The 46,782-nt window shown below is 58.0% G+C and carries 46 protein-coding genes; 16 read left to right on the top strand and 30 right to left on the bottom strand.

Annotation, left to right across the window (positions count from 1 at the left end; all coding sequences use genetic code 11):
• Positions 1 to 179: 179 nt before the first annotated feature.
• From C2U68_RS16135 to C2U68_RS16125, 3 genes are all read right to left on the bottom strand, one after another.
• Complete coding sequence (locus tag C2U68_RS16135; RefSeq protein ID WP_140913500.1) at positions 180 to 653, bottom strand: hypothetical protein; 474 nt, start codon at positions 651 to 653, stop codon at positions 180 to 182.
• A 111-nt stretch (positions 654 to 764) separates the two neighbouring features.
• Positions 765 to 1,286 (bottom strand): YcxB family protein, encoded by a 522-nt coding sequence (locus C2U68_RS16130; RefSeq protein WP_140913499.1) that lies wholly within the window; start codon positions 1,284 to 1,286, stop codon positions 765 to 767.
• 20 nt (positions 1,287 to 1,306) lie between these two features.
• Positions 1,307 to 2,605 (bottom strand): NAD(P)/FAD-dependent oxidoreductase, encoded by a 1,299-nt coding sequence (locus C2U68_RS16125; protein ID WP_140913498.1) that lies wholly within the window; start codon positions 2,603 to 2,605, stop codon positions 1,307 to 1,309.
• A 244-nt stretch (positions 2,606 to 2,849) separates the two neighbouring features.
• Between C2U68_RS16125 and C2U68_RS16120 the strand changes: the two genes are divergently transcribed.
• Positions 2,850 to 3,362 (top strand): septal ring lytic transglycosylase RlpA family protein, encoded by a 513-nt coding sequence (locus tag C2U68_RS16120; protein WP_140913497.1) that lies wholly within the window; start codon positions 2,850 to 2,852, stop codon positions 3,360 to 3,362.
• A 49-nt stretch (positions 3,363 to 3,411) separates the two neighbouring features.
• Here C2U68_RS16120 and C2U68_RS16115 read toward each other — a convergent pair whose 3' ends face one another.
• From C2U68_RS16115 to C2U68_RS16095, 5 genes are all read right to left on the bottom strand, one after another.
• Positions 3,412 to 4,068, bottom strand: a complete 657-nt coding sequence (locus tag C2U68_RS16115) for a PEP-CTERM sorting domain-containing protein (protein ID WP_140913496.1) — start codon at positions 4,066 to 4,068, stop codon at positions 3,412 to 3,414.
• A 209-nt stretch (positions 4,069 to 4,277) separates the two neighbouring features.
• A complete protein-coding gene (locus tag C2U68_RS16110) occupies positions 4,278 to 4,859 on the bottom strand; it encodes a DUF4166 domain-containing protein (protein WP_260839374.1) in 582 nt (193 codons plus the stop codon).
• 3 nt (positions 4,860 to 4,862) lie between these two features.
• The gene (locus C2U68_RS16105; protein WP_140913495.1) at positions 4,863 to 5,336 is read right to left on the bottom strand and encodes a DUF2269 family protein; all 474 of its coding nucleotides are present in this window, start codon (positions 5,334 to 5,336) and stop codon (positions 4,863 to 4,865) included.
• Positions 5,333 to 6,619, bottom strand: coding sequence for an NAD(P)H-binding protein (locus C2U68_RS16100; protein ID WP_140913494.1), 1,287 nt, complete (start codon positions 6,617 to 6,619; stop codon positions 5,333 to 5,335). The genes C2U68_RS16105 and C2U68_RS16100 overlap by 4 nt, the downstream gene beginning before the upstream one ends.
• 250 nt (positions 6,620 to 6,869) lie before the next feature.
• Complete coding sequence (locus tag C2U68_RS16095) at positions 6,870 to 7,883, bottom strand: helix-turn-helix transcriptional regulator (RefSeq protein WP_140913493.1); 1,014 nt, start codon at positions 7,881 to 7,883, stop codon at positions 6,870 to 6,872.
• A gap of 131 nt (positions 7,884 to 8,014) precedes the next feature.
• On the opposite strand from C2U68_RS16095, the gene C2U68_RS16090 reads away from it, so the two are divergent.
• Complete coding sequence (locus tag C2U68_RS16090) at positions 8,015 to 8,602, top strand: Uma2 family endonuclease (protein WP_140913492.1); 588 nt, start codon at positions 8,015 to 8,017, stop codon at positions 8,600 to 8,602.
• A gap of 11 nt (positions 8,603 to 8,613) precedes the next feature.
• On the opposite strand, the gene C2U68_RS16085 is transcribed toward C2U68_RS16090, so the two are convergent.
• Genes C2U68_RS16085 through rluD form a run of 3 tightly spaced genes read right to left on the bottom strand, consistent with a single transcriptional unit; the run spans position 8,614 to position 11,103 of the window.
• Positions 8,614 to 9,447, bottom strand: coding sequence for a ZIP family metal transporter (locus tag C2U68_RS16085; protein WP_140913491.1), 834 nt, complete (start codon positions 9,445 to 9,447; stop codon positions 8,614 to 8,616).
• Complete coding sequence (gene pgeF / locus C2U68_RS16080; RefSeq protein ID WP_140913490.1) at positions 9,444 to 10,172, bottom strand: peptidoglycan editing factor PgeF; 729 nt, start codon at positions 10,170 to 10,172, stop codon at positions 9,444 to 9,446. Before pgeF ends, C2U68_RS16085 begins: the two co-directional genes overlap by 4 nt.
• Entirely contained in the window at positions 10,153 to 11,103 is a 951-nt protein-coding gene (rluD, locus tag C2U68_RS16075) for a 23S rRNA pseudouridine(1911/1915/1917) synthase RluD (protein ID WP_140913489.1), read from the bottom strand. The genes pgeF and rluD overlap by 20 nt, the downstream gene beginning before the upstream one ends.
• A gap of 83 nt (positions 11,104 to 11,186) precedes the next feature.
• Between rluD and C2U68_RS16070 the strand changes: the two genes are divergently transcribed.
• Genes C2U68_RS16070 through C2U68_RS16060 form a run of 3 tightly spaced genes read left to right on the top strand, consistent with a single transcriptional unit; the run spans position 11,187 to position 13,865 of the window.
• Positions 11,187 to 12,032 (top strand): outer membrane protein assembly factor BamD, encoded by an 846-nt coding sequence (locus C2U68_RS16070; protein ID WP_140913488.1) that lies wholly within the window; start codon positions 11,187 to 11,189, stop codon positions 12,030 to 12,032.
• Between the two features lie 4 nt (positions 12,033 to 12,036).
• The gene (locus C2U68_RS16065; RefSeq protein ID WP_260839373.1) at positions 12,037 to 13,257 is read left to right on the top strand and encodes a hypothetical protein; all 1,221 of its coding nucleotides are present in this window, start codon (positions 12,037 to 12,039) and stop codon (positions 13,255 to 13,257) included.
• Positions 13,258 to 13,310: 53 nt separating this feature from the next.
• On the top strand, positions 13,311 to 13,865 hold the full coding sequence (locus C2U68_RS16060) for a DUF2058 domain-containing protein (protein ID WP_140913487.1): 555 nt from the start codon (positions 13,311 to 13,313) through the stop codon (positions 13,863 to 13,865).
• 59 nt (positions 13,866 to 13,924) lie between these two features.
• Here the strand turns inward: C2U68_RS16060 and rsmI are convergent, their stop codons facing one another.
• Positions 13,925 to 14,776: a 16S rRNA (cytidine(1402)-2'-O)-methyltransferase gene (gene rsmI, locus C2U68_RS16055; RefSeq protein ID WP_140913486.1), complete on the bottom strand. Its 852-nt coding sequence runs from the start codon at positions 14,774 to 14,776 to the stop codon at positions 13,925 to 13,927.
• A gap of 20 nt (positions 14,777 to 14,796) precedes the next feature.
• On the opposite strand from rsmI, the gene C2U68_RS16050 reads away from it, so the two are divergent.
• From C2U68_RS16050 to yjgA, 5 genes are read left to right on the top strand one after another with little or no spacing between them, the layout of a single operon-like run.
• On the top strand, positions 14,797 to 16,641 hold the full coding sequence (locus tag C2U68_RS16050) for a penicillin-binding protein activator (RefSeq protein ID WP_140913485.1): 1,845 nt from the start codon (positions 14,797 to 14,799) through the stop codon (positions 16,639 to 16,641).
• Positions 16,641 to 17,009, top strand: coding sequence for a YraN family protein (locus tag C2U68_RS16045; protein WP_140913484.1), 369 nt, complete (start codon positions 16,641 to 16,643; stop codon positions 17,007 to 17,009). The genes C2U68_RS16050 and C2U68_RS16045 overlap by 1 nt, the downstream gene beginning before the upstream one ends.
• Positions 17,010 to 17,012: 3 nt before the next feature.
• Positions 17,013 to 17,600, top strand: coding sequence for a phosphoheptose isomerase (locus C2U68_RS16040; protein WP_054763367.1), 588 nt, complete (start codon positions 17,013 to 17,015; stop codon positions 17,598 to 17,600).
• 28 nt (positions 17,601 to 17,628) lie between these two features.
• On the top strand, positions 17,629 to 17,811 hold the full coding sequence (locus C2U68_RS16035; protein WP_140913483.1) for a hypothetical protein: 183 nt from the start codon (positions 17,629 to 17,631) through the stop codon (positions 17,809 to 17,811).
• A 1-nt stretch (position 17,812) separates the two neighbouring features.
• Complete coding sequence (gene yjgA / locus C2U68_RS16030; RefSeq protein WP_140913482.1) at positions 17,813 to 18,475, top strand: ribosome biogenesis factor YjgA; 663 nt, start codon at positions 17,813 to 17,815, stop codon at positions 18,473 to 18,475.
• A 12-nt stretch (positions 18,476 to 18,487) separates the two neighbouring features.
• On the opposite strand, the gene mtgA is transcribed toward yjgA, so the two are convergent.
• The 13 genes from mtgA to C2U68_RS15965 form a co-directional block, all read right to left on the bottom strand.
• A complete protein-coding gene (gene mtgA, locus C2U68_RS16025; protein WP_140913481.1) occupies positions 18,488 to 19,231 on the bottom strand; it encodes a monofunctional biosynthetic peptidoglycan transglycosylase in 744 nt (247 codons plus the stop codon).
• A gap of 663 nt (positions 19,232 to 19,894) precedes the next feature.
• On the bottom strand, positions 19,895 to 22,327 hold the full coding sequence (locus tag C2U68_RS16020) for a TonB-dependent siderophore receptor (protein WP_140913480.1): 2,433 nt from the start codon (positions 22,325 to 22,327) through the stop codon (positions 19,895 to 19,897).
• Positions 22,328 to 22,444: 117 nt separating this feature from the next.
• Positions 22,445 to 23,404, bottom strand: coding sequence for a FecR family protein (locus C2U68_RS16015; protein WP_140913479.1), 960 nt, complete (start codon positions 23,402 to 23,404; stop codon positions 22,445 to 22,447).
• Between the two features lie 133 nt (positions 23,405 to 23,537).
• Entirely contained in the window at positions 23,538 to 24,041 is a 504-nt protein-coding gene (locus tag C2U68_RS16010; protein WP_140913478.1) for an RNA polymerase sigma factor, read from the bottom strand.
• A 248-nt stretch (positions 24,042 to 24,289) separates the two neighbouring features.
• Positions 24,290 to 24,796 (bottom strand): type VI secretion system lipoprotein TssJ, encoded by a 507-nt coding sequence (gene tssJ / locus C2U68_RS16005; RefSeq protein ID WP_140913477.1) that lies wholly within the window; start codon positions 24,794 to 24,796, stop codon positions 24,290 to 24,292.
• 86 nt (positions 24,797 to 24,882) lie between these two features.
• Entirely contained in the window at positions 24,883 to 27,759 is a 2,877-nt protein-coding gene (locus C2U68_RS16000; RefSeq protein WP_140913476.1) for an EAL domain-containing protein, read from the bottom strand.
• A gap of 10 nt (positions 27,760 to 27,769) precedes the next feature.
• Complete coding sequence (locus C2U68_RS15995) at positions 27,770 to 28,246, bottom strand: type IV pilin protein (protein ID WP_140913475.1); 477 nt, start codon at positions 28,244 to 28,246, stop codon at positions 27,770 to 27,772.
• Positions 28,247 to 28,507: 261 nt separating this feature from the next.
• Complete coding sequence (locus C2U68_RS15990) at positions 28,508 to 30,892, bottom strand: penicillin acylase family protein (protein ID WP_140913474.1); 2,385 nt, start codon at positions 30,890 to 30,892, stop codon at positions 28,508 to 28,510.
• Positions 30,893 to 31,021: 129 nt separating this feature from the next.
• Entirely contained in the window at positions 31,022 to 32,611 is a 1,590-nt protein-coding gene (gene guaA / locus C2U68_RS15985) for a glutamine-hydrolyzing GMP synthase (protein WP_140913473.1), read from the bottom strand.
• Positions 32,612 to 32,685: 74 nt separating this feature from the next.
• Positions 32,686 to 33,648, bottom strand: coding sequence for a bifunctional 2-polyprenyl-6-hydroxyphenol methylase/3-demethylubiquinol 3-O-methyltransferase UbiG (locus C2U68_RS15980; protein WP_260839372.1), 963 nt, complete (start codon positions 33,646 to 33,648; stop codon positions 32,686 to 32,688).
• 76 nt (positions 33,649 to 33,724) lie between these two features.
• On the bottom strand, positions 33,725 to 35,191 hold the full coding sequence (guaB, locus tag C2U68_RS15975; protein ID WP_140913472.1) for an IMP dehydrogenase: 1,467 nt from the start codon (positions 35,189 to 35,191) through the stop codon (positions 33,725 to 33,727).
• A gap of 85 nt (positions 35,192 to 35,276) precedes the next feature.
• On the bottom strand, positions 35,277 to 35,753 hold the full coding sequence (locus C2U68_RS15970; RefSeq protein WP_140913471.1) for a hypothetical protein: 477 nt from the start codon (positions 35,751 to 35,753) through the stop codon (positions 35,277 to 35,279).
• Positions 35,753 to 36,352, bottom strand: coding sequence for a CPBP family intramembrane glutamic endopeptidase (locus C2U68_RS15965; RefSeq protein WP_140913470.1), 600 nt, complete (start codon positions 36,350 to 36,352; stop codon positions 35,753 to 35,755). Before C2U68_RS15965 ends, C2U68_RS15970 begins: the two co-directional genes overlap by 1 nt.
• A gap of 86 nt (positions 36,353 to 36,438) precedes the next feature.
• On the opposite strand from C2U68_RS15965, the gene C2U68_RS15960 reads away from it, so the two are divergent.
• From C2U68_RS15960 to dinB, 4 genes are all read left to right on the top strand, one after another.
• Positions 36,439 to 36,711, top strand: a complete 273-nt coding sequence (locus C2U68_RS15960; RefSeq protein ID WP_140913469.1) for a YcgL domain-containing protein — start codon at positions 36,439 to 36,441, stop codon at positions 36,709 to 36,711.
• 84 nt (positions 36,712 to 36,795) lie between these two features.
• Positions 36,796 to 37,818 carry a DUF2333 family protein gene (locus C2U68_RS15955; protein ID WP_140913468.1) on the top strand — a complete coding sequence of 341 codons (1,023 nt, stop codon included), beginning with the start codon at positions 36,796 to 36,798 and terminating at the stop codon, positions 37,816 to 37,818.
• A 9-nt stretch (positions 37,819 to 37,827) separates the two neighbouring features.
• A complete protein-coding gene (locus C2U68_RS15950; RefSeq protein WP_140913467.1) occupies positions 37,828 to 38,130 on the top strand; it encodes a DUF4389 domain-containing protein in 303 nt (100 codons plus the stop codon).
• A gap of 6 nt (positions 38,131 to 38,136) precedes the next feature.
• The gene (gene dinB, locus C2U68_RS15945; protein ID WP_140913466.1) at positions 38,137 to 39,246 is read left to right on the top strand and encodes a DNA polymerase IV; all 1,110 of its coding nucleotides are present in this window, start codon (positions 38,137 to 38,139) and stop codon (positions 39,244 to 39,246) included.
• 28 nt (positions 39,247 to 39,274) lie between these two features.
• Here dinB and C2U68_RS15940 read toward each other — a convergent pair whose 3' ends face one another.
• The 5 genes from C2U68_RS15940 to C2U68_RS15920 form a co-directional block, all read right to left on the bottom strand.
• On the bottom strand, positions 39,275 to 39,721 hold the full coding sequence (locus C2U68_RS15940; RefSeq protein WP_140913465.1) for a hypothetical protein: 447 nt from the start codon (positions 39,719 to 39,721) through the stop codon (positions 39,275 to 39,277).
• Between the two features lie 148 nt (positions 39,722 to 39,869).
• Positions 39,870 to 41,024, bottom strand: a complete 1,155-nt coding sequence (gene mltB, locus C2U68_RS15935) for a lytic murein transglycosylase B (protein WP_260839371.1) — start codon at positions 41,022 to 41,024, stop codon at positions 39,870 to 39,872.
• 18 nt (positions 41,025 to 41,042) lie between these two features.
• Complete coding sequence (locus C2U68_RS15930) at positions 41,043 to 42,176, bottom strand: PilT/PilU family type 4a pilus ATPase (RefSeq protein WP_140913464.1); 1,134 nt, start codon at positions 42,174 to 42,176, stop codon at positions 41,043 to 41,045.
• A 16-nt stretch (positions 42,177 to 42,192) separates the two neighbouring features.
• Entirely contained in the window at positions 42,193 to 43,230 is a 1,038-nt protein-coding gene (locus C2U68_RS15925; RefSeq protein ID WP_054759731.1) for a type IV pilus twitching motility protein PilT, read from the bottom strand.
• Positions 43,231 to 43,405: 175 nt separating this feature from the next.
• Positions 43,406 to 44,428, bottom strand: coding sequence for an SPFH domain-containing protein (locus tag C2U68_RS15920; protein ID WP_140913463.1), 1,023 nt, complete (start codon positions 44,426 to 44,428; stop codon positions 43,406 to 43,408).
• A gap of 207 nt (positions 44,429 to 44,635) precedes the next feature.
• Between C2U68_RS15920 and C2U68_RS21270 the strand changes: the two genes are divergently transcribed.
• Together C2U68_RS21270 and C2U68_RS15915 are read left to right on the top strand one after the other, a co-directional pair.
• Positions 44,636 to 45,259: a TPM domain-containing protein gene (locus C2U68_RS21270; RefSeq protein ID WP_186289640.1), complete on the top strand. Its 624-nt coding sequence runs from the start codon at positions 44,636 to 44,638 to the stop codon at positions 45,257 to 45,259.
• Positions 45,256 to 46,767 carry a TIM44-like domain-containing protein gene (locus C2U68_RS15915; RefSeq protein WP_186289639.1) on the top strand — a complete coding sequence of 504 codons (1,512 nt, stop codon included), beginning with the start codon at positions 45,256 to 45,258 and terminating at the stop codon, positions 46,765 to 46,767. Before C2U68_RS21270 ends, C2U68_RS15915 begins: the two co-directional genes overlap by 4 nt.
• Positions 46,768 to 46,782: the final 15 nt, after the last annotated feature.

The raw sequence follows: 46,782 nt of genomic DNA, 5'->3' as shown, positions 1-46,782 counted from the left end.
ATCGAGATATAAGGGTGGGTACGCTAGTGCCCACGCGTTAAAGCCTTGAAAGTGGCGGACAAAGCTTTTCTGTCCGCGGATAAGAGGAATAGTCCCAATGCCGCGTGGGCACAAAAACCGCGCCCACCCTACTGGACTTCATTGGTAGATGACGAACGCAAATTGCAGCACACAAATGATCACAAGTTGAATTCGACAGTTAGCTTTCCCGATGACGACGACCTACGAGACCAAACTGCAAAGGCATCTACTACTAACGCCAATACAGAGTCCTGCTCACCAGCTAGCTCGGGCGGAATGCGAATGCGTGACACGAAAACTGTTGTGTCATAAATCTGGTCGTCATTCTTTACGTATCTCTGAGCTTGATGTCCGCCTCCACCACACTCCAAATGTACCTTAGCCTCTTCGTAGATAAGGACATACATCTCGGGGATCTCAAATGACCCACCACCCAGAGCTTTGAAAATCACGCTCTTGTCTTCATTGACTACCCAATTACCGTACTTAAGCAAGATAGTTTCATCAAATTCCTTGCCGTTCCAATCTTTGATTCCAAATTGGCGAATTAACGATAGATCACTCTCGGTGATCTTCTCGTATCGCAATTTCGAGTTGTGGGAGAGGCTTGCATCAAAGGTAAGTATCTTCACTATCCGGCCCTCAAATTGATGTCACCCAACAAGTAATTAAAGAGTTTCTGTATATCGCCCAAGTATGCGGAATATACGACATGCCACCAATAAAATAACCGCCAGTAAAACTCACCCGGCCCTCTCAATCATCCCCTCAACCTGCTTGGCGAACGCTTTCAAATCGCCTTTCTTGACCGTGGCGCGCGGAATGACGATGGCTGCGTCGATATCGACGTAGATGTAGACGTAATCCTTGTGCTTTTCGACCCGCAGCATGTCTTTCCACGGGGTTTTGCTTTTGCCGCCGGGGGCGCGTTCCTGCAGGAATTCCGGTTCGATCGTCAAATGGTGCATGCCGAACAGGGCTTTTTTCTCCGCTTCGGTGTATTTGTTGAAAAACTGCCGGCGCATGTCGATCTTCATGATAAACGGCGAGGCAATTGCCCAGGCCAGCGCCAACACCGTGATGTAGGCGGTGGTTTTCATGTCCACGTAATACACGTAGTAAAACAGCGCAATCGCCATCATCACGCCCGGCGCGAAGATGCGGTTCTGGCGGATTTTTTTCTGCATTTCCGGGTCGCTTTTCAGGCGCAGTTCGTTGAAATGGACCAGATCTTCTTCGCGGAATTCGTATTCGATATCTAACATGGATAAGCTCGGTTAAGGGATTAATGCATTTTCATTTTGGCGTGGGTGCTGCGCCGGAACAGGTTCGACAAGGTCAGCATCGCGGTGCGGAAATAGCCGTGGATCGCTACCTGGTGCATTTTGTACAAGGACAGATACACCATGTAGGCGATGAAACCGCCGACGCTGACGGTGCCCATCAAACTGCCCATCAGGCTGCCGACGGTGCTGAATTTGCCCAGCGACACCAGCGAGCCGTAGTCGCGGTAGACGAATTTGACGCCCGGTTTGCCTTTCAGGCGATTGACGATGCTCTTGGCGACGGCCGATGCCATTTGATGGGCGGATTGGGCGCGCGGCGGCACGTTGCCGCCATGGCCGACCCATTCGCAGGCGGCGCAATCGCCGATCGCAAAGATATCCGGATCGCTGGTTTGCAGGGTTTGGTCGACCACCAATTGATTGATGTGGTTGGTTTCCAGGCCGTCCAGGTTTTTCATCCAGTCCGGCGCCTTGATGCCGGCCGCCCAGACTTTTAAATCCGCTTCGAACACTTCGCCGTCGTAGGTGTGCACCTCGGTTTCGGTCACTTCGGTAACTTTACGGCCCAGTTTCAGCTGAATACCGAGTTTGATCAGTTGCTCTTGGGTAGCCTGCGACAAGCGCGGCGGCAACGCCGGTAACAACTGGGTGGCGGCTTCGATGATGGTGATGTTGACGTCTATCGACCCCTCTAAGCCGTAAGTGGCCAGTAATTTGGTCACGTGGTGCAGCTCGGCGGACAATTCCACCCCCGTCGCCCCGGCGCCAATAATCACGATAGACAACGGCTTGTCGCGCTGACGACTCTGGTTGGCGTAGGACTGCACGTAGTAGGTTTCCACCAACTGTTTCTGGAAACGGAAAGCTTCCTTGGTGGTATCGATGAATCGACAATATTTATCGACGCCCTTAATGCCGAATGTATTGCTGACGCTGCCGACCGCCATTACCAGCGTGTCGTACTTGAACCGGCGTTGCGGAATGATCTCTTCGCCTTGCTTATTGGTAATCGAGCTGACGATGATTTCCTTGTTTGCCCGATTTAACGCTTCCATTTTGCCGAACAGGAAACGGAAATGATTGCTGTGCGCCTGAGCCATGTACTCGATTTCTTCGGCTTCGGCCAACGTACCTGAGGCCACCTCGTGCAATAAAGGCTTCCAGATATGAGTCGATGCGGCGTCAAGTAAGGTAATTTCGGCCTTGCCGACTTTACCGAGCTTTTGCCCCAGTTCCGTGGCCAATTCCAAACCGGCCGCGCCACCGCCGACGATCAATATCTTGTGTTTTTCCGCCATGCTGTTCCCCCACGAGTGATGCCCGGCCTTAACCAGTTACAGAATGCGCTGTCCCTGCATTATTTTGAATTCCCTAGCTCGCGGCATTATAACCAATCGCATCCCGGCTGGCCGATTTTGACGGACTGCGCCGCGCGCCGACGCAGGAGTAGCGTTCCAGCCCATGCGGACGGCACGAGTTTTTAATAAACCGTTAAGTTTGGCAAACGACCATGCCGCCGAGTCCTTTGGAAAAGGACCGACTATGTTCAACCACTTAAATTACGACATGGCTTCGAAATATCTGCCGCTGAGGCTACTGGCTTCGATAGTATTACTGGCCGGATGCGCCTCCGAACCGCCGCTGCCGCCTTCGGATTCGCAGGCACAATTACCGTCTTACCGCGATCAGGCGCTGTATAACCAGCCTTACACGGTAAAAGGCAAAACTTATTTTCCGTTGCTGAGCCGGCACGGTTACCGGGAAGTCGGGCTGGCGTCCTGGTACGGCGCCGAATCGGGCGACCGCACCGCCAACGGCAACCGTTTCAAACCCAACGGCCTGACCGCCGCCCACAAGACGCTGCCGATACCGTCCAAAGTTAGGGTCACCAATCTGGCAAACGGCCGCCATATCGATGTCACGGTCAACGACCGCGGCCCGTTCGTCGCCGATCGCTTGATCGACTTATCGCACGGCGCCGCCAAACGCATCGGCGTTAACGGCTTGGCGCAAGTGTCGGTGGAAATTCTGGATGCCTCGCCCGGCTCGCGCTGAGCGGGGCGAAGTCGAAACATAACCGCGCGGTAGCGGTTAATCAAGGCGGTTAGCGGAACACTCGTCGCCGGGCTGCGATAAAACCGGCAAGCGCCGAACCGAATAGCCAGACCGCTCCCGGCAGCGGCACGACCTGCACCGCGGCATTCACGCTATCCGGCGCGAAGTCGGAAATCTGGCCGAAACCGGCCGGTTGCGAACCGTCCCGCGGCCACAGGTTCCAGGTATATCCGGACTTACTGAAACCGGCGGACGGCAGCCAACTGCCCAAGATATCCAGACTCAATTTAGCGCCGTCGATTACGGCCGTACCTGCTGCGAACGGCGTCGAAACGACCGGTTGCGGCACTAACAGATTCACCGCGCCGCTGCCGTTGGTATTGATCACGACTACCGAGTCGAACAATACATTCGGCAGACCGCTCGCCGCAAAGCGGCCGGTGCCGGCGCAGCGGTCGAAACCCAATACGTAAAGGCCGCCGGGGGAAGTGCCGATTGCAGCGGCAAAGGTGCTTTCGAAATGAAACACATCGGTTTGCGGGTTGTAAGTGACCGATGCGCTAACCACATCCAAATCGCCGGCCTTACTGCCGGCATATCCGGCCAGATAGTCGCCGGTGGCATCGTTCACTACACTGGCTTGTGCCAGTGCCGAAGCGCTGAACATCACTGCGGCCACTAGTCGTTTTACAGTTGTCAATCTCATATTTCCGTCCTCTTTGGTGAATATCAATCGAATGCGGCGACCGACGCTAACCCGCGAATCGCCCATAGGTCTGACTGGTTTATCGGTTTCGGCATGAAGTTGCCGGGAGGGAGCGCGCCGTTCTGAATTCGCAAGGCAATGGAAACCAAACCCGGCGTCGCTCTAACGTTAATTCCCGGCAAGAGCCGGAAGTTCAAACCGGCGACAAATCAACGGTAGACAAACGTACCCCGATACCAATAAGTAAGGCCCCACCACGGATGGCGGATTTCGAAGTCCAAATAAAATCGGTCGGCTGCGGTGGCATGCTCCCTGATCGTTGCCGAGCCCAATAATAACCAGTCAGGGATCGGCACGACCCAATTGCCGCATTGCCAGAAGTGGCCCAGGCTGCGGTAGACCAAATCGCCGTTTTCGACCGTGACCCGCAAGCACAGGCCGAAACCGAAGCCGATGTATTCGGCCAATTCGTTTTTGGCGACATAAACCATCCGCGAATTGAAGCAATCGCTGCGGCCGTCCGGGTAATCCAGCCTGCGCCGCCAGCTTAGCCCAGCGGCATCCGCGGTTTTATCCACTTCGGCATGCGCCGCCGACGCCGACCACAACAATAAGCCGCTGAACAGATGGATTAGCCAGATTAACGGAAACAGGTAAGCCGGATAGCCGATCTGCATCGTGCCGGCCAATCCGCTTCGTTCGCCATCGCCGATCCGGTAATGGCGTTGAATCGCTTCCGGCAATTGTTGCCAATCGTTACCTAACACCTGTTGCATCAATGGTTTAAACATGGCTCAACTCCACAGCGAATTGTGAAACACCATCAGTGTGGTGATGCCGATCATGCCGAAAAACGCCGGCACTCCCAGCCATAACCAGATTTTGGCGTAATAGTGGTAGATCGACGGCAACGGCCGGCCTTGAGCCAGCGAATCGGCGGCGATATCGCGCATCCGGATTTGCAACACCACGACCGGCAGCCAGCACAAGCCGGTGAGCAGATACAGCAACACCGTCCACCACAACCAACCTTCGCCGAACGAGGTCGATAACTGCTCGGCCAGCAACACGCCGGTCAGCGGCTGAATGATGACGGTCGGTGTGGTGAACCACCAGTCCGCCAGCACCACGTGCTTGCTGGTAACGGCAATCGCCGCATGATCGCCGGTTTTGTCGGCCATCACTTTGTAGAACACCGTGCCGGAACCCAGGCCGAACAACACGATTGCGCTCAAGATGTGAATCAATTTCAAGGTCAAATAAGTCATGGCCGCTCTCCTTCCAAGATCCGGTAAACCAGCAAACACATTAAAAACGTTAGATTTTTCAATAACGGCCCGAACGGATGGAACACGAACTCCGGTAGCCGCCAGGCCACCACCAGGCTATATCCCAGCACGATATAAAACTGGCACAGCAACAGTGCGGGTAAGCGTATCCGCGCCAGGGTCATCAAACCCATTGCGATGTCCAGCGCCGCCAAACCGTATAGCATCAGCGGCGCGGCGATGCCGCTGATGCCGGTCGCCGCCAGCAAGGCGTAGCTGGCCTGATGCGGATAGAAAAATAGCGAGGTGATGCCGCTCCACAGCCAGACCAAGGCAATGCTCCAGCCCAGCAATGGCCGCAAAAAGTACAAATTGGCATGCCAGCGTTCAGCTTGAGACGCATCTTCGGCGAATATCCGCTTTGCACTCCGCGGCGGCCGGCCCAATAGCTCGATCAACGGCGCCGGATCGGCTGTGCTACCGCGTTGCAACATCGCCAGGTTGTCCCGGCTCAGTATCGGTTCCGCCAATGCGCGGCCAAAGCCGGCGCCAATCGCCGCGTAGCGTTGCGGCAGGTGCCATGCGCCGGCTCGGGATTTACCCAGACGCAGCCTGAGGGCTTGCAGCCAATCGGCGTAACTGATGGGTTCCGGGCCGACCAACGCGATCGTTCGCCGCCCGCCGCAGTAGGGTTGCAGGCAGCGGCATACCGCGGCGGCGACATCGTCGACGTATATCGGTTGCAGCATCTGCATGCCGCCATCCGGTAACAGATGCACCGGCAGGGCCGCCAAGGCCTGGAATAAGGCATGGCTGCGGCCGCCGGGGCCGTAAACCAGCGACGGTTGCAACACAAACCAATCCAAGGGCAGTTCGCGCAATGCATCGTCGGCGGCTTTCTTGCTCAAGTGGTACGCCGAGGCGGCCTGATCGTCGACACCTAAGGCCGAGAGTTGCACGATCTTGCTAACGCCGGCCATGGCGCCGGCCCGAAATAGTGCAATGGGACTTTGGTTATGTAATTGCTGAAAACTTTGCCGCGGACCGGGGGCGATGATGCCGACGCAATTGACGATCGCATCGATGCCTTGCAACTGCGGTAACCAGTTTTCGATTTGGTCAGCCTCGGCAATATCCAGCGCCAGCGGCGTCAGCAGCGGACTTTCAAGCCGCAAACGCTGCGGCCGCCGGCAGCACGCCGTGACGCGGTGCCCCTGCTCCAATAACGCCAGCGCAATCGCACGGCCGATAAACCCGGTCGCGCCGGTTAACAGGATGTTCATAACCGCCTCCCGCGCACCGGTTCTGAAATTGGCGGACAGACCAGCCGCAGGCGAGGTAAACACCAATTGCTCAGTGAAAAATTCATGGCTTTGCTCCAAAAGTTGAGGGCGGGCTCAGCTTAAGCCGAGCCAAAGGCCGTAACTTCCGGAGTGATAGGACTGGAATAAAAAATTCCGCGTTAAAATTAAACCTATCAATTACAACAGGTTATCGTCTTACAAAATGATAAAAACGGAGTTCTTGCTGGATTCAGGAAGGCGGTGTCGAGTGAACTTTCCGGTACTGCCCCGGCGCCATGCCGACAATTTCCCGAAATGCGGCATAAAAATTGGATTGTGTGCTAAACCCCACCGTCAGCCCGATCGACAATACCGACGCCTCCGGTTCGGTGACGAGCAGCTGTTTGGCGTCTTCGATGCGCTGTTCGCGGATATAGCGGGAAAAGCCCTGGCGAAATTCGGTATTGATCAGTTCCGACAATTGGTGCTGGCTCAACGTCAATTGCTCGGCCAGCAAGGCCAGATTCAAGGTATCCAGCCGATAGAGTTTGTCTTGCCGCATCAAGCGCTCCAGCTCGGCCAGCTTCTTCGGTTTATCCACGTTTTTCAAGGTCGATTCGGCGTACGCCGCCTGCACGGCCTCCGCCACGTCGGCGGTAATCGCCGGGAAACGCAACAAGGTCAGCGTCACGGCAAAAAACGCCAGGCCGACCAATATGCTGTAGGCCTGGATGAAATCGGCCGTCGCTAACAGCGGCCAGATGAATCCCAACACCAATACGGCAACCGCAATCGCGAACAAGGTTGCGAGCGCGACCAGTTCCAGCCGAAACCGCCGGCGTTCCGCACGCAAGCGGTACACGGCATGTGCCAGCCAGATCAAATACGCGCTGCCCAGCAAAAATGCGCCGGGCACTGCGAGCGGTTGCGGCAATAAGGGGCAGAACGGCAACGGCGAGGCGTGCAACAGATCTCGCCAACGGTATTGCACGTCGGCCTGCAGCAGATGCCGGCTGAAGAAGTAAAAACTGGGAGCGACCAGATAAAGCGCTACCCAATAAGCCGCCGCATGCAGAACATCGAAAGCCTGAGTCAGCCAAGCCAGGTGCGCAGTTTGGATCGCGACCAAACCGGCAATCAGCACGAATCCGGCACATCGCGCAGGCCAAAATAGAGACTCACGGCTTTGCAACAAATTGCCGGCAACCAGCAGCAGGGCTGCGCCGAACGAGAATCCGATACTTAACAGGGCTGCAATCTGCATCAAAACCGCCGAAATCGCAAAATCCAGAGTTTAGCGGCTATCGGCCGATCCGCCATTTGCAGATCGGTCCGGACTACCGCCGGCCGGTGTTAGCCGCTACAATCGCTCGATCCAATTCAGCGGAAACGGCTATGGCTTTAGCGGAAAAATTACACCTGAGCGTTGCGGACTACCTGCAAGGCGAGTTGCTCAGCGACATCAAGCACGAATATATCAACGGCGAAGTTTATGCGATGGTTGGCGTTAAACGCGCTCACGATACCGTTGCGACGAATCTGATTGCCTTTTTGCATCACCATTTACGCGGTACACCTTGCCGTGTGCATTCCGGAGAAATGAAAGTCCGCGTCCAAACCGCCAGCGACGACTGTTTCTTCTACCCGGATCTGCACGTGACCTGTTCGGCGGCGGATACGGCAGAACATTACAACAGCCGGCCGAAACTGATCATCGAAGTCTTGTCCGACGCGACCGAACGCTACGACCGGGCCGAGAAATTCCACCATTACCGAAAGCTGGAAAGCCTGGAAGAATACGTCCTGGTCGCCCAAGACACGCAACGCGTCGAATGTTACCGCCGTAGCGAACAATGGGATTTGCAGCTTTACCAAGCTGGCGAGCAGGTCAGGTTCGAATCGGTCGGGTTCGAATTGCCGGTCAAGGAGATTTATGAAGGCGTCGAATTTGGCGAACCGGCAACGTCAGCCGCCTCGACTTAAACCAAGAATGACTAAGCGACGCCCTCGAACCGGTGGGCAATCCCCTGCATCACCAGAATCAATACGACGCCGGCCAGGATAAAACCGATCTGCTGCAGCGAGGTTTTGATGTCGGTCTTTTGATGTAAAGACGGAATCAGATCGGCCACGGCGATATAGATAAAGCTCGACGCGGCCAGCGTCAAAAAATAAGGCAGGACGTCGTGCAAATCGCCGAGGCTGAAATAGGCCAGCACACCGCCGATCACCGTGGCCAGACTGGCCAGGATGTTGTAAAACAAGGCCTCGCCGCGGCGGTAGCCGCTGTGCAGCAGAATCGCGAAATCGCCGACTTCCTGCGGAATTTCGTGGGCGGCCACGGCCAGGCTGGTGACGATGCCGAGCTGGACGTCGGTCAGAAACGCTGCACCGATCAACACGCCGTCGACGAAATTATGAATGCCGTCGCCGAGGATGATGAACATGCCGGCCGGCCGGTGGCCGGCTTGAGCGCCGTGGCTGTGGCCATGGTGGTGGTGGTCGTGAGAATCTTCGCCGTGCGCCTCGCAGGCGTTGGAATGGCAGTGGCGCCAGACCAGCAGTTTTTCCAACACGAAAAAACCGAGAATGCCGGCCAGGATGGTCGCCGACAGCGTCGATAATTGTTGCGGCTGTACTTCCTCGAAGGCATGCGGGATCAAGCCGCAAAATGCCCCGGTCAACAACGCGCCGATGGCGAAGCTGATGCCGTGCGGTAACACGTTTTTTTGCTGAGCTTCCGGCAACAGCAAAAACACGGCTGCCGCCAGTACGCTCAAAACCCCGCCCAATGCGGTAAACAAAACGATAAACAGCAATACGCTCAAGAAACTCTCCAGATCAAACTGGCCATGCGGCCCGTGGCGGCACCGTCGCGGCGGTAGGAGTAAAATCGGGCCGGATCGGCCACGGTGCAATAATCGCCGCCGAACACCCGCTCCACGCCCAGCCCGGCCAGTTGCCGGCGCGCCAGTTGGTAAATATCGGCCAGCCATTTGCCGGGGCCATGGGCGGTGAACGCTGACGCGTGGCGGGCGTCGTCGGCCAAAAACGCCTCGCGCACCTCGGCACCGACTTCGAAATGCTGCGGACCGATCGCCGGCCCCAGCCAGACCGAGACCTCGCGGCAAGCCATGCCGTGCAGGGTCTGGCCGATCACGCCGGCCCGCAAGCCGCGCCAACCGGCATGCGCCGCGGCGATTTTTTCGCCGCCGTCGCCGCAAAACAATACCGGCAGGCAATCGGCGGTCAACACCGCGCAGACCACTCCGCTTCGGTCGGTATAGCTGGCGTCGGCGGTCGCTAGGCCCTGCACTTGGTCGGCCTTGACCGCATCGATGCCGTGCACCTGTTGCAACCAGACCGGTTCGGCCGGCAAATCCAGCAGCTCGCGGATGATCTGCCGGTTACGTTGCACATGTTGCGGATCGTCGTTGACGTGGCCGGCCGGATTCAGGCTGGCGTAGCTGCCGATGCTGACGCCGCCGCTACGCAAAGTGACTGCCGCCCGCACATTGGCCGGCAACGACCAATCAGGCTTGATCCAGTTCATTTTCGCCCAGTAACTTGATCAGATTGGCCATGTCCTCCGGCAGCTCTTGCTCCCATTCGCAATAGTCGCCGGTTTCCGGGTGCTCCAGCCCCAGCTTGGCCGCATGCAGGGCCTGGCGCTTGAAATTGCGTAGCGCTTCGGCCAAGGCCGGGCCGCAATCGGCCGGCATTTGAAAGCGGCCGCCATAGACCGGATCGCCGACCAAGGGGTAATTGATATGGGCCATATGCACCCGGATCTGGTGGGTGCGGCCGGTTTCCAGTTTGCAGCGGATCAAGGTGTGGCGTTTGAAGCGCTGCTCCAGCCGGTAATGGGTAATCGCTTCCTTACCGTCGCGCCGCACTGCGTTGCGTTTGCGGTCCACCGGATGGCGGCCGATTGGCGCGTTGACGGTGCCGCCAGCGGTCATCCAGCCTTTGACCAAAGCCAGGTATTCGCGGTGAATGGTGCGTTCCTGCAGTTGTTCGACCAGGCTGTTATGCGCTTGCAAGGTCTTGGCCACCATCAGCAAGCCGCTGGTGTCCTTGTCGATCCGATGCACGATGCCGGCGCGGGGCAGAGTTTCCAGTTGCGGCGCATGGTTCAGCAAGGCGTTGACCAGCGTGCCGTCCCAATTGCCCACCGCCGGGTGCACGACCAGGCCGGCCGGCTTGTTGACGATCAGCAGCGAGGCGTCTTCGTATTTGATGTCTAACGGAATTTCCTGGGCGGCATATTCGATAACCCGCTCGGCTTCCGCGTCGAGTTCGATTTCTTCGCCGCCGTCCAGCTTTTCGCGGCCCTTCATGACCTCGCCGTCCACCAGCACCCGGCCGGCCTTGATCCAGGTTTGCAATTTACTGCGCGAATAATCGGGGAACACCTCGGCCAAACACTGGTCCAGCCGCATACCCGCCAGTTCCTCGGGAACCCTTGCCGTCAATATCGTCATAGTCGTTTTTAAGTTATACTCGCGGCCCAAATGCTGCCAAATGCCGCAAAAAACCAACAATATTACAACGTGTTGATAAACGTATGCGATTAGTTTTAGTAAAAACCGTTTTCGCCGCCAGCCTGATTGTGCTGTTGCCGGCGTGCGAAACCTTGGAAGCATTTTCCGGCAAGGGCTCGTCCAGCGAGAAGGAAGAGGAATACGCCGGCTGGGACGACAAAACCTTCCATGAAAAAGCCAAGGAAGCGCTGGACAACAAAAACTACTCAAAGGCGGTGACGCTGTACGAAGCGCTGGAATCGCGCTACCCGTTCGGCGACTACGCCGCCCAAGCCCAACTCAACGTCGCTTACGCTTACTACAAGAACGACGATCCGGAAGCCGCGATTGCCGCCGCCGACCGCTTCATCAAGATCCATCCTCGCAATCCGAAAGTCGATTACGCCTATTATCTGAAAGGCTTGATCAACTATAACCGCGGCATCGGCTTTATCGACCGCTTTTTGCCGACCGACTCCTCGCAACGCGATCCCGGCCCGGCCAAAGACGCTTACGACAACTTCCAGGAACTGATCCGCCGCTATCCGAATAGCGAATACGCCGCCGACGCCAAGCTGCGCATGGTCGCGCTGCGCAACAACATGGCGATGTACGAAGTCCACGTTGCCGATTACTACATGCGGCGCAAAGCCTACATCGCCGCCGTCAACCGCGCCAATTACATCGTCAAGGAATATCAGCGTACCCCGGCAGTACCGTTCGCGCTGCAAATCATGCAGGACGGCTATCGCCAATTAGGCATGGATGAACTGGCCACCGACGCCGAGCGCGTGTTCAAACTGAACTACCCGAACGGTGCGCCGCAAGGCAACTACAAGGACGAAGGCGCAATTCAAAAACTTTGGGATGCGATGGGCCTGGACCAATAAGCGGTTGAGCGCTTTATCCGTTTTAATCCGATGCGGCGGGCTGGGCTTGTTGCTCGGTTACGCTGCCGGCGGCGGCGCAGCGCCGCCGCCGTTGTTTCAAAACCGCTTCTTCCCGCTGTCGCAAACCAACGAACTGTTGTGCGCGACCAGCCAACAGCAATACACCCCGACCGCGGCGCTGGCCGACATCATCCGGTTCTACGAAGCCGAACATCCCGGCCTGCGCAGCCAGGCCGTCGCAGTATTGACCGACCATAAAAACCAGGACCACCTGGACGACCTGGCCGATTACCGCGAAGACTGCACCGGTAACGCCGCCGGCGAGCTGTGCGTGCTGGAAAAATACTGGGGTGACCGCGAAGCCGCCTGGCGGGCGCTGGCCTTGTTTTACGATACCAAAACCGTGGTCAAGCACAGCGACGACTATCGCTACGAAGTGAAGCGCTTCTCCGTCGACCATTTACGCATCTTCGAAAAAGCCATCCGCAAGATTCCGGCCTTTCTGCGGCAAAGCATCAGCAAGGCCAAGCCGGTGGAAAAACTGGAACAGGAAATCGCCGACAAGCCCACGGCGATGCAGCAACTGATCCGCGACGCGTTTCAGGAAGATTACAAAAACAGCATCTGGCAGGACCACACCCATCCTCTGACGCTGGTGCCCGGCATCGGTTTTCGCTCGCAGACCGTGGCCCAGGTGTTCAGCGGCCAGAATCTGATCGTGTTTACCGTCAAGGCCTTCGACAAGGGCAAGGAAGGCGGCAGCTACCGCGACATCGGCGTGGAGTACCTGGTCGATTTCCGGCTGCCGATCGTGGTGCACGAGATCGCCCATACCATCGACAATTTTCATTTCTGGAACGGCGAGGACGACCTCTACTTCTTTTACAAGTACCACAAGATTTCCAACGACGCCGAGATCATGAAAATCATCGCCGAAGCCCAGTTGGCGCTGTGGCCGTCGAAATGGTTCGAAGCGTTCGAGTATCTGGGTGAAGTCAATCAGGGCCGCTACGACGGCAACACCCAGGAAAAGCTGGCGGAACTGGTCGCGCAATACGTGTTGATTCCGGAACGCCTGCAACAAAGCGCGCCGGCCGCTTACCGCTGGCTGCGCGACGATATTTTCCGCGGCATCGAATACCAGGGCTACGACCACTGCGATCGGCCGCTGACCAAGCCGCTGAATTGGTGGCAATACGCCACCGGCAAGATGCTGGGCCAATAAGCGCTTTGTGCTATGCTGCCGGCGTTTTTCCAGTCCATTTCCGCCCGTTAGCCATGAAAAAACCGCAAACCTTGTCGCTGCAAGAACAACTGTTGAAATCCGGCCTGTCCAACGACGCCAAACTAAAGCAGGTCAAAGCCGAAAAGCGCAAGCAAACCAAACTGGAGCGCAATAACGGCGTCGAGATTGTCGACGAAGTGAAACTGAGCGCGGAACAATTGCGCCAGCAACAGGCCGAACGCGACCGGGAATTGAACCGGCAACGCAAGCTGGCCGAAGAACAGAAAGCGTTGGCGGCGCAGATCAAGCAAATCGTCGACTTGAACCGCATCGCCCAGGACGCCAACGGCGTGGCCTATAACTTTACCGACGTCAACAAAGTCAAAACCCTGTACGTCTCTGAAAAAGTCCGCGACGCCTTGAGCAGCGGCCGGGCCGGCATTGCCAAAACGGAAAACCGTTACGAAATCGTCCCGGCCGAAGTGGCGCGAAAAATCCAGCAACGCGATGCGACCAGCGTGGTAGTGTTGAATGACGCCAACCACGACATTGCCGTGGAAGACGACCCTTACGCGGCGTATCAGATTCCGGACGATTTGATGTGGTAGCCCGCTAGCCGAGAAGCGACATCGCCCGCCCCCAGCGGCCGCTATAACTGAGCCGACTGTCAGTCGCTGCTTTCGCCCTGCATCGCCAATGCCGCCTGATATAGCGGCTTCTTGCGCTGGCCGGTGATCTCCACCGCCAGCGCCACAGCAGTTTTGATCGAACATTCCTGCAGCAACAACGCCAATATTCGCCGCTCTTCGTCGCTGATCAAATCGGATTTTTCCGCCGGCGGGCTCCCGGCAACCACGACGACGAACTCGCCTTTGCGCATATTTTCGTCGGCTTGCACTCGCGCCAACACCTCGCTCAAGCCACCGTCGGCGATGGTTTCGTGCAGTTTGGTAATTTCGCGCGCCACGACAATGCGATGGTCTACCGGAAACACGCTCAACATGTCCTCCAGCGCCGCCTGAATCCGGTGGCTGGACTCGTAAAAGGCCCAGGTCGATTCGTCGGCCAGCTTGTCTCGAAAAAATTCGCGCCGGGCCGAGCCGGTGCGCGGCAGAAAACCCTCGAAACTGAAACGACTGGTCGGCAACCCGGCCACCGACAATGCGGCGATCAAGGCGCAGGCACCCGGTATCGGCGTTACCTCGATGCCGTGCTGGCGGGCCAGTTTGACCAGCGGCAGCCCCGGATCGCTGATGATCGGCGTGCCGGCGTCGGAAACCAGCGCGACGGATTGACCCTGCTGCATCCGCTCCACCAGCCCTTGCGAGGCTTTGTCCTCGTTGTGTTGGTGCAAGGAGGTCAGCGGCTTGTTGACACCGTAATGCGAAAGCAACATCTTGACATGCCGGGTGTCTTCGGCGGCGATCAGATCCACTTGTTTCAATACTTCCAAGGCCCGGAAGCTGAAATCGGCCAGATTACCTATCGGCGTGGCAACCACGTATAATTTTCCGTACATTTGTTTTTCCAGGCCCTCTCATGTCCGCATCTAAACTGGGCGCCATTATGCCGCGTCGCTTGCCGAGCTGCTGTTTTTTCGGCCTGCTGCTGCTCAGCGCCTGTGCCGGGGAACCGCCGGCCCGCAAACCGCAATTCGAAGTCAAGCCGCCGGCCAGCGCCAAACGGCCGAAACCGGCGGAAGCCTCGGCTGCCGCGCGCAGCTACCGCTTGCAAGACAGCCGCAGCGGAGTGCGATTGCTGGATGCCGATACCCGCCTGCAAGCCGGCGACAGTGCCGGCGCCCGCCAGGCCCTGGACGCAGTCAACCCGGCCGAACTCAATCCGGAACAAACCAGTAAATACAAACTGATCGACGGCCAGATTGCGCTGAGCATGGGCGATGCCGAAACCGCGGTGCGCAAATTGGAAGGGGTAAGGCCGGCGGTGCTGGCGGAAACGGACCAGATCGCCTATTACCAGTCGATGGCTTTTGCCCAGTCATTGCTCGGCGATGTGCTGGCCGGCGTGCGGATGCGGTTGAAGCTGGGCCGGCTGTTGACCGACCGCGACCGGCAAAAGCAGAACATCATCGCCATTCTCGACGCCCTCAGCGTATTGCCGAGCGAAACCCTGAGCACGACCGCCTCGGTCGCCGACGAACTGAGCGGCTGGATGGCGCTGGCCAAAATTCTGAAACAGCGCAATATGCCGGGCTTCGATAGCGCCGGCCAAATCCAGCAATGGAAGCAAACCTTTCCCGGCCATCCGGCCAATGCCGACTACCTGCAAGCCTATCTGAACGGCGCGCCGGCCGTCGCCGCAGAAGCCGCGCCCGAGCCGGACCAGCAAACGCCGCAACCGGCGGCGACTGCGGCCAGCGGCCCGCTGATCGCGGTACTGCTGCCCAATTCCGGCCAGTATGCGACGGCCGGCAAGGCGATCAGAAACGGCCTGGCCACCGCCTATCGCCTGGCGGCCAGTGCCGCGCCGCAACCGGCCTTGAAATATTACGACAGCGACAGCGGCGACATCGTCGCGCTCTACAAACAAGCCGTCGCCGACGGCGCCAAACAGGTGATCGGCCCGTTGGTGAAGGAGCAGATTCAGACCCTGGCCGACAGCGGCGACCTGAGCGTGCCGGTGCTGGCCTTGAACCATGTCGAGAACCTGAGTAAAGCCAACCTCTACCAATTCGGCCTGAGCCCGATCGACGACGCCGAACAGTTGGTATTGAAAGCTCGCCGCGACGGTTTGCAGAACGCCGTGCTGTTGACCCCGGAAACGCCGCAAGGCCAACGTATCCGCCATTATCTGATGTCGGCCTGGCAAGCGGCCGGCGGCGCCGTACTTGGGGTACAGAGTTACGATCCGAAATCGCGCGACTTCAGCGCCGTGGTCAAAGCCCTGCTGGCGCCGAGCGTGAATACTGCCGGCGCGAAACAGACTTTGGCCGTATTCATCAGCGCCGGACCGGAACAGGCGCGGGAGATTGCGCCGCAACTGCGCTATAGCCAAAGCAGCGAGCTTGCGGTTTACGCGATGCCCAACATCTACAGCGGCCGCCCCAATCCGGCCAAAGATACCGATTTGGGCAAAATCACGTTTTGCGATGTACCCTGGCTGTTCGGCGAGGTCTACGGCGGACCGCTCAGCCAGCAGGCGTTGCAAAGCGCCTGGCAAGGCCTGAGCGACAGCCAAATCAAACTGGTGGCGCTGGGTGTCGATGCCTTCAACGTATTGGGTCAATTAGGCCAACTGGGTACCGCGTCTTATCCCGGCGCTACCGGCCGTTTATCTTTAAACGGCGAAAACCGCATTACCCGCAAATTGGCCTGTGCCGAATTCAAGGCCGGGGTACCGGCTGCGGCCGCTTACCTCGAATAATGCTGTTCGGCAAACCCAAACCGGCCCATCTGCAAAAAGGCGCCGGCGCCGAACAAAGGGCGGCCACCCACCTGCAACAACAAGGCCTGCAACTGGTCTGCAGCAATTTCCGCTGCAAGCACGGCGAGCTGGATCTGGTGATGCGCGACGGCGCCGTGCTGGTCATCGTCGAAGTCCGCTACCGCAAATCGGAGCAATTCGGCGGCGCGTTGGCCAGTATTACCGCGCAAAAGCAGGCGCGCATCGTCGCGGCCACGCAACACTATGTCATAATCAACAACCTGAGCCATTGCGCGATCCGTTTCGATGTCGTGGCAATCTCCGGCGATAACCGCCTCAATTGGATCAAAAACGCGTTTCAAACCTGAACTATGAGCTTACAAGACCGCATCATCGCCCATTTTTCCGACAGTATTCAAACCAAGCAAAATGCGATGGCCAGCTTGTGCGAACTGATCGAATTCGCCTCGCAGAAAATCGTCGAAGCCTTGGTCAACGACCGGAAAGTGCTGACCTGCGGTAACGGCGGCTCGGCCGGCGACGCCCAGCACTTTTCCTCGGAAATGCTGAACCGCTTCGAACGCGAACGGCCGGCGCTACCGGCGATCGCCTTGACCACCGACACCTCGACCATCACTTCCATCGCCAACGATTACCACTACGACGAAGTGTTCGCCAAACAATTGCGGGCGCTGGGTCAGGCCGGCGACATCCTGCTGGTCTACACCAGCAGCGGCAATTCCGGCAATATCGTCAAGGCCGTCAAAGTCGCCCATGATCGCGACATGACCGTCATCGCCTTGAGCGGGAAGGACGGCGGCGCTCTGGCCGGCGTGTTGAACGAGACCGATATCGAGATCCGGGTGCCGTCCGATTCGACGGCCAGGATTCAGGAAGTGCATTTACTGATCTCGCACTGCCTGTGCGATTTGATCGACCACCAATTATTCGGCGGCTAAGCCGCAGGACCCGACTGGCGAACACGTTATGGAATCACCCTGGGAAAATCTGCTGCTGGGTCTCTTGGCCCTGCTGATCCTGTTCTGGATGCGACCCGGCGTCAAAGCCGCGATAGAGCGCAGCAAAAACAGTCCGTCCGATTGGCCGGGGGTGATCGTGCCGCTGCTTGCGGTGGCAATGTTCGTCCTGTTTTTAATATCGATGGTTTGACATGAAACACGAAGATTACGACGACGCAGAATTCGAAGACGAAGACGATTTCGAGGACGACGGCTACGACGACCGCACCCAATTTGCCTACGACGACGAAGTCGAGGAAGAGGACGAAGTCGAATATTACGCGGTCCGCCCCAACAAGACCCGCATCAAAAAAGAGATTGCGGCGATTTTCGCCATGGCGGAAGAAATCAGTGCGTTGGCACCGGCCCACATCGCCGAGTTCGAATTGCCGGAGAACATCGAGAAAGCGCTATGCGACGCCGGCAAGATGGGCCGCAATGCGGCGAAAAAGCGCCTGTTAAAGTACATCACCGGTCAGATGCGCGAATTGGATGTCGACGCGATCCGGGAAAAGCTGGCGCGCTTGAAAAACCGCAGCGCCCACGGCGTGCGCGAACACCACCAGGCCGAGCGCTGGCGCGACCAACTGCTGAGCGAAGCCGGCAACGCCGCGTTAACGCAGTTAGTGTCCGAATTTCCGGAGGCCGATACCCAGCATCTGCGCCAACTGCAACGCAACGCGCTGAAAGAAGCCAAGGACGCCAAACCGCCGAAGTCGGCGCGCCTGCTCTACAAATACCTGAAACAATTGATCAGCGACACCGGCCATTCCGCCGCAGCCGACGCGGCAGAGCAGGAAGACGATTCGGACTGATCCACCGATCTCTCAGTCGGTCAAGTTTCGCATCTGGCCGAGAATCCAGCTCTGCCGTTTCAGCACATAAGCGCTGGGTTGGTCGGCCTTGAGCAAGATCGGATTCGGCAGCGTGGCGGCCAGCAATGCCGCTTGCGCCGCCGACAACTGCCGGGCCGGAATACCGAAGTAATGCCGGCTGGCAGCCTCGATACCGAACAGGTGATCGCCGAATTCGGCGATGTTCAGATACACCTCCAAAATCCGCTGTTTGTCCCACAGCGCCTCTATCAGTACGGTAAACCAGATCTCCAAGCCCTTGCGCACGAAGTGTTTCGCCGGGCTCAGAAACAGGTTTTTCGCCACTTGCTGGCTAATCGTGCTGGCGCCGCGCAATTTGCCGCCGCGTAAATATTGCTGAAAGGCTTTGCCGATCGCATCGACGTCGAAGCCGTTATGCTGGTAGAACAACTGATCCTCAGAGGCGATCACGGCATGAAAGGCATGCGCCGAAATCCGCTCGCGGCCGACCCAATGCTGATTGATCGGCCGATAAGCCCTGCCTTCGGCCAGATCGTCGATATGCTGGTGCAGCATGAAGGCCGAAGTCGGCGCCGGCAAAACCCTTAGCGCCGCGACCAGCAACAGGGAACTGGCCAAAAAGCACCACACTGCGACACTTGCCAGACGTTTCAAGCGCCTGGGCCAACTGAGAGTCGGCTTGGACCGGCGTGGAGACGGAAAGCGATAGCGTGCCGGATGACGAAAGTGGTTCACAAGCGATGCCAGATAATCAACAGGCTGGGTATTATCCACGATTCAGTGGCATAGCGAATCCCGGTCGGCACAGCGCACATGCGCTTTCCCTTCCGACAATCCGAAACAGCGCACCGGCACCAAAAAAGTGCAACAAATTCGGTCGCCGTTGCGGCGATCCGCAGCCGCCAGGGCGCGACCAAGCAGACCGAGCGCAGAGAAGTGTGGCAAATCGCCTGAATTTTGGCGTTATTTATGGCATTTAACATAGATTAGATTGATTTACGTGCTTCCGATCCGCCGGCCACACAGAAAATCAAGCACAAACAAAACTGGCACGAATAGTGTTATATAAATTGCGGCATCAAGGATGTTAAGTTCTCTCCCCCGTGAACATGGAAAACAACGACGCCAGGGAATACCTGGATAGAAGCGTGGACGAAACACTTCTATCCAGGCAAGGATGGTCTCTTTTCTGATTCATTCGGCCCCACGCCGAGCCAAATTTGGTCTTCAATCTGGTGCAAACCGCACCGAAAAACGCCTCCGCGGTCCAATCCCATTGTCAGCCGGCTAAGCAGCGTCAGGCCTTGCGCCGGTGTGTTGCAGGCTTACAGCCGTGGCGCGGAAAAAAGTGCCGCCCCCGCCACTACGGAAACGGCAATGAGGAAGGCTGGGAACGACTTAGTATTCCAGCTTCAATGAGCCCATCGCCGAAATCGGCGCGCCGACGTTGGCCGTCGGTATCCATGAAGTAGAGCCGGTGAAATATTCCTTGTCCAGCAAGTTATAGACATTGACCTGCGCGGTCAGGCGGGTTTTACCGATCGGCTGCACATAAGCCGCCATCGCGTCCAGCCGGGTGTAACCGGGCAACTGAAAGCTATTGGCGGTGTCGCCCTCGCGTTTGCCGACCACTACGCCGCCCAGGCCGGCCTTGAAATGCTCGGTAAATTGGTAGCTTCCCCACAGGCTGGCTTGATGCTCGGGCACGTTCAACAGACGATTGCCTTCCGTGCCGTTGTTGTCTTTGGTAACCCGGCCGTCGGTATAGGCATAGGTCGCGACCAGACTGAAGTTATCGCTGAGTTGGCCTTTGATATCGACCTCGATGCCCTGGCTGCGCGCTTCGCCGATCGCCACCTGGTCCAACGGATCGGGCGTGCTGAGGTCGGCGGTCAGCATATTGGTTTTTTTCAGGTGGTAGTAAGCCACGGTGGACGACAAGCGTTTATCGAACAGCTCGGTCTTGAAGCCGATTTCGTACTGCTCGGCCGATTGCGGCTGAAAGCTACCGCCGGTCAAGCCATTACGGCCGTTGTTACTGCCGAAGGATTCGACGTAATTGCCGTAGACCGACAACCAGTCCCACGGCTGGTACAGGATGCCGACCCGCGACGTGAATTTGTCCTCGTGGCGCATGCTGAAGCCGTCCTTGGTGGCTTCCCAGGAAGTACCGCCGAAGCCGCCGTAACCGGCCATGTCGTAGCGGCCGCCGCCCATGATGTGTAATTTGTCCCAGAGCGTGATCTGGTCCTGAAAATAGACGCCGTACCAATCGTCGCGCTCGCGCCAGAACCAGTTGGGCCGGATTGCGTTGACTGCGGCGACATCGATCGTGTCATAGCGCGGGTTGTCGATATCGAAGGTCGAATTGATCGGATCGCCCCAATCGCTGGACGCGAACATATTGTCCGGTGCGTCCTGGTTGAAGAAAAACCAGTCGCCGCCGACCAACACATTGTGTTTCAGGCCGTAGGTCTCGAATTTGCCGGTCAAATCCAGACTGGTCGAATAAGAACGGCGCTCGGAGGTCCCGGTAATGACCCAGCGCCCCAAGGTACGGCCGTCCGCATTCAGCTTGCCATTCGGTCCCGGCCCGCCGAAGACGATATCGGTTTCGTCCCACTGGAATTTATGCTTGATCGCCCAATCGTCGTTGAATTTGAAGCTCCAGTCGGCGTAAACCAGGGTATTGTCCTGGCGCGGCCGAAACGCCGGATCGCCAGTGAACAAATTGCGCCGGCCCACCACCGGCCTGTTGTCCAGCACCGGCACGCCGTAATCGTCCATATAGTTGTCGTGACGCTTTTCGATATCCAGGTTGGCCTCGAAGCGGTCGTTCGGCCGCCAGGTCAGCGACGGTGCGATGAATATGCGTTCGTGATCGACGATGTCACGAAACGACTCGCCGCTGTCGTAGGCGCCGTTAAAGCGGTAGAGCAGGGTTTTTGCACTATCCAGCGGCCCGGTGGCATCGACGGTGGTCCGGAATTCACTGAACGAGCCGAATTGCTGCTGTAGCGCGTAATACGGCGTGGCTAACGGCTTTTTGGTCACGTAATTAACCATGCCGCCGGGCTGCAAGCGGCCGTACAGAACCGCCGCCGGACCTTTCAGCACTTCGATTTGCTCCATGTTCGATACGTCGAATTTACCCATCGAGCGCCGAAAGCCGTTACGGTAGTTTTGTTCGCCGGAGTCGAAACCGCGGACGATAAAGCTTTCGTACATATCGGCGGTACCGTAGGCGCGTTGCACGCCGCTGACGTTATTGATCACGGCATCCTCGAACCGGACCGCCTGCTGGTCGTTCAAAATCGCGCGGGGCACGACTTGAATCGACACCGGCGTATCCATGACCGCAATATTGGTCTTGGTCGCGGTGGACGCGTTCGGCACCGCATATAGCTGGTTGAACGGATTGTTCGGATCGTAAGCTCTGTTACCGACCACGTTGACCGCCGGCAATGCGGCCGGGTCCGGCCGGTAATTCAAAGTCTGTTTTTCGATCACCACGTTGCCGTTTTCGGCAATGCGGTAACTCAAACCGCTATCGCGCAGCAAGAGTTGCAGCGCCGCTTCCGGTGTGTAACTGCCGCGCAGCGGCCGGCTGCTCAGGCCTGCGGCGATCGAGGCATCATAAACCAGTTGCAGGCCGGCGCTTTCGGCCAGCCGGTTCAGGGCCGTTGCCAAGGCGCCTGCCGGTATGTCGAACGGCCGGGCGGCACTGTCGGCGTGGGCCAGCGAAGCCGCAAGGCCAACCCCCAGCGCCCAAGCCGCAACCTGGTTTTTCAATCCGCGGCCGGCGCATCTCTTCGTGGTTCTAACGATCATGCATTTCCCTCTAAGGTTGTTATCGGATGGCTGATACTGCTTTTGACGCACTAGCAGCCGAAAACAGGAGGTGAGGAAACGCAAAAAACCGCAATCCGCCGCAGAAAACGCCGCCGGTTACCGGTGTAGCAGAATCAAATAGTCGCCGAGGCGGGAGGAACGAATGTGTAGAGAAGATTCCAGTGCGGCCAGTACTGCCAGCGGCTGGTCGGTACGAAATACGCCGCTGACCCGGCGTTCGGCGAGCGCCGCATCGCCGATCAGCAACAAACCGCGGTGGTAGCGGTTCAACTCGGCGACGACATCGCCGAGCGGCCGGTTTTCGAATACCAGCTTGCCGCGGCGCCAGGCCGTGGCGGCCAGCTGGTCGACGGCGCTCGCCGGGCCTATCCCGTCTTCCCGGCTAAACATCGCCTGCTCGCCCTCCGCCAGCACGCCGTGCTGGCGGCCCGAGCCGCGTTGTACGTCGAGGGCGACACTGTGCTCGGTGACGCCAACCTCGACATTGTCGCCGTCGACACGCACATTGAATGCGGTGCCCAACGCCGTGATTAGGCCGTCGCCGGCCTGCACTTGAAACGGTCTGGCCGGGTCGGGACTGACTTCGAACAGTGCTTCGCCGCGCAGCAGCGTCAATCTGCGCTGGCCGGCGCCGAATTGAACTAGCAGCGCGCTGTTGCCGTTCAAATGCACGGCGGAACCGTCGCTGAGGGCAATATCCCGCACTTCGCCGAAACCGGTATGAAAGTCGGCGCGCAAACCCAGCGACAACGGGCTCAACCACCACAGTGCCAAACTCGCCGCCAACGCCAACGGTAACCGGGCTCGCTGCCGGATTTTCGCCGAAACCGGTTTTGGCGGCTGGAGCGGCAAATCGGCCGCCACCGGAACCAAGCCCGACTCCACTTCCGCCAGATCGCTCCACAACTGCTGCAACCGGCGATAGGCTTCCGCGTGGGCGGCGTCGGCGGCCAGCCAGCGCTCGAATTCGGCCAGCAGCGCGGGATCGCCGCTAGCGCCGTCCAATTTGACCCACCAGGCGCGAGCCTCGGCCTTGACCGATGCCGGGATTTTCATCGCGCAGTCTCGCGCCGGGATTGCAGGAGGCGGTCGCGCACTAGCGGTTGGGGAGCGGATATGTTCATCGGCGGCATCATGGTGGAAGCGTTACCATTATAGGACGCGCGCTGGCGCAAAAACAGGAAGGCCGCTAGTCGTCGCAGTCCTGCAATGCCGCCAGTGCGTTGCGCAGATGCTTTTCGACCATATTGCGCGAGATCCCCAAACGCTCGGCGATCTCGGCATGGCTCAGGCCGTCGTATTTACGCATGACGAACACCGTGCGGCATTTCGGCGGCAGCCGTTCTACCGCAGAAATCAGCCGGTGCAAACGTTCGCGGGCGGCGTTGATTTGTTCCGGATCGGCCGTACTGTCGACGCCGGAATCGGCCTCTGCGCCGTCTTCGTAATGCGCATACTGCTCGCGCACCTGACGGCGGCGTTCGTAATCGGTCGCCAGATTGGCGGCGATTCGGTGCAGCAAGGCGCGCGGATTCTCCGCCTGGCGCCACAAGTCGCCGGCCAGCATGCGCTGATAGGTTTCCTGGACGATGTCGCCCGCCGTGTCCAAACAGCCGCAACGCCTGAACATGACTCGGCGCAATTCGTCGTCGTAGGTTTTGATCAGATCGGAAATATCAAGAATAGTGCTCATGGTCCCGGCCAAGCGAAGCGATGGCCGGAAGCACCCAAAACTCGTGCCAGATCGGCATCAACACCTGTCCGAACAAGGTCTTAGTAATCTTGGGAAAATTTCTCGGCCGATTCGGCCCGAAAAAATAAGCGATATGCCGCAGCGGAATGGATTGCTTAACATAGTTTAATAAAGTCGGCCGGAGCGCGCTCGCTTCAAGCCCGCCCGGCTTCAGCCGATTTTCCCCGCGCACTGCGCGGGCCGGCAACTCAAGGCTCTGCGGGCGTCGCCGGTGCCGGCTCCGCTGCGCTGGCCTTGGCGCCAAGCACATTGCGGTCTATCTCCAAGGTAACGGTGTTGTTTTGGTGCAAGACCAACGGCGCCAACGCCCGCCATTGCGCGTCATCCAGTTTGCGGAAGGCCGCGAAGAAGCCGAGCTTGCGCGTGTCTGCGGCGGGCTCGATCGGCAGCGTTTTCTGTTCGCCGGGCTTGATCAGCAATTCCTGCTTGCGCAGCAAGTCGCCGCCTAAAGCCAGCTGCTCCTTATCGAACAAGGTAAAGAAATCCGCGGCGGCGAAACCGCTCTGTTCGCGCAGTTCGTAAATCCGCAGCAATACCGGCGAGGCTTTGCCGGCCGCATCGGGATTCAATTGCTTGCCGGCATTGATTTGCAAGGTCAACTGCGTCGGCGGGACTGGTGGCGGCAGCTCCGGCGTCTCGGCGCAAGATGCCAGCATAAGGCTGCATAAAATCGGTAGGAGTCTGAATAGCGGCATAAAAATACTCTCTAGGGAAAATCGCGATTCGGCATTCTGCCATAGACTCGGTAGATTGCGTGCACCGCCAGCGCGGCAGTAAACGCCTAGCCGGTCAGCGTGCGTTCCGGCTCGGTGCGCCCGACGCCACTTTGCAAACTACGCAGAAACTCGTTGGCAGGCAACGGCCGACTATAGAGGTAGCCTTGAAACAAGGCGCAGTGCTGTTGCTTCAGAAAATCCACCTGTTGCTGGTTTTCGACGCCCTCGGCAATCGTCTCCATCCCCAAGCCTTCGGCCAGGGCCAAAATCGCCCGAACGATAGCTTCGCTGCTGTCGTCGGTATCGAGCTGGCGGACGAAAGACTGGTCGATTTTCAACACGTCCAGCGGCAATTGCTTCAGATAGGATAAAGACGAAAAGCCGGTACCGAAATCGTCCATCGACAGAGTCAAGCCCAGGTCTTTCAATTGCTGCATTCTCGCGACGCAGCTTGCCACATCGCCGATCACGACCGACTCGGTCAATTCCAACTCCAGCCAACACGGATCGATGCCGGTCGAGTGCAAAACCGCCGCCACCTTTTCCACCAAGTCGGACCGTTTGAAATCGATAGCGGACAGGTTGACCGAAACCCGCAATGGCTCGAAGCCTTGCTGATGGCAGAATTTGACCCACAGGCAGGCCTGTTCCAGCACCCAATCGCTGATTTCGACAATCAAGCCGGTCTGCTCCGCCAATGGTATGAATTTGGCCGGCGAGACCATGCCCAATTCGGCATGCTGCCAACGAATCAAGGCTTCGGCGCCGACGATGCGACCGTTCCAGTCGACCTTGGGCTGGTAGTAAACCAGTAATTCCTGGCGGGAAACGGCCTCGCGCAACTCGTGTTCGAGTTTGATATTTTCCAACGCGGCGGCATTCAGTTCCGGCGAGTAAAACCGGAACACGCCGCGGCCCTCGCTTTTGGCGTGGTACATTGCGGCGTCGGCATTTTTCAGCAAGTCTTCGACATTGTCGGCGTCGCCGGGGAACATGGCGATGCCGAGACTGGTGCCGATCTTGACCGGCAATCCGGCGACGACCAGGGTGCGCTGTATCGCAGCCAATATTTTCTCGGCGATGGTCGTGACGAAGCCGGCCGGGTTGCCGTGCTGATGCAAATCGGACAGCACGATCACAAATTCGTCGCCGCCCATCCTGACGACCAAATCGGTTTTGCGTACGCATTGCAAAAAAATCCGCGCCGCCTGCGCCAGCAACTCGTCGCCGGCCGTGTGGCCGAGCGAATCGTTGATATTCTTGAACCGGTCCAGATCAAGGAAAAACACCGCAACCTGCGACTCGTCGCGCCGGGCTCTATCCAACTCCTGTTGCAGCCGGTCGTGCAACACCAGTCGATTGGGCAAATCGGTCAAAGGATCGTAATGCGCCTGCCGGTAAAGCTTTTCTTCCCAGGCCGCATTCGACAAGGCCACGGCGATGCGGTCGGCAAAATCGGCCGCGGCTTGTCTGGCCTCGGCCGAAATAGTGTTCGGCGCCTTGTATCCCAAGCAAAGCAAGGCCGCCAGAGCACCGTTGATCGCCACCGGCACGATCAGATATTGCCAAGCCCCCTCGCCGCGCAAACGTTGCAGATAGGCCGACGGCGCCGGCCGGTTCGGTTCGAGCGCCAGGAGCTGGATGCCGGCTTCGAGCAATCCGGTAAAATCCTGCTGCTCCAGAAACAAAGGCTCTTGCGACAGCTCGACCGCTTGACCGCCGCTACGGACGCGGATATTGCCGAGCGCCAAGTGTACCGGGTCGATATCGGCTATCGCGATCATCTCGCAGCCGAGGATGCCGGGCAGGCGGTTCAATACGATTTCGATAATGTCCCCGGCGTTCAAGGCCGACAGAATGGTGCGGTCGATTTCGGCCATGGCCTCGAGCAGATCGAATTGACCGCGCAAGCGTTGGGTCATGGCATTGAACGAATCGGCCAGGGTTTCGAACTCGTCCCGGCTATCGATCAGGACCCTGGTGTCGAAATTGCCCGCGGCAATGTCCTGTGTGGCGGCTTTCAGGCTGGCCAGCGGCGTCAGGTACTTGCCGATCATACGCATACTTAGATAAATGACCACCAGCAACGCCAGCGCCGTCACCGGCGGGTAAATCTCTCTGAATTGGCGCATGCCGGCGAACGCCACCGCAGCCGGCTGGCTTTGGACGATGACCAGATCGGAACCGGCAAACAAATTGCCGACCGGCAACTTCCAGGAGGCGGTCAAATAGGTTTCGTTACCGATTTGCCAATCGAATTGGTCGCTGTTGAGCTGTGCCAGCCGGTCTCTGGCGTCGGCCGGCAGCCCGTACTCCGGCTCCGATGCGAACAATAGCTGGCGGCTGGCGGCATCCATGATCCATAACAGATTGTTCGGATCGATGTTTTCCGCTTCCCACAATTGTTCCGGCTTTAATTCCACCATCAAGATCCCAGCTTCCGGGCGGTTTTCGACCAGATTGACGGCCATCCACAAGCTGTAGCTGCCGCTCCGGTTCGCGGCCGCTCCGATGAAGGTCTTGCCGGCCCCGACTAACTTCAGCTCTTGCTCGCCGAGTTCCGGAACCTCGCCGGCATCGGCAGCTGGGGAAAGCGTTGCCCCGTTCGGGCCTAGCAACACCGCTTCGGCAAACTGGCCTTGTAACCATTGTCGATGTTCCTCGCCGATTGCCGCGCCGCCGCCATTATCGCCGGCTTGCTCCAGCCGCATGGCGGCTATGCGTAGCGACTTGTCCAAAAAGATCAAGCGGCCGATCAGGCCGTAAGCGTAATCCTTACAACTGCGCTGCAAGGCTTTGCCGGTTTGGCCGCGCAGCTGGGTTTCGACCTGGCGGTAGGATAGTCCGCCCAACAGCAGGATTGGTATCAGCGCCGCCAGGACGAACGACAGTAAAATCCGCCGCGCCACCTTGCTATTGAAAATCGGCAGCGTCCAGTTCATCGCCGCTAACTCAAAAATCGGCCGCCAAACCGACAAATGCGCCGTCGCGGGCAATAATGATGTCGTCCACACTGTCTTTCTGGCTGATTCGTGGTTTGGTCACGCCGTTTTTGCCCATGCTGTACAAATCGTAGTTGGTATTGATCGGATTCAAGGCGCCGTCTTTGCGGACATCGCCCATCACGCCCGGATCGCCGTTAACGATTTTCAGATAGACATAGGCGTTGCCCCAGGGATCGATGCCGCCATTGGGCAAGGCGGTGCCTAAAGCTGCCAGCGAGTCCGGATAGCGGAATTCGCGGGTGTAATAGCGCTCAATCTCGGTCTGGATGGCCATGATCTCGCTGATCGCCAACGAATTTCGGGTCCGGTCGATATAGCCGTTATAAGCCGGAACGGCAATCGCCGTCAGGATGCCGACGATCGCGGTGGCAATCAGTGCCTCGATTAAGGTAAAGCCGGATCGTTGGAGTTTGCGGTTGAACATACTTACGAATATTTCTCGGGAAGTCACAGTAGTGTTAAAAGAAAGCCGGTTAAGGCAGCAAAACGGCTTCAGAGTACCGTAAAAAAGCGTTAGCTATAAACCGATAATCAAAAATACCCGTATCCCTCACAAAACGGACACGGTCAGCCGACCGGAAGTATAGCGAGGCATCGGCGTTTGTGGCATTAGACCCAGGGTTTAGCTCGCCAGCATTAGCAATGGGCCGACGATCGAAGCCGCCTGCCGGAAGGAATACAACGCTTACGGTTTCAGCGTCCACCGGTATTCGGCATCGCCCGCTTGCAACGCCAAGGGCACCCCCTGCAACCAATACGGCTGCTGGTCCATATAAAACTCGGACAGCGGATGACCGGACTGGCCGCCGGGCATATGCAGAATGCCGTCTTGCCAATGCCCCGGCGAGACCACCAAGCGCTCGCTGGCGGCAAAATTGGCGCCGGCCACCCGGACGCAATATCCGGTGCAACCGGCCAGCGTCTGCTCCGGCATGTTCAAAAACGCCGCCAGAAACGGCATCGCCTTACTGAACGGATGCGCATACGCAGCCTTGTTCTGCGAACCCCAGGTCAGATCGGCCAATTTTTTGCCGGGATTGCGCGCCAACAATTTGCCGGCAGCGGCTTGCAGTTGGGCTGCGACAAAGCCATCCCAATCCCGATATTTGGCTGCGTCCGGCAACAGGGCCGGATCGGCAGCGCTCAGCAAGGCCTGCAGCGGCGTATCGACGTAATTCCAGGCGTAGCTGAACTCGGGATCGGCTTGTTTGCAAGCGGCCAGAAACGGCGGAATTACCGCTTCGATCAGCTGTTTGCGAAACTCGACCAATAACGGCAACCCCAAACTGTCGGCATCGGCACGGCCGTTCCAGGCCAGCAAATAAGCGCGAATCGCCGCCGTTTCGGCTTGCGCGGCCGGATCGATACCATTAAGCGCGTGCAAGGCCAGTTGCCGGTAGTAACCGAAAAACTCGGATTCGGTATCCAATTGCAGATTGAACAGCGACCATTCGTCGTGCAATGCCGTTTGCCGCAGTTTTTGCGAAATCCGGAACGCCCGGTAACCGTTGGCGAACTGGTGGCCGATCACGACCGGATAGTCGGCACCAAACCGACGCTCGTTGGCCGAGGCCAGAAAGCCCTGCGCCGGGTCCAGGTTGTGCGGCATCCGTTCCGGCGGCAAATAGCCGCTCCAACCGGTATTGCCGTCGGCCCAGGAGGTACTGACCGAACCGTCGCCGCCGAAGCGCAACGGAATTTTGCCGGTCAAGGTCCAGGCGATCCGGCCGCCGTTATCGGCAAACAGCACGTTCAGCTGCGGCACACCGGCGCGGTTGGCGATGGTCAAGGCCTGCTCGAGGTTTTTGCTCTGCTCCAATTCCAGCCATTCGGTATTGACCGCTTCCGTGTCCAGCGCCGCCCAGCGAATCGCGACCGCCCGACCCAGCAAAGGCTTATCCGCGACCGGGCCCCAGCGGGTTTCGCGGACCACCAATTCGCGTTCGCCGCCGCCTTTGATTCGAATCGTCTCCCGGCGTTGCTCGAAAGCGCGCCAGCCGTCGCCGTCGCGGTACTGTCCGGCATACTCCGGATCGGTTTCGAGTTGGACTAAATCCAGAAAATCGCCGCCGAGATTGGTCACCCCCCAGGCCAAATAGCGGTTGCTGCCGGCGATCAGAAACGGCGTACCGGGCAAGTTGACGCCGACCGCTTCCACGCCCGGATACGCCAGCTCGATCCGGTACCAGATATTGGGGACGTTGATGCTCAAATGCATGTCGTTGGCCAAAATTGCCCGACCGTCCGCGGTTTTGCGGCCGCTGACCGCCCAGGCATTGGAGCCGGCCAGGCTTTCGCCGGCAGCGGCGTCGGCCAATTGCGGCCCAACCCTTCCACTCTGCGCCAACAACGGCTGCAAGATTGCGGCGGGCACCGGCTGCGACGGCCGCAAAGAGGCTCCCGCTTGCAATAGTTGATCGGTATAGCGGTCGGTATCCGGCGTGAAAAAAGCGACGGCGGCCGCAGGCAAGCTGCGTTGCATCACGCTCAACATCCGCTCGCTCTGCTCGGCGCGCGCGGTTAGCGTTTCGAACATGCCGAACATCATCAGCAAGCAATCCTCGGCCTGCCAGAGCTCCGGACTGTAACCGAGGGCGCCGAACTCGAACGGTAACACCCTGGCTTGCATCAGATAGCTGTTGACCCCGTCGGCGTAAGCTTGCAAATACTCGCGGTGCGTGACCGGCAATGCCGCAAAAACGCGGCCGGCGCGGAGCTTAAAACCGTAAATCCGGGCCTGCTTGTCGCTGTCGAAGGCCTTGTCGCCGAAGACTTCGGCCAAACGGCCGGCATTCTTACGCCGCATCAAATCCATTTGAAACAAACGGTCGCGGGCGGTGACATAACCCAGCACCCGCAGCGCGTCGGTTCGGCTAGCGGCATGAATCGAAGGAATACCGTGCAGGTCGGTTGCGACCGCCGCCGGCGCCGCCAACTGCGGCAAGCGGCGCTCGCCATCCAGCGCCGGCAACGAACTATGCAACCAGGCGTAGCCCAGGCCGCTAATCCCCAACAACAATGCCGCCCCTGCACTGGCCAAATTGACCCAGATTTTTTTAGCTTTAGCCATGCCTAACCGCTCCCGTCGAAATCGCAGAGGGTTTTACCCGAGATTCGGACAAACGGCAACGGCCGCTGCAGTTCGCTGGAGTTACGGCAATTTCGGACGGGCTGCCGCTAAGGAATCCGTATTACGCCACTACTCCCACTCAATCGTTGCCGGCGGCTTACCCGAAATATCGTAAGTCACCCGCGAAATCCCCGGCACTTCGTTGATGATGCGACGGGAAACCAAGTCCAGGAAGTCGTACGGCAGATGCGCCCAGCGGGCGGTCATGAAGTCGATGGTTTCCACGGCGCGCAGGGCGACGACGTAGTCGTATTTGCGGCCGTCGCCCATCACGCCGACCGATTTGACCGGCAGGAACACTGCGAAGGCTTGGCTGACTTTGTCGTACAGGCCGTGGTTGCGCAGTTCGGCGATGAAGATGTCGTCGGCGCGGCGCAGCAGGTCGGCATAGGATTTTTTGACTTCGCCGAGGATGCGCACGCCCAGGCCGGGACCGGGGAAGGGGTGGCGGTGGATCATGTCGGCGGGCAGGCCCAGTTCCAGCCCGAGTTTGCGCACTTCGTCCTTGAACAGTTCGCGCAGCGGTTCGACCAGTTTCAAGGTCATGTTTTCCGGCAGGCCGCCGACGTTGTGATGCGATTTAATCAAATGCGCCTTACCGCTCTTGGCGCCGGCCGACTCGATCACGTCCGGATAGATGGTGCCTTGCGCCAGCCATTTGGCGTCGGTCAGTTTGCCGGCTTCCTCGTCGAAGATTTCCACGAACAGGCCGCCGATGATTTTGCGTTTTTGTTCCGGATCGTTGACGCCGGATAACGCGCTCATATAACGCGCTTCGGCATCGACTCTGATCACTTTGATGCCCATGTGTTGGGCGAACATCGCCATGACCTGGTCGCCTTCGTGCAGGCGCAACAGGCCGGTATCGACGAAGACGCAGGTCAGTTGTTCGCCGATGGCGCGATGCAGCAACGCGGCAACTACCGAGGAATCGACGCCGCCGGACAAGCCGAGAATGACTTGGTCGCTGCCGACTTTTTCCCGTACCGCGTTGATGCTGTCTTCGATGATGTTGCTGGAGTTCCATAGCGCCGCGCAGCCGCAGATGTCCAAGACAAAACGACTGAGGATGCGGCCGCCTTGTTTGGTATGCGTGACTTCCGGGTGGAATTGCAAGGCGTAGAAATCGCGCTCTTCGTTGGCGATGCCGGCAATCGGCGCGCCGTCGGAGCTGGCGATCAGTTTAAAGCCTGCCGGCAGTTCGACCACGCGGTCGCCGTGGCTCATCCAGACGTCCAGCAGGCCATAGCCTTCCGGCGAGACATGGTCTTCAATTTCCTTGAGCAACTTCGAATGGCCGCGGGCGCGGATTTGGGCGTAACCGAATTCGCGGTGATCGGACGATTCGACCTTGCCGCCCAATTGTTCGGCCATGGTCTGCATGCCGTAGCAAATACCCAGCACCGGCACGCCCAGCTCGAACACGGCTTGCGGTGCGCGCGGCGTGTCGCTGCTGGTCACGGTTTCCGGGCCGCCGGACAGGATGATGCCCTTGGCGCCGAAGTTTTTGACCTCTTCGTCGCTGCTGTCGCAGGAATAGATTTCGCAGTACACACCGATTTCGCGGATGCGGCGGGCGATCAGTTGCGTATATTGCGAACCGAAGTCGAGGATCAGGATTTTGTCGGAATGGATGTTGGCGGCGGCAGGATTCGTCACGGTGTAACCTTCGATGATGCTGGAGAGGCCTTAACCGGTTAAGGCCTGTTTGTGGCTATTGGCGCGGTCGGCTGTCACAGCAGCCGATGGTCGCGATAAAGTTGATCGAGCAAAGCTTTACTGTCGGCGACTTGCTGACTCAAGTTGCGCTCGGCAATGGTACGTTGCAACTTTTTCACAAATCGCAAATACGGCGCCGCCCGCATGTAATGGCGCAAATTGGTATGGCCTTTGACGACGGTACTGATCCGCTCGGCATTGCCCGGCAGTCGCCAATCCGTTGCGGCAGCGGCGGCGGCAGGCTGGAAGAACATGGTCAGATTGCCGCCGTCCGCCGACAGCAAATGGCCGACCGCGTGCAGGCCGGCTTTTTCGCCCATTTTCTGCAGCGTCTGCACATTGAAGTTGAACAAATGCGCTTCGTGGAAACTGCTGGCCGGCGATTGGCACACCGCTTCGACATTCGGTACTTCCACGACCAAGGTCGCGTCGGGTTTCAGCAGCTTGCGCAAAAAGCCGAGTACCGAACCAGGGTCCGCGGTGTGTTCCAGTACATGCCAGATCGTGATCAAGTCGAAGCTGGCATCGGTAAAGTCGCCGTCCTGGACAAAGCCGACCTGCAAGTTCAACTGGTACTGGGCTTTGGAGTATTCGGCATAGCCTTTATTCGGTTCGATACCTTGAATGTCGTGGCCCAAGGCCTGCATCAGGTAAGCGAACTCGCCGCCGCCGGTGCCGACATCGAGCATGGTCTTCCGGCTTTGTAGCAAATGCTTGATCTTGTCGTGACGTTCAATCGCTACTCGGCCGGCACGCAATATGTGTTTGGCTTGCGGCGCGTAGGTCTTTTTGTAGTCCAGCCGGTACTCTTCTTCGTAAAACTGGCGCGGATCATGCGGAAACGGATCGCTCCAGACTAAGCCGCACTGGTCGCAGATCACGGTGCGCAATTGGGCGCCGCTTCGGCTACGCATGGACAGTACGCTGACATGGTGATTGCCGCATAAATTGCAGGGGGTCGAAGAAGTTTCTGACATTGCGCTTACGAGGTTGTGAGGGTTGAGATTCGCACCGGACCGGCTTGGGTCCGGTGCGCAAACCGGGGCGGCCGGTTTAGTTCATATGGTAATTGGGCGCTTCTTTGGTAATCGTCACGTCATGGACGTGGCTTTCACGCATGCCGGCGTTGGTCACGCGCACGAACTGGGCGTTTTCCCGCATCTCGGCGATGGTGCTGTTGCCGGTATAGCCCATGCTGGAACGCACGCCGCCGAGTAACTGGTGGATGATGGCCAACACACTGCCTTTGTAAGGCACCCGGCCTTCGATGCCTTCCGGCACCAGTTTTTCGACCTGCTCGGTGTCTTCCTGAAAGTAGCGGTCGCTGGAGCCTTGTTGCTGAGACATGGCTCCCAACGAACCCATGCCGCGATAGGATTTATAGGAGCGGCCCTGGAACAGTTCCACTTCGCCGGGCGCTTCCTCGGTACCGGCGAACAGACCGCCCAGCATCACGGCATATGCGCCGGCCGCCAGAGCCTTGGCAACATCGCCGGAATAGCGGATACCGCCGTCGGCGATCAGCGGCACGCCGGTGCCTTTCAACGCGGCGGCTACGTTCGCGACCGCGGTGATTTGCGGCACACCGACGCCGGCGACGATGCGGGTAGTGCAAATCGAGCCGGGACCAATACCCACTTTGACGCCGTCGGCGCCGGCTTCGACCAGGGCTTTGGCCGCCGCGGCGGTGGCGATGTTGCCGCCGATGACTTGCACTTGCGGAAAGTTTTGTTTGACCCAGCGCACCTTGTCCAGCACGCCCTGGGAATGGCCGTGGGCGGTATCGACGATGATGACGTCGACGCCGGCTTCCACTAAAGCGGCGACCCGCTCGCCGGTATCGGTTCCGGTACCAACCGCAGCACCGACCAGCAAACGCTCCTGTTCGTCCTTGCAGGCTTGCGGATTGTCTTTGGCTTTCTGGATGTCCTTGACCGTGATCATGCCGCGCAAATGAAAGGCATCGTTAACGACCAGCACCTTTTCGATGCGGTGGGTATGCAATTTCTCGATCACTTCTTTATGGCTGAACGATTCGTTTACCGTCACCAGTTTGTCTTTCGGCGTCATGATCTGGCTGATCGCCACCTCCAGCCGGGTTTCGAACCGCAAATCGCGGCTGGTGACGATACCGACCAGCTCTTCGCCGTCGACGACCGGCACGCCGGAGATGTTTTTCGCCCGGGTCAATTCCAATACTTCCCGCACCGTGACATTGGGCGATACCGTAATCGGATCCTTGATGACACCGCTCTCGTATTTTTTCACCCGTCTGACTTCCGCCGCCTGTTGTTCGACGGTCATGTTTTTATGAATGATGCCGATGCCGCCTTCCTGAGCGATCGCAATCGCCAAGCGGGCTTCAGTGACGGTATCCATCGCCGCCGACACCAGCGGGATATTCAATTTGATTTTGCGGGTGAGCTGAGTTTTCAACTCGACTTCGCGCGGCAGCACGCTGGAATGGGCGGGGATCAATAAGACGTCGTCAAAGGTGAGAGCTTCTTGAATGATTTGCATAAATCACACCTGGGGGCTAATCGTGGATAAGCCAGCCATTGTACAACTTTACTGAGGTTCCTAAAAACCCGAAATAGTCAAGGACTTACTCGCCCCGGCTGTTTTGCGCCGAAAGCGCCGCAACAATCGCATGATATTCCGCCATTTTGGGACGATGCAGGAATATGCCCAAGGCATGCATCGTGCTGAATATGTATAAGGTATTGAAGCCGTCGCCCAGCACAATCATGATCGGGCCGAACAGGCCGACCCATTCGATCAGGGCCTGGCTGACGGTTACCGTTGTGAAATAGCGTTGCCCCGCGTCTCTCGGGCCGGGCATGGTCTGGTTCAGCCGCAGCAAGACATGCCTGGTCAGATTGGTCAACGGAAACAATACGATCGCGACGCCGTACAACACGCTGCGCAGCAACACGCGACGCTCTTCGCTGACCGCGATCTGCAGCTCAGCCCCCCAGACATGGCAAACAACATTGTAAACAATCAGCATGAGCAACATCGCGGCGCAGACCAGCCAATGACTGCGCAGAGCGGCGGACGGCAACGGGGAGGTGACGGACATTAAACACTCCTGTCGAGGCGATTACGGTAATCGCGCAGAATAACAACAAAGGCCACGAAATCGTAAGCCGCGTGGATCACGATCGGGGTCAGCAGATTGCGACTGCCGCCATAATCGAGCAGGGCTCCCAAATACAACCCCATCAGGAAAGCCAACAGCGCATACAAAGGCGTTACGGCGTGTACCAGGGCAAATACCACGTTGCTGCACAGCAGACCGAGTTCGGCATTCCAGCGCAATTCCAGCCAGGGCTGCAAGAAGCCGCGGAACAAAGCCTCTTCGGCGAAGCCGGCGATACAAGCCAAAACCAGCAAGTCGGCCCAATGCCGGTCGCTCAACCTGGCGCCCAGAGTGTCCAGTAGCAATTCGCGGATGGCTTGCAACGGCGGATACGCCAGACGTTGCAATGCAAAAAACAACAACAATAACGGCAAAGTCGCCAGCAACCCGATTGCCAGGGCACTTTCCGAAAAATACAAGTCCTGAAACGGATCGACATCGGCCAGCCAGCCGAACAGCACGGCCAAGCCGGCCAATGCCGACTCGAAATAACAAGCCGCGTTAAAAAAATTTTGGGTGGCGAACGGGCTGGTTTTCATCTGCGAAAGCGGTCTAGGTCGACAAGGGCTGAAAATTCTAAACAAAAACCGTTAGAATTGGCAGGGTTACATCAGGAGCGGCAAACATGAACTGCTTTATTTACAAAAGCCTGAAGAAGGACGAACTTTACCTTTACTTGGATAAAAAAGACGATTTTTCGGCCGTGCCGGAACAACTCTACAAAAGCTTTGGCCGGCTCGAATTCGTCATGGAGCTTGAGTTGACGCCGGAACGCAAGCTGGCGCGCGCCGACTCGGCCAAAGTCATCGCCAGTCTGCAGACCAAAGGCTTCTTCGTGCAGATGCCGCCGGCGCTGTTCTCCCCGGTCCAGCCTGCTGCGGCCCGGCAACTACACTGAAAGCGAGCTAGCCAACTTAATCCGTGCTAACATGCCGCCATTCGGCCGCCAGGGCCTTTTTGCACTTATCCGGATACGTAACACATGTCAGACAATTCATTCGCACTCGAAGAAGACGCCAAGTCTAAAGGCATACTCTGGGGTTTCGGTACGCTGATAGGCATCGTCGTTGTGGTCATGTTGATTTTAGGCGAATGGTGGAGCCGTGAGCCCGAGCAATTCAACGTTCAGGATGAAGCGATCGAACGCATGAATGTGACCCATACCGACCAAATGCCGATCGGTTACGTTTACGCCAATACGCTGGCCCACATCGCCGACGTCATTCTGTTCAAAGCCGGCGGCTACCTGTCCAACGACGTCGCGCCTCCCGGCCTGTTTTGCGACAACATCCAAAGTTTCGAATACGGCGCACTGGTCATGCTGCGCGACGGTACCACCGCCTTACGCAACCACTTTGCCAGAGACCAGTCACAATCGGCGGAAGACCCGGATTTAGCCAAAGCGGAGCCTTACTTCTACTACGAACGCAATTCCTGGGCCTTGCCGTCCACCGAGTCCGAATATATTAAAGGTATCGAGGCATTACATGCCTATATGTCGCGGCTGCAAAATCCGACTTCGACCTCGAGAGCAGCCCAGTTCCATTCCCGCGCTGACAACTTGTGGCAATACACCGAAGTCGTGATCAAGCGCCTGGGCGGTCTGTCGACCCGTCTCGCCGCCAGTACCGACAAATTTGCCGGCGCTGCGCACGGCGACCCATCGAATCCGGTCGACATCAACATGCCGACCATCGGCCAGACGCCCTGGATGGAAATCGACAACGTATTCTACGAAGCGCGCGGTTCCTGCTGGGCCTTGCTACACATCCTGAGAGCCATCAAACACGACTTTTCCGACATTCTGTTGGACAAACGGGCGATGAACACGCTGGATAACATGATTCAGGCGCTGGAAAATGCGTTGACGCCGACTTTAAGTCCGGTAGTGCTGAACGGCGACGGTTTCGGCGTTTTTGCCAACTACTCGCTGGCCATGGCCAACTACATCGCCCGCGCCAATGCGGCCGCACTGGACTTGCGCGACGTAATGAACAGAGGTTAAACCGCGGCCATGCAAGAACAGATCAACGAGAATTTGAAAAAAATCGAAACCTGGAAACGGGTGATCTTCATGCTGGTTTTCGCTGCGATAGACAGTTTGGTCAAACTGCTGTTGTGGCTGGTGATTTTGCTGCAGGTAGGTTCGGTGCTGTTTACCGGTGCGGCCAACGCCAATATCCTCAGTTTCGGCCGCAGCCTGTCGACCTACCATTACCATATCCTGCTGTTTTTAACTTTCAATACCGAGCAATTGCCGTTTCCGTTTTCCGATTGGAACGAAACCGCCAAGCTGGAGCAGCTCGACAAACCGTAAACGCCGATGGACGACCGTCCGCGCAAAATCATCCACATCGATATGGATGCGTTTTACGCAGCGGTCGAACAACGCGACCACCCGCAATACCGGAACAAGCCTATCATCGTCGGCGGCAAACCCGATTCGCGCGGCGTGGTAGCCACCTGCAGCTACGAAGCCCGCCAGTTTGGCGTACGTTCGGCCATGCCTTCCGCCCACGCCTACCGGCTCTGTCCGCAGGCGATCTTCGTCAAGCCGCGTTTCGACGCCTACCGCGAAGCCTCGGCCCTCGTCCGCGACGTTTTCGCCCGCTACTGCGACTGCGTCGAGCCGCTATCTCTGGACGAAGCCTATCTGGACGTCAGCGATTCTGAGCTTTACCAAGGCTCGGCCACGCTATTGGCCAAGCAAATCAAACAAGACATCCTGAAGCAAACCCGCCTGATCGCATCGGCTGGCATTTCTTACAATAAATTTCTGGCCAAACTCGCCTCGGATATGGGGAAGCCGGACGGACTGTACCTGATTACTCCGGAACAAGGCCCCGAATTCGCCGAGAAACTGGACATCGGCCGGTTTCACGGCATCGGTCCGGCCACCGAACAGAAAATGCGCGATTTAGGGATCAATACCGGCAAGGACTTGAAAGCCGTACCATTGGCAATCTTGCACCAACATTTCGGGAAGGCCGCCCGGCATTATTTCAACATTGCCCGCGGCATCGATTTGCGCCCGGTTCGCGCCGACCGGGTTCGCAAGTCGGTCGGCGTGGAAACCACCTTCGAACAGGATTTGGCCGATCTCGCCTCGATTCAGCGGCAGTTGCAGGCTCTGATGCGCACCGCGTTGCAGCGCTTGGCCGAGAAAGGCCTGACCGCCTATACCTTGACGGTAAAAATCAAATTCCAGAACTTCGTGCAAATCACCCGCAGCCGCACCCTAAACGAGCCGGTCGCCGATAACCCGGCATGTGCATTGCTGCTGACCGAGTTAATCAAAAACACCCCGGTGGGTTCCAGTAAAGTCCGTTTGCTTGGCGTAACGCTATCCGGCTTGGATAACGAAGACCCACACGCTAAGCCTTATCGGCAGTTGGATTTATTCGATTATTCGGAAGCGACAAAGACTTTTTAAAACCCGGCATAGACCGGCGTTCATAGAATTAAGAGTTCGCCGCAGTCCGTTTGGAATTTATCACCAAGCCTAGTGCGCCAACTCCAAACAGCGCAAACGGTGCCGGTAAAGGCACTATTGTGACGGGGGCTGTTCCCAATCCATTGGTACCGGTAATCGATATGTGTCCGGATCGAACAAGCACCAGATCACCACCGCCTTTCGGCTTCAACTCTCCGCTGATATTCCGAATCCCCGCTCCGGCACTGCCTCCTGTGATGTTGGCGCCAGGCTGTACGAAGACAGCACCAGAGCCATTGAGATCGAATTGCTGCCAAAACAGTTGACGACCGGGCTTGACGCCGATTTGATCCGATAGTCGCGGATAGGAAATCGATAACGACGGCACTGGCGAAGTTTGTGAGTGGTCAAGCGCGGCTTGGGCCGAACTACAAAATAAACCCAAACCAGATATTAGCAAATGAAGGGCGCGCATCGTTTCTCCTCTCTAACGGCTTGACTGTATCCTAACAAGCAATTGAGTCATTTCCGTGACATCGAGCAGGAATTGGAGCGTATCGACTAAGAACCGATAGCGGCAACCGAAAAAGCCGAATCAATCGATCGCAATCTCGTCGCTCGCCTTATCCGGCGAGCCGTTGATAGCCGCGTCTGATGGCCTGAGCCAGCTCATGCACCGCCATCGCGTAATGGGTGCTGTGGTTGTAGCGGGTAATCACGTAGAAATTCGGGTGTCCCAATAAATATTCATCGGTGTTTTGGTGCCTGAGCAGCAGCAATCTGAGCGGGTAATCGCAGCCGCAATTGCCGGCCGGTTCGATACCGGCTTGCAGCAACGTACCCAGCGGATATTCGCGGTCGATACCCGGCTCCAAACTATCGATACCGCTGTAGCTACCACGAGTGTTACTAACCACCGGCTGCTCGCTACGCCAGCCGTGCTGGGCAAAATAATTGGCGACACTGCCGATCGCGTCCTCGGGGTTCCATAAGTCACGCCGACCGTCGCCATTGAAATCCACCGCCCATTGCAAAAAGCTGCTGGGCATGAATTGGCCCAGCCCCATCGCCCCGGCGAAGGAGCCGACCGGCTTGGCGGGATCGATGCCTTCGCCGCGCGTCATCACCAGAAAACTCTCCAGCTCGCTACGAAAAAATTCGCCGCGGCGCTGGTAATCGAAACCCAGCGTGGTCAGCGCATCGATCACCCGGTGATTGCCGACGAAGCCGCCGAAGGTGGTTTCCACCGCCAGAATACCGAGAATGTATTCCGCCGGAACGCCGTATTGCCGGCTGGCGCGCTGCAAAGCGGCCTGGTGCGTCCGCCAAAACGCGACGCCGGCATCGATATGGCGGGCATCCAGAAATTGGGAACGGTAACGGGTCCAGCCGCCTTTGCTGGGCTTGCCTTTTAAACCTTGGTCGGACTTGGCCAGATAATCCAAGGTCCATTGTTTGCGTTTGGCTTGCGAGAACAGACCGTTCAAATATTCCCGATCGAAGCCGTGCTTTTGCACCATCTGCTCGATAAATTGAGCCAATGCCGGATAAGCGGCGTAATCGCCGCTGATCGCAGCGGCCCGATAGCCGCCGATGCTGGCATAGGGCCTAAGGTCGGGCTGGACCTTGACCGATTGGCTGGGCGGATTGGGTTTGACCGGTGCCGACGTTCCCAGTTGGCTACGCGGCGGCTCGGAAGCACAGCCGAATAGTAGTGCGGCCAACGCTGCGGCAGCGGCAAATTTGAGTATCGAATTCGGTGTGGCTAAGTCTGGCAAAACGGCTAAATCCGGGGTTTATTTATAAAGGCTGCCTCCATCTTCGTCGCTCTCGGCCAACGTCATGCCGGCGGTTTCGAAATTGACGTTCTCGGCGCCCAATTTGATCATCAGGCGGACTTCGTTGCGGGAGTCGGCAGCGTGCAGAGCATCTTCATAACTAATTTTACCGGCTGTGTACAGATCGTAAAGCGCCTGGTCGAAAGTTTGCATGCCATGCTCGCGCGAGCTCTTCATCAATTCTTTTAATTTATGCACCTCGCCCTTACGAATCAAATCGGCGACTAGCGGCGTATTCAACAGAATTTCGATGGCTGGATAACGGCCTTTGCCGTCAGCGCGCTGAATCAATTGCTGAGCGACGATGCCGCGCAAATTCAAAGACAAGTCCATGAACAACTGGCTGTGCATGTCTTCCGGGAAAAAGTGCAGGATGCGGTCTATGGCCTGGTTGGCGTTGTTGGCGTGCAAGGTACAGACGCACAGGTGGCCGGTCTCGGCAAAGGTTATCGCGTGTTGCATGGTCTCGCGGGTCCTGACCTCGCCAATTAAAATCACGTCCGGCGCTTGACGCAGCGTGTTTTTCAAAGCGACTTCGAACGATTCGGTATCCAGACCCACTTCGCGCTGGGTAATGATACAGCCCAGGTGGGGGTGAATGAACTCGATCGGATCTTCGATGGAAATGATGTGGCCGCTGCTGTTCTCGTTGCGGTGGCGGATCAAGGCCGCGAGCGAGGTCGATTTACCGGTGCCGGTCGCACCGACGAACATGACCAAGCCGCGCTTGTGCATGATCAATTCTTTCAACACCGGCGGCAGATGCAACTCTTCCGCAGTCGGAATCGTAGTTTCGATCCGGCGTAACACCATGCCGGCCGAATCGCGCTGGGTGAAGGCGCTGACCCGAAACCGGCCCAGACTGTGCGCGCTTAACGCGAATTGGCATTCCTTGGTATTTTCGAATTCGTCGCGCTGGCGTTGCGACATGATGCCGAGCACCAGCTTCAGGGTTTGTTCGCTGTTCAGTGACGTCTTCGAGACTTCGACGACTTTGCCGTTGACTTTCATCGACGGCGGCCGCCCGGCGGTAATGAATAAATCCGACGCCCGTTTTTCCACCATCAATGCCAATAGCGCGGTAAAGTCCATCAGGCCTCCTCGTTCATCAGCGGAACATGTCTTTATTGACGGCCCGAGTCATCGCCGCCTTGGCGGTAATCAGGCCCTTGTCGACCAGCTCTTTCAGGTTTTGGTCCAGCGTCTGCATGCCGTCCTTGCGCCCGGTCTGAATCGCCGAATACATCTGCGCCACCTTGGCTTCGCGGATCAGGTTGCGGATCGCCGGGGTACCGACCATGATCTCATGCGCAGCGATCCGGCCGCCGCCGACCTTCTTCAGCAGTGTTTGCGAAATAACCGCCTGTAACGACTCGGACAACATGGCCCGGATCATGTCTTTCTCGGCCGCCGGGAACACGTCGATGATCCGGTCTATGGTCTTGGCGGCCGAAGTGGTGTGCAAGGTGCCGAACACCAAGTGGCCGGTTTCGGCCGCAGTCAGCGCCAGACGAATGGTTTCCAGATCGCGCATCTCGCCGACCAGGATGATGTCCGGGTCTTCCCGCAAGGCCGAGCGCAAGGCTTCGTTGAAACCCAGCGTATCGCGATGCACCTCGCGCTGGTTGATCAACGATTTCTGGCTTTCGTGGACAAACTCGATCGGGTCTTCGACCGTGAGGATGTGGGCGTAATCGTTGTTGTTGATGTGGTTGATCATCGCCGCCAACGTGGTGGATTTACCGGAACCGGTCGGTCCGGTCACCAAAATCAAACCGCGCGGCTTGGTACACAGCTCCTGGAAAAACTTGGGCGCATCCAGCTCTTCCAGGGTCAAGACTTTCGACGGAATGGTCCGGAATACCGCGCCGGCACCGCGATCCTGATTGAAGGCGTTGACCCGGAACCGGGCCACCCCCGGCAAGGCAAACGAAAAGTCGGTTTCCAGAAACTCCTCGTAATCGCGGCGCTGCTTGTCGTTCATGATGTCGTAAATCAGCGCGTGCACTTCCTTGTGGTTCAGGGCCGGGATGTTGATCCGGCGAATATCGCCGTCCACCCGGATCATCGGCGGCAAGCCGGCGGAAAGGTGCAAGTCGGAAGCTTTATTCTTGACGGAGAACGTCAACAGTTCGGCGATATCCATGGTCGATTCTCAATGGTGAAAATGTCGCTGCCAAGAATAGTACACATCCGGAAACTGGCAGCCGGCAAAGCCGATTTTTCCGGGGCAGAGTCTTCAGACAGCCGTTTGCCGCAGGAGACTCGGCCGGATTTTGCCGGCCCACCGGCGGGCGTTGAGCGCTAGCGCGGCGACGGCATTAGATTCCCTCCAGAATGCTTTTCTTCTTCTCCGCATATTCCTCGGCGGTGATCAATTCCGCCTCGAACATTTTCTTCAGTTGCGCCAGTTTTTCCATCGGGTCGGCTGCCGCTGCCTGGGCGGGCGCGGGCGATGCGGCGGCTGGGGTGTTCATCGCTTGCGCCAGATTTTGGCCAAAACTGATGCCGGCGCCCAAGCCCATTCCGACCCCGGCGCCGCCACCTTCGTTACGGGCGGCTTCCCGCATCGCTTCCAGTTGCTGGATCCGGGCGTAATCCAGACCGACTTCCTTGGCCGCCTGGGCCTCGGCGGTCATATCGGCGATGCGATTGACGCGCTTGAGGGTTTCCTCGTCGAAGTCGGTGCCTTCGATCCGAAAATCGGTGATGGTAAAACCGAGATCGGCGAACTGCGGCAATAATTTTTGCAGCACGCCGGCGGCGATTTCCTCGCGGTTGGTGTCGATATCCAGATAACCGAAACGGCTGGTCGCCAGAAAATCGGCCAACGGCTGGCTGAGGCGGGCGACAATCACGTTGCGCAATTGGTCGGTGGTAAACAGGTTTTGCTCGCCGACCACGTTGACGAAGAACTGCGCCGGTTCGGCCAAACGGTAACTGTAATTGCCGAAAGCTCTCAAACCGACCGGGAATTTGTAGGTCGGGTCCAGATATTTGATCTGCGAGCTGGTTCCCCATTTCTGATCCAGAATCACAGTCTTGCGATAAAAATAAATCCCGACCTTGAACTGGCTTTCGAAAAACTGCATGAAGCTGGCAATCGTGGTCCAGAACGGGATGTTATCGGTTTGCAGGTTGTAGGAGCCTTCGCTGTCAAATACCGCTTGCACCTTGCCGCGGTAGACGAAAATGCAACCCTGGCCGGGGCCGACGATCAGTGTCGAGGCGTTCTTGATTTCGTCGCCGTTGTCGCTCCATTGTTGGAACAGCGCATTGGGCGCCGGATTTTGCCATTCGATGACCGAACGCAATTGGCGTTGCAAACCGTCGAAAAGTCCCATGAGAGTCTCCTGTGGATTTTGAATTGGGTCTCGGATGGCGCGTCGCGCCACCGCCGCCATCAGATCGGCACACTCCCGGTGAACAACACCATTCTGCAAAACGACTAGACTTAGCCGCAGAACGGATTTGCCATGCCCCGGCCGCAACCGAGGCTATTAGAAGTGCCAAGCGGCAACTCTGAGTATAGATCAAGCTGGAACAAGCCCATGAAACAGTATTTGGCGCCGGCCTACCAAAGCCGGCTGTGGGACGCGATCAAAAACCTGGAAAACGGCTCGCAGGCCGAAGCGGTAGTGGTGTTTCGCGCCCGATCCGGCGACTATGCCTCGGTACCGTTGCTATGGGGCTTGGCCGCAGCCTGGTTGGCTTTCACCCTGATAATGTACGCGCCGGTTTATTTCGAGAATTGGCTGGTCTATTACGCGCCGCTGGCGATGTTTGCGCTCGCCTATGGCGTCGGTTCGCTGCCGGCGGTCAAACGCTGCAGCGTCAGGCGGTCGACACGGGACAAGCGCGTCGAAATCATGGCCAGAGCCATTTTCCAGAAAGGCGGGATTCAACATACTCGGGACAAAACCGGCTTTCTGGTGTATTGCTCGTTGCTGGAACGGCGGGTGTTTCTGTTGCCGGACCGCGGCTTGGAGCTGGCCATCCCGCTTGCAATATGGCAGGAATTGCAAAGCGAGTTCGACCGGATCTTCGCCGAGCGCCAACCGGAACAGTGTCTGCTGCAGGCGCTGGAAAAAACGGCTGCCGCGTTCGCCCGCTACCTGCCGGTGCGCGCTGGCGACATCAACGAACTGCCGGACCGGCTGGATATCGACTTATGAAAAAGTGGCTATTGCTCCTGGCGCTGGCCGGTCTGGCCATTTCTCCACCGTTGCCGGCCCGGCCTGGCGGCGGTCATTCCAGCAGCTCGCACAGTTCGTCGAGTTCGCACAGCTCCGGCGGCTGGTCGCATTCCGGCTCCAGTTGGAGCACGCACGACAGCTCCGGCAACTCGTCCGGCAGCGCCCATCCGATGTCGTCACTGGAAGCCTTGATTTTGTTCATCATCATCGTCGTGATTGTTATCATCGTGCTTCGCAGCCAAGCCGGGGCTAGGAGCATGGTGACGGCCCCGCCGGCGCAATACCGCGCCCAACGCCAACAAAGCATTGCCGAGCAAATCGCGGCATTGAAACAGGCCGACGCCAATTTCTCCGCGGTGGTGTTTTTGGATTTCGCCCATTCGCTCTACTGCAAATTCTACGAATATTCGACCAAGCCGGAGTTCAGCTACCTGTCGCCGTTCTTGAGCACCGAGTTGCAAGGCCATTTCCAACGCTCGCAACCCTGGACCGTCAGCGAAATCGTCGTCAACAGCCTGCGTTGGCTGGAAATCGGCACTGCCGGCAGCGATACCGACACGATTACCGTCGAATTCGACGCCAATTACACCTTGGATTTGCAGGACCAGCGTTCGCGCTATGCCGTGGTCGAGCGCTGGCAGTTTTACCGGCGCAAAGGCCTGTTATCGGGGGAACCGGAGAAAATACAAAGCGTGAACTGTCCGCAATGCGGCGCGCCGGCCCATTTCACCGACGCCGGCGTCTGCAGTTATTGCGGCGCCAGCGTGCAAAAGGGCGACGCGCAGTGGTGCCTGGGCAAACGGGTCGTGGTCGCCACCCATGCGGCGCCGGCTGTGGCAGGACTGGCGGCGTACGCCGAAGAACAGGGCACGCAAGCCATCACGGTCAAGCAAGCCGACCTGATCGAACAGATGAACCGCTGGCAGCAGCGTTACGGCATCGCCGAGTGGCAGCAATTCTGGTTGCCGTTCGAGAACGACGAGGTACGCAATTATTTTGCGGCGATATACGGCCACTGGAGCCGGCGCGACTGGCAGGCCGCGCGGCACCTGTTATCGGACCGGCTTTACGAAACCAATGCCTTCTGGCAGAAAATGTATGTCGAACGCGGCTGGTTCAACCGACTGGAGCATCTGCGTATCGAGCAAATCGTGCTGGCGAAAATCGACAGCGACAAATTTTACGAGGCCATCACGGTACGCATCTTCGCCGCCTGTAACGACTACACCGAAGACGCCGGCGGCAAGATCGTCGGCGGTTCGAAAACATCGCTCAGGCGTTTTTCAGAATACTGGACCTTCGTCCGCCGTAGCGGTAAGGAGCGCCAAGAAAAACCCTACAGCCTGAGCCAATGCCCCAGCTGCGGCGCGCCGGCCGACAACATGGGCCAAAGCGGCGAATGCGGTTACTGCGGCAGCAAAATCAGCACCGGCCAATTTTCCTGGGTGTTGTTTCTGATCGAACAGGACGAAGTGTATTGCGGTTAAAGTGAGCGCCGTTTG

The sequence above is a fragment of the Methylomonas koyamae genome (assembly GCF_006483455.1).
GTDB classification, from domain to species: Bacteria; Pseudomonadota; Gammaproteobacteria; order Methylococcales; family Methylomonadaceae; genus Methylomonas; species Methylomonas koyamae_B.
This window is presented reverse-complemented; position numbering and strand designations above follow the sequence as displayed.

Excerpts from the sequence above, each read along its gene's own strand:
- C2U68_RS16130 (WP_140913499.1), bottom strand. The coding sequence starts at position 1,286 with ATGTTAGATATCGAATACGAATTCCGCGAAGAAGATCTGGTCCATTTC.
- C2U68_RS16125 (WP_140913498.1), bottom strand. The coding sequence starts at position 2,605 with ATGGCGGAAAAACACAAGATATTGATCGTCGGCGGTGGCGCGGCCGGT.
- C2U68_RS16120 (WP_140913497.1), top strand. The coding sequence starts at position 2,850 with ATGTTCAACCACTTAAATTACGACATGGCTTCGAAATATCTGCCGCTG.
- C2U68_RS16115 (WP_140913496.1), bottom strand. The coding sequence starts at position 4,068 with ATGAGATTGACAACTGTAAAACGACTAGTGGCCGCAGTGATGTTCAGC.
- C2U68_RS16110 (WP_260839374.1), bottom strand. The coding sequence starts at position 4,859 with ATGTTTAAACCATTGATGCAACAGGTGTTAGGTAACGATTGGCAACAA.
- C2U68_RS16105 (WP_140913495.1), bottom strand. The coding sequence starts at position 5,336 with ATGACTTATTTGACCTTGAAATTGATTCACATCTTGAGCGCAATCGTG.
- C2U68_RS16100 (WP_140913494.1), bottom strand. The coding sequence starts at position 6,619 with ATGAACATCCTGTTAACCGGCGCGACCGGGTTTATCGGCCGTGCGATT.
- C2U68_RS16095 (WP_140913493.1), bottom strand. The coding sequence starts at position 7,883 with ATGCAGATTGCAGCCCTGTTAAGTATCGGATTCTCGTTCGGCGCAGCC.
- C2U68_RS16090 (WP_140913492.1), top strand. The coding sequence starts at position 8,015 with ATGGCTTTAGCGGAAAAATTACACCTGAGCGTTGCGGACTACCTGCAA.
- pgeF (WP_140913490.1), bottom strand. The coding sequence starts at position 10,172 with ATGAACTGGATCAAGCCTGATTGGTCGTTGCCGGCCAATGTGCGGGCG.
- rluD (WP_140913489.1), bottom strand. The coding sequence starts at position 11,103 with ATGACGATATTGACGGCAAGGGTTCCCGAGGAACTGGCGGGTATGCGG.
- C2U68_RS16070 (WP_140913488.1), top strand. The coding sequence starts at position 11,187 with ATGCGATTAGTTTTAGTAAAAACCGTTTTCGCCGCCAGCCTGATTGTG.
- C2U68_RS16060 (WP_140913487.1), top strand. The coding sequence starts at position 13,311 with ATGAAAAAACCGCAAACCTTGTCGCTGCAAGAACAACTGTTGAAATCC.
- rsmI (WP_140913486.1), bottom strand. The coding sequence starts at position 14,776 with ATGTACGGAAAATTATACGTGGTTGCCACGCCGATAGGTAATCTGGCC.
- C2U68_RS16050 (WP_140913485.1), top strand. The coding sequence starts at position 14,797 with ATGTCCGCATCTAAACTGGGCGCCATTATGCCGCGTCGCTTGCCGAGC.
- C2U68_RS16045 (WP_140913484.1), top strand. The coding sequence starts at position 16,641 with ATGCTGTTCGGCAAACCCAAACCGGCCCATCTGCAAAAAGGCGCCGGC.
- C2U68_RS16040 (WP_054763367.1), top strand. The coding sequence starts at position 17,013 with ATGAGCTTACAAGACCGCATCATCGCCCATTTTTCCGACAGTATTCAA.
- C2U68_RS16035 (WP_140913483.1), top strand. The coding sequence starts at position 17,629 with ATGGAATCACCCTGGGAAAATCTGCTGCTGGGTCTCTTGGCCCTGCTG.
- yjgA (WP_140913482.1), top strand. The coding sequence starts at position 17,813 with ATGAAACACGAAGATTACGACGACGCAGAATTCGAAGACGAAGACGAT.
- C2U68_RS16020 (WP_140913480.1), bottom strand. The coding sequence starts at position 22,327 with ATGATCGTTAGAACCACGAAGAGATGCGCCGGCCGCGGATTGAAAAAC.
- C2U68_RS16015 (WP_140913479.1), bottom strand. The coding sequence starts at position 23,404 with ATGAAAATCCCGGCATCGGTCAAGGCCGAGGCTCGCGCCTGGTGGGTC.
- C2U68_RS16010 (WP_140913478.1), bottom strand. The coding sequence starts at position 24,041 with ATGAGCACTATTCTTGATATTTCCGATCTGATCAAAACCTACGACGAC.
- tssJ (WP_140913477.1), bottom strand. The coding sequence starts at position 24,796 with ATGCCGCTATTCAGACTCCTACCGATTTTATGCAGCCTTATGCTGGCA.
- C2U68_RS16000 (WP_140913476.1), bottom strand. The coding sequence starts at position 27,759 with ATGAACTGGACGCTGCCGATTTTCAATAGCAAGGTGGCGCGGCGGATT.
- C2U68_RS15995 (WP_140913475.1), bottom strand. The coding sequence starts at position 28,246 with ATGTTCAACCGCAAACTCCAACGATCCGGCTTTACCTTAATCGAGGCA.
- C2U68_RS15990 (WP_140913474.1), bottom strand. The coding sequence starts at position 30,892 with ATGGCTAAAGCTAAAAAAATCTGGGTCAATTTGGCCAGTGCAGGGGCG.
- C2U68_RS15980 (WP_260839372.1), bottom strand. The coding sequence starts at position 33,648 with ATGTCAGAAACTTCTTCGACCCCCTGCAATTTATGCGGCAATCACCAT.
- guaB (WP_140913472.1), bottom strand. The coding sequence starts at position 35,191 with ATGCAAATCATTCAAGAAGCTCTCACCTTTGACGACGTCTTATTGATC.
- C2U68_RS15970 (WP_140913471.1), bottom strand. The coding sequence starts at position 35,753 with ATGTCCGTCACCTCCCCGTTGCCGTCCGCCGCTCTGCGCAGTCATTGG.
- C2U68_RS15965 (WP_140913470.1), bottom strand. The coding sequence starts at position 36,352 with ATGAAAACCAGCCCGTTCGCCACCCAAAATTTTTTTAACGCGGCTTGT.
- C2U68_RS15960 (WP_140913469.1), top strand. The coding sequence starts at position 36,439 with ATGAACTGCTTTATTTACAAAAGCCTGAAGAAGGACGAACTTTACCTT.
- C2U68_RS15955 (WP_140913468.1), top strand. The coding sequence starts at position 36,796 with ATGTCAGACAATTCATTCGCACTCGAAGAAGACGCCAAGTCTAAAGGC.
- C2U68_RS15950 (WP_140913467.1), top strand. The coding sequence starts at position 37,828 with ATGCAAGAACAGATCAACGAGAATTTGAAAAAAATCGAAACCTGGAAA.
- dinB (WP_140913466.1), top strand. The coding sequence starts at position 38,137 with ATGGACGACCGTCCGCGCAAAATCATCCACATCGATATGGATGCGTTT.
- C2U68_RS15940 (WP_140913465.1), bottom strand. The coding sequence starts at position 39,721 with ATGCGCGCCCTTCATTTGCTAATATCTGGTTTGGGTTTATTTTGTAGT.
- C2U68_RS15930 (WP_140913464.1), bottom strand. The coding sequence starts at position 42,176 with ATGGACTTTACCGCGCTATTGGCATTGATGGTGGAAAAACGGGCGTCG.
- C2U68_RS15925 (WP_054759731.1), bottom strand. The coding sequence starts at position 43,230 with ATGGATATCGCCGAACTGTTGACGTTCTCCGTCAAGAATAAAGCTTCC.
- C2U68_RS15920 (WP_140913463.1), bottom strand. The coding sequence starts at position 44,428 with ATGGGACTTTTCGACGGTTTGCAACGCCAATTGCGTTCGGTCATCGAA.
- C2U68_RS21270 (WP_186289640.1), top strand. The coding sequence starts at position 44,636 with ATGAAACAGTATTTGGCGCCGGCCTACCAAAGCCGGCTGTGGGACGCG.
- C2U68_RS15915 (WP_186289639.1), top strand. The coding sequence starts at position 45,256 with ATGAAAAAGTGGCTATTGCTCCTGGCGCTGGCCGGTCTGGCCATTTCT.